We start from the raw sequence: 56,655 nt of genomic DNA on the forward strand, positions 1-56,655 counted from the left end.
GTTTTCAAGGCTAGGAAAAAAGAACTTTAACAAATTTAAAAACCAAACTATTTTACGAAGCGACGGTTAGTTTTCGTAAAGGTTTGGTTTTTTTTGTATTTTTTTACTAGTTTACTAAAACATCATTCGGCTTTGTGTAGGGGTATTCTATGTTTGTCCCGGCTTCTTTTCTAGTTTTGTAAGTACGATCTGCTTCATACAGGTTTCATGTTTCAAAACTATGGATACAATAATGATAATTCTATCTAATTGCATACATAAGAAAATTTCTTTATAATTAAGTCAAATATAGTCAAAGTCAAGTAAGGAGTTAGGGAGGCGCCTTAGTGATGCGGAATATCTCCGATATTATTGAAAGTTATTTAAAAAAGGTGCTCGAAATGAGCGAAAGTGAGATTGTAGAAATCAAAAGAAGTGAGGTGGCAGATAAGTTTCAGTGTGTTCCCTCACAAATTAATTACGTAATTAATACAAGATTTACCATGGAAAGAGGCTATATGGTAGAGAGTAAACGAGGTGGGGGCGGGTATATAAGGATTACGAGAGTAAGGATACATGATAAAGCACATTTAATTGATCAGTTAAAAGTATTGATTGGCCAAAGTATAAGCCAAGCAAATGCTCAAGATGTAATTATTCGGTTACTTGATGAAGGGTTAGTCTCCGAGAAAGAAGCTAAGTTAATGTTAAGTGTGATGGATAGGTCCGTTATTTATCTTGAACTGCCTGATCGAGATCATTTAAGGGCACGGTTGCTAATGGCATTACTTCAAGCAATTAAATATGAATAAAAAGGGTGAGGACGATGATATGCCAGGAGTGTAATGAAAGGCCGGCAACCTTGCATTTTACAAAAATAGTGAATGGGGAGAAAGCGGCAATACAATTATGTGAAAAGTGTGCACATGAAAAAGGAGAGCTTTTCATGATGGATGGATCTGCTGGCTTCTCCATCAATGATTTGCTTGCGGGAATATTAAATTTAGATAATGTGATGCAACAAACAACTTCAAAACCTACTCCAACTGCGCATGTCATCCAATGTGATGAATGCAAAATGACTTTTCAGCAATTTATTAAGGTGGGAAGATTCGGGTGTGCCAACTGCTACAATGCCTTCAAGGAACGTTTGACTCCGATTTTAAAAAGATTACACAGTGGTAATATTATACATGGTGGAAAAGTTCCTGAAAGGATCGGAGGCTCTATCCATTTAAAAAAGAAAGTGCAGCAATTACGAGCTGAATTACGTGTACTCATTGAACAGGAGGAGTTTGAAAAAGCTGCTAATGTACGTGATCAAATTCGTTCCCTCGAAAATAATTTAGTAAATGGGGAGGGAAAAGACTCATGAGTCTCGAAAAGTTTCTTAATAAGGCTGTAAGTTCTTGGATGTGCGCAGAAGGACCAGATTCAGATATTATTCTTAGTTCGCGCATTAGGTTAGCTAGAAATTTACGCAATTATAAATTTCCTACATTGTTTAGTAATGATGATGCCAGAGAAATAATTGGTAACATTCAGGGCTATTTGCAACAGGGAGTTTTTAAGGAATATGGTCCGATGGAATTATTATTAGTAGATGATTTAAAATCACTACAAAAAAGGGTACTTGTTGAAAAACATTTGATTAGTCCCCATCTTACAGAACATGAATCTCATGGTGCTGTAATTTTATCTGATAATGAGGATATCAGTATCATGATAAATGAAGAGGACCATATTAGAATTCAATGTCTATACCCCGGATTACAAATAAAAGAGGCTTTAGAAAAAGCTAATGCAATCGATGATATGTTAGAGGCTAAAGTAGACTTTGCTTTTGATGAAGACCTTGGATATCTAACGAGTTGCCCAACAAACGTTGGTACAGGACTAAGAGCTTCTGTCATGCTTCATTTACCAGCCTTGATTTTAACAAGGCAGATGAACCGAATCATTCCAGCGATTAATCAATTAGGTCTCGTTGTTAGAGGTATTTATGGGGAAGGTAGCGAGGCGTTGGGAAATATATTCCAAATATCTAATCAAATTACATTAGGAAAGTCGGAAGCAGATATTGTCGGAGATTTAACAAGCGTTGTACAACAAATCATTGCACAGGAAAGATCGGCTAGGGAAGCATTAGTGAAAACATCAAACATACAATTAGAAGATAAGGTTTTCCGATCATTGGGTATACTTGCTAATAGTAGAATTATTGAAACAAAAGAGGCAACAGAATGTTTATCTGATGTGCGACTAGGTATAGATACAGGATTTATTAAACATTTATCGAAAAACATATTAAATGAACTGATGATTTTAACGCAACCGGGTTTTTTACAGCAATATGCAGGTGGACCTCTTCGTCCTGCTGAACGAGATATAAAAAGGGCAGCTTTTATTCGAGAACGTTTAAAACTGGAAGAAAGAGACTGATAGGAGGAGATTGTATGATGTTTGGTCGATTTACAGAGAGAGCACAGAAGGTATTGGCATTATCACAAGAAGAGGCAATTCGATTAGGGCATAATAATATCGGTACAGAACATATATTGCTAGGACTCGTCAAAGAAGGCGATGGAATTGCTGCAAAAGCTTTGTATGGTCTTGCGCTTGATCCAGAAATGATTCAAAAAGAGGTAGAAGCACTTATTGGACGTGGGCAGGATAAAGCAGAATCTGTTAATTATACTCCTCGTGCAAAAAAGGTGATTGAACTTTCAATGGACGAAGCAAGGAAGTTAGGGCATTCCTATGTGGGGACAGAACATATTTTATTAGGATTAATCCGTGAAGGTGAAGGGGTTGCGGCACGCGTTTTAAATAATCTTGGTGTAAGTTTAAATAAAGCGCGTCAGCAAGTACTTCAATTACTTGGGAGCAACGAAGCAAATAATAATTCTAATGGTGGTTCATCAGGTGCAAGTACGCCTACATTAGATAGCCTAGCCAGGGATCTAACGGTAGTTGCAAAAGAGGGCAGCTTAGATCCAGTAATAGGTCGTAATAAAGAAATTCAAAGAGTGATTGAAGTCCTGAGCAGACGTACCAAAAACAATCCAGTACTGATTGGGGAACCAGGAGTTGGGAAAACAGCCATTGCAGAAGGATTAGCACAACAAGTCATTAACAATGAAGTTCCTGAGACTTTACGTGGCAAACGAGTAATGACCTTAGATATGGGTACGGTTGTGGCCGGAACGAAGTATCGAGGCGAATTTGAGGATCGTTTAAAGAAAGTGATGGATGAAATTAGACAGGCGGGTAATATTATCCTGTTTATTGATGAACTTCATACTTTGATTGGTGCTGGTGGAGCTGAAGGGGCGATTGATGCTTCAAACATTTTAAAACCGTCACTTGCACGTGGAGAGTTACAGTGTATAGGGGCTACTACTCTTGATGAGTACCGCAAGTATATCGAGAAGGACGCAGCGCTAGAACGTCGTTTCCAGCCTGTTCAGGTAGATGAACCAACAGAAGAAGAATCAATTCAAATTTTAAAAGGGTTGCGAGATCGGTATGAAGCACATCACCGTGTGTCAATTACAGATGATGCGATTGATGCGTCTGTAAAATTATCTAATCGGTATATTTCTGATCGGTTTTTACCAGATAAAGCGATTGATTTAATTGATGAAGCAGGTTCTAAAGTAAGATTACGCTCGTATACAACACCGCCAAATTTAAAAGAGCTAGAAGTAAAGCTAGATTCTATTCGTAAAGAGAAAGATGCTGCTGTACAAAGCCAAGAATTTGAAAAGGCAGCTTCATTACGAGATTCCGAACAGCGTCTTCGTGAAGAATTAGAAGAAACGAAGAAAACATGGAAAGAAAAGCAGGGTCAAGAAAATACAGAGGTGACCGTTGAGGATATCGCTGCTGTCGTATCAAGTTGGACTGGAATTCCAGTATCGAAACTTGCTTCTACTTAAACGGAAAGATTATTGAAACTGGAAGAAATTTTACATTCAAGAGTAATAGGTCAAGAAGAAGCAGTGAAGTCAATTGCTAAGGCAGTAAGACGCGCGAGAGCAGGCTTGAAGGATCCGAAACGTCCGATTGGTTCATTTATTTTCCTTGGACCAACTGGGGTAGGTAAAACAGAATTAGGAAGAGCATTAGCTGAATCTATGTTTGGTGATGAAGATGCGATGATTCGAATTGATATGTCAGAGTATATGGAGAAACACTCGACATCAAGATTAGTTGGTTCACCTCCTGGTTATGTAGGATTTGAAGAGGGCGGACAGCTTACAGAAAAGGTAAGACGTAAACCATATTCAGTTATCTTACTTGATGAAATTGAAAAGGCACATCCAGATGTATTTAATATATTGTTGCAAGTTTTAGAGGATGGGCGTTTGACTGATTCTAAAGGAAGAACTGTTGATTTCCGTAACACAGTATTGATTCTTACATCAAATGTGGGGGCGCAAGCTTTACAGCGAAATAAATATGTAGGATTTAGTATTCAAGATGGGGAACAAGATTATAAAGATATGAAAAACAAAGTGATGGAAGAATTGAAAAAGGCATTCCGTCCAGAGTTTTTAAACCGTATTGATGAAATTATTGTTTTCCATGCGCTTGAAAAGCCTCATTTAAAAGAAATTGTTACTTTAATGGCGGACCAATTAATAAAGCGTCTGAAAGAGCAGGAAATGGGGCTTGAACTAACAGAAGCCGCGAAAGAAAAAATAACAGAAGAGGGTTATGATCCAGAGTACGGAGCGAGACCTTTAAGAAGATCACTTCAGAAATTTGTCGAAGATCGTTTATCAGAGGAATTATTGAAAGGAACGATCTCTTCAGGACAAAATATTGTTATTGATGTAGAAGATGGAGAATTTACTGTAAAAGCGGTAGAACCATCCGTTTCTTGATAATAGTATTAAGTTATTTTGAATAAAACCTAGTGGATCCTCGGCTAAGACCTATTCAACTGGTCAAGCCGAGGCAACCTACTTTATGGCCATATTCTAATTAAATTGTCCAAAGAAAGGGCGTTGGGGATTGTCTAAGAAGAAAACAAAGTTTATGTGTCAAGCGTGTGGTTATGAATCTCCGAAATGGATGGGGCGCTGTCCAGGATGTGGAGAGTGGAATAAGATGGTAGAGGAAACCGAGGTTATCGGTAAACAGCCAAAACGGTCTTTTCAGCATTCAGCTCCAGGTACATCCGCAAAGGCGGCTGCTATTACAACGATTGAAACAGAACAAGAACCTCGAGTGACTACAAGAATGCAAGAGTTAAATAGAGTACTCGGCGGTGGTGTGGTACCAGGCTCTTTAATTTTAATTGGTGGCGACCCTGGTATTGGAAAGTCAACATTACTTTTGCAAGTATCTGCTCAATTAGCCGTCACGAATCAAAAGGTTCTATACATATCTGGAGAAGAATCAATAAAACAAACAAAACTAAGGGCAGACCGACTTCACGTTTCTTCTCCTGAGTTATACATTTATGCGGAAACGAATTTGGAATCTATTCATCAAACCATTGAAGATATATCGCCAGATTTTGTAGTAGTTGATTCCATACAAACGGTTTATCATCCAGAGGTCACCTCTGCCCCTGGCAGTGTTTCGCAAGTACGTGAATGTACGGCTGAATTAATGCGGATTGCTAAAACTAAAGGTATCGCTATTTTTATTGTCGGTCATGTTACGAAGGAAGGAGCCATTGCAGGACCACGTTTGCTTGAACATATGGTGGATACAGTCCTTTATTTTGAAGGCGAACGACACCATACTTATCGAATTCTTCGAGCAGTCAAAAATCGATTTGGTTCTACAAATGAAATGGGCATCTTTGAAATGAAAGAAGCTGGCCTTGAAGAGGTAGCAAATCCTTCAGAAATATTCCTCGAAGAAAGATCAAAAGGAGCTTCCGGCTCGACTGTCGTAGCATCCATGGAAGGAACAAGGCCTGTCCTTGTAGAAATCCAAGCGTTGATATCACCTACAAGCTACGGAAATCCTCGCAGAATGGCTACAGGAATCGACCATAATCGAGTTTCTTTATTGATGGCTGTTTTGGAAAAGCGAGTAGGGTTATTACTACAAAATCAGGATGCCTATTTAAAAGTTGCAGGAGGCGTCAAATTGGATGAGCCGGCAATTGATTTAGCGATTTCTGTAAGTATTGCTTCGAGTTTTCGTGACCAACAGACAAAGGCGACGGATTGTATTATAGGTGAGGTAGGTCTTACTGGAGAAGTACGTCGAGTTTCTAGAATTGAACAACGTGTCCAAGAAGCTGCTAAGCTTGGATTTGAAAGGGTACTAATCCCTGCGAATAATATTGGTGGATGGAAGATCCCTAAAGGAATCGAAGTCATAGGAGTCGGGACAGTGGGAGAGGCACTTAAACAAGCATTCTCAACATAATTTTATAAGGGTGGCATTCATTCTTCTTTGCTAAAATTGACATTGGCAAATAATATTGCTACCTTTTTGAGAAGGAATAAGTTTCAAATAGAAAGTCTTAAATATAAAGAATTATCATTAGCATGTTTTAAAGTTGATTAAATGTTTATAATTAATATAAGGGGGTGACTGGATAAATGTTAAAGCGTATTGTTCAAGCTTGTTTCCTATTACTTGGGGGAACATTGGGAATTTTTCTGATTCCTGAATTACTAAAGTTATTAAAACTTGATGGTGTGGCTCTGATCAATAATCCGTACATTTCTGCAATTATAGGTGCTATTATTTTTTATCTTATTACTTTTTGGGCTGTTGATTATATTGTAAATACTGTGAAATGGTTGGAAGATCGTCTCCTTAAAGCGCCCATAACAGATATTATTTTTGGAAGTTTAGGCCTTACGTTTGGCTTGATTTTGGCCTTTTTGGCAGGTCTCGCGATCAATCAAATGGAAATACCGATTTTAAACAACTTTGTACCAATATTGCTCACTTTACTACTCGGTTATCTTGGTTTTCAAGTTGGCTTCAAGAAAAGAGATGAACTTATTAATCTGTTTTCAATTAATCGTTCTGGTAAAAAGCGTGGTGAGAGTGTGGAAGAGGAACAACAAAAACCGGTTAAAAGCTTGAAAATCCTTGATACAAGTGTAATTATTGATGGGAGAATTGCTGATATTTGTCAGACTGGTTTTTTAGATGGGGTAATCGTTATACCTCAATTTGTTCTTGAAGAACTTCAACATATCGCCGATTCCTCTGATGCATTAAAGAGAAATCGAGGAAGGCGTGGTTTGGATATTTTGAATCGTATCCAAAAAGAAATTGATATTGAAGTAGAAATGTATGAAGGTGATTTTGAAGATATACAAGAAGTCGATTCAAAGCTTGTGAAGCTAGCGAAGCTTACCGACGGGATCGTTGTGACAAATGATTATAACTTAAATAAGGTCTGTGAGTTCCAAAATGTGAGTGTTCTCAATATCAACGATCTTGCAAATGCAGTCAAACCGATTGTGCTTCCAGGAGAAGAACTCAATGTACAAGTGATTAAAGATGGTAAAGAATATAACCAAGGTGTCGCTTATCTAGACGATGGTACGATGATTGTTGTAGAAGAAGGAAGAAACTTTATTGGTAAAAGAATTGATGTTATTGTAACAAGTGTACTTCAAACATCAGCCGGTAGAATGATATTTGCGAAGCCGAAGTTACTCGAAAAAGCTTTATAACATAAGGAGATTAATGAAATGGATTATCAGGTAATTATCCCAGCGGCCGGATCTGGAAAACGAATGGGAGCCGGCTATAATAAATTATTTTTAAAACTGGATAAACGCCCTATTATTCTCCATACTTTAGATGTGTTTGGGTCGGATCAGCACTGTAATAAAATTATCCTAGTTATCCAACAAGATGAAAAAGATATTTTTACTGAACTACTTTTGAAGAGTCGTTACGCATCAAAGATCGAAATAGTCTATGGCGGGGATGAGCGGCAATATAGCGTTTATAATGGATTAAATTCAGCGTTAAATAGTGGGATCATTCTTGTTCATGACGGTGCACGTCCATTTATCCGATTAAAAACGATTGGACGTTTAGTAGAAGTAGCGGCAGAAAGTGGTGCTGCTATTGCTGCTGTTCCTGTAAAAGATACGATAAAGAAAGCGATCGATCTTGAAGTAGTTGAAACAGTAGAAAGATCCAGCTTGTGGCAGGTGCAAACCCCACAAGCTTTTCGTTTTTCCGTCTTGATGGATGCACATAATATGGCATCCAAGGAGGATTTTTTCGGCACAGACGAGGCATCTCTTGTAGAAAGAACTGGGCAATCGGTAAAGATAGTAGAGAGTGATTATGACAATATTAAATTAACCACTCCAGAAGATATTTACTTTGCAGAAGCAATTATGGCAAAACGGAAACGTTCAAGTTAGGTGAATAAAGGAGCATAGATAATGATAAAAATTGGTCAAGGATTTGATGTACATACATTTGCAGAGGATCGCCCACTAATTATCGGGGGGATTCAGATTCCATATGAAAAAGGTTTGACAGGACATTCTGATGCAGACGTTTTATTACATACAGTTGCAGATGCTTGTCTCGGAGCAATTGGTGAAGGTGATATTGGACGTCATTTTCCAGATACAGACCCGAACTTTAAAGATGCCGATTCTGCAGAATTATTAAGTCATGTATGGAAAATTGTTAGAGAAAAAGGATATAAACTTGGAAATATTGATTGTACCATTATGGCTGAAAAACCAAAGATGGCTCCCCATGTTGGGGCAATGTGTAAGCGAATTTCGCAGTTATTAGAAGCGAACGAGGACCAGGTCAATGTGAAGGCAACTACAACTGAGCGGCTTGGTTTTGTAGGCCGAGAGGAAGGAATTGCTGCATTGGCTGTTGTCCTACTAAAAAAAGAAGGTTAATAGTGCGAGCTTTCATCATTTAATGAACTAATGTAAAATAGAGAGATGGAACAGAGATACTTGAGGAGGCATTAACATGTCAAAAGACATTCGTGTGCGTTATGCACCTAGTCCTACTGGGCATTTGCATATAGGAAATGCAAGAACAGCGCTTTTTAATTATTTGTTTGCTCGTAATATGGGTGGGACATTTCTAATTAGGATAGAAGATACGGATCAAAAGAGAAATATTGAAGGCGGAGAAGAGAGTCAGCTAGCTTACTTGAAATGGCTTGGAATCGATTGGGATGAGAGTGTCGATAAGGATGGTGGGTATGGTCCATATCGTCAGTCTGAACGCCTTGATATATATAAAAAGTATTATAATGAATTGCTAGAACGTGGACTTGCTTATAAATGCTATTGTACGGAAGAGGAGCTAGAAGCAGAGCGCGAGGCTCAGTCGGCTCGTGGTGAAATGCCGCGATATTCGGGGAGATGTGCGAATCTTTCAAGTGAAGAGCGCGCTAAGCTTGAAGCAGAAGGAAGAAAGCCGAGCATTCGTTTTAAGGTTCCACGTGGGAAAGTATATGCTTTTAATGATATCGTTAAAGACGAGGTTTCTTTTGAATCCGATGGTATTGGCGATTATGTAATTGTGAAGAAAGATGGCGTTCCAACGTATAACTTCGCTGTAGCGATTGATGATCATTTGATGGAAATTAGTCATGTTCTACGTGGGGATGATCATATTTCCAATACACCTAAACAACTTATGATATTTGAAGCTTTTGAATGGGAACCACCGGTATTTGGACATATGACGCTTATTGTCAATGATAGCCGTAAAAAGTTAAGTAAACGTGATGAATCAATCATTCAATTTATCGAACAATATGCAGACCTTGGTTACTTACCAGAGGCGCTTCTTAACTTTATTACATTGTTAGGATGGTCTCCTGAAGGAGAAGAAGAAATCTTTTCAAAAGAGGAATTCATCAATATATTTGATGCAGACCGATTATCCAAATCACCTGCTGTGTTTGATAAGCAGAAGCTAGCGTGGATGAATAACCAATACATGAAGAAGCTTGATTTAGATAAAATAGTTGAGTTATCCTTACCTCATCTTGTTAAGGCGGGTCTCGTGGATGCAGATAATCCTGAGGAAAAAGTATGGGCAAGAAATTTAATTTCACTTTATCAAGAACAAATGAGCTTTGGTGCTGAAATTATTGAGTTATCCGATATGTTTTTTAAAGATATAATAGATTATAATGAAGAGGCAAAAGCTGTCTTAGAAGAAGATCAAGTGCCAGAAGTGCTTCAAGCTTTTTATGATGAAGTGACTGCACTTGAGCCATTTGAAGCTGGCGGTATAAAAAAAGCGATCAAATCGGTTCAAAAAGTAACTGGCCAAAAAGGGAAAAAACTTTTTATGCCCATTAGAGTTGCAGTTACGGGACAAACCCAAGGACCTGAATTGCCGAATGCGATTGAATTGCTAGGAAAAGAAAAAGTGAAAAATCGACTTGAGCGAATAAAAGGTTAACAATTAGAACGAAATGTAATATATTAGAGTAATAATTAAAAGCGTTGAAGAGGGAGAGTAGAAAAATGATGCTAATCAGAGAGAATCGCCACTGGCTGAGAGCGATTCAAGCCACTCATTTTTTGAAGTGCACCTTGGAGTCCTGAACCGAACGGTTAATAAACCAAATAGGTACGGGCGGGAACCTTACCGTTATGAAGGATAAGCCGGGATGTTGCTTTTTTAGCATCATCCAACCAGAGTGGAACCGCGCCAAAGGCGTCTCTGATTTTCAGAGACGTTTTTTTGTTGCCTTTTTTAAGGGTTTGTCGGTTCCTGCTTTGGTGACAGCTGTCATATATGTCAAAGGCAATGCACTTTCGCTCTTCTTAGGGACCATGTACTAACATCGCCGCCTTTTGCATTTGCATCATAAGGACCTGAGTAACGCTGCTAGAAGGGGGAGAAACTGTGTTTAAACGAATGAAAGAAGATATTGAAACGGTATTTGACCAAGACCCTGCAGCACGTAGTAGTCTAGAAGTTATTTTGACATACTCTGGTCTACATGCGATTTGGGCACATCGTATTGCTCATCTATTTTTCAATAGAAAAATGTTCTTTATGGCTAGACTCATTTCACAAGTAAACCGATTTTTCACTGGGATTGAAATCCATCCAGGAGCAAAAATAGGGCATCGCTTTTTCATTGATCACGGTATGGGTGTAGTAATTGGAGAAACATGCGAAATTGGAAATAATGTAACTGTCTTTCAGGGAGTTACACTTGGCGGGACAGGAAAGGAAAAGGGCAAACGGCATCCGACGATCGAAGATAATGCATTAATTGCCACAGGCGCTAAAGTGCTTGGGAATATTATTGTCGGGGAAAATTCTAAGGTCGGAGCAGGATCCGTTGTATTGAAAGATGTGCCTGCTAACTCAACGGTAGTAGGAATCCCGGGGCGAGTGGTCATTCAAAATGGTATCAAACTGAAAAGAAAACTAGATCATAACGATCTTCCTGATCCTATTTCTGATAGATGTTCAGAAATGGAGCAAGAAATACACAGGTTACAAACGGAAGTCAAACGCTTAAATATGAAAGGAGAACATGAAGATGTCAATAAAGATTTATAATACATTGTCTCGAAAGAAAGAAGATTTTGTTCCGCTAGAAGAAGGAAAGGTCAAAATGTATGTATGTGGCCCAACCGTTTATAACTATATTCATATTGGCAATGCTCGACCTGCTATCGTGTTTGACACGGTTCGCCGATACTTGGAGTATAGGGGATACGAAGTGAACTATGTATCTAATTTTACAGACGTCGACGATAAGTTAATTCATGCTGCTCAGAAGCTTGGTGAGGAAGTACCAGCTGTTGCGGAGAGATTTATTCACGCCTTTTTCGATGATGTATCAGCACTTGGATGCAAGAAAGCAGATCTCCATCCTCGTGTTACAGAGAATATGGATATTATTATTGAGTTTATTGAGACATTAATACAAAAAGGGTTTGCATATGAGTCGGCAGGTGATGTTTATTATAGAACGAGAAAATTCACTGGATATGGAAAGCTTTCACAGCAGTCAATTGATGATTTGAAAGTAGGGGCACGTATTCAGGCTGGCGAGAAAAAAGAGGATGAGCTTGACTTCACCTTGTGGAAAGCAGCAAAAAAAGATGAAATCTCATGGGATAGTCCTTGGGGTGAGGGAAGACCAGGTTGGCATATTGAATGCTCGGCAATGGCGCGAAAATATTTGGGCGATACAATAGATATTCATGCGGGGGGACAGGATTTAACTTTCCCACATCATGAAAATGAAATTGCACAATCAGAAGCTTTAACTGGAAAAACCTTTTCTAGGTATTGGATGCATAACGGTTATATTAATATTGATAATGAAAAAATGTCTAAGTCGTTAGGGAATTTTGTGCTTGTACATGACATTATTAAACATCATGATCCGCAAGTGTTACGATTCTTTATGCTAGCAGTCCATTATCGCAACCCAATCAACTATACAGAAGAATTGCTAACACATGCTGGTGCTAGTCTAGAGAGACTTAAAACATCCTATCAAAACTTAAAGTATCGTTTGAAAGCAAGTACCAATCTAACGGAGCATAATGACAAGTGGGAAAAGATAATAGCTGAACTGAAAGAAGACTTTGTCCGAGGAATGGATGATGACTTCAATACAGCTGATGGTATTTCGGTGCTGTTCGAAATGTCTAAACAGGCTAATTATTATTTGATGGAAAAAAACACTTCAGATACGATCATTCATTTATTTTTACGGACATTCGAGGAGCTATTTTCCGTTCTCGGTTTGCAACTTGAAGAAGAAGATTTGCTAGACGAGGAGATTGATCAGTTAATTGAGCAACGTTTAGATGCAAGAAAAAATCGTGACTTTAAACTAGCGGACCAAATTAGAGATCAATTGAAAGAATTAAATATCCTTTTGGAAGACACACCGCAAGGTACGAGATGGAAGCGGGGGTGACCATATGAACTTTCAAAAGAAACAAGTGGATTATAAGCAATTAAACAGTTTAGCGCTGGCTTATATGGGTGATGCCATTTACGATGTTCAGATTAGGCATCACCTGCTACAAAGTGGAAAAACAAAGCCGAATCGACTTCATCGTGAAGCAACGCGTTATGTTTCTGCAAAAGCGCAAGCAGCAATTCTGAAAAAGATGGTAAATGAAAACTTTTTAAGTGAAGAAGAACTTGCTATTATGAAGCGTGGTCGGAATGCTAAATCTGGAACGATTCCTAAAAATACAGATGTACAAACTTATAGATACAGTACGGCATTTGAAGCTGTACTTGGGTCGTTATATTTAGATAATGACTTAGAACGAGTGCAGGAAATAATAGACACGGCAATCAAAATTATTGATGAAAAAGGAGTGGAAAAAGCGTGAGCGAAGAATGGATAGCAGGAAAAAATCCTGTAATTGAAGCGTTGAAAGCAGATCGCGATATGAATAAAATTTGGATCTCTGAGGGATCGCAGAAAGGGCAAATGCAGGTTATTATCAAACTCGCTAAAGAGCGCAAGATTCAAGTTCAATTTGTACCAAAACAAAAAATTGATCAGGTAAGTAAAGAGAATCATCAAGGAGTTGTAGCTCAGGTTGCTGCTTATCAATATGCAGAAATAGACGATCTATTTCAGCGCGCTGCTGACAAAGGAGAGGATCCTTTCTTTCTTATCCTAGATGAATTGGAAGACCCCCACAATCTAGGTTCTATTCTAAGGACAGCAGATGCGGCAGGTGTTCACGGGATCATTATACCAAAGCGTCGTGCGGTGGGACTTACTGCAACAGTTGCAAAGTTATCAACGGGGGCGATTGAATATGTACCTGTTGCAAGGGTGACCAATATCGCGAGAACAATTGATGAAATAAAAGAGCGTGGTGTATGGGTGTTTGGTACGGATGCAAAGAAAAGTCATGACTATCGAACGATGGATAGCACACTTCCACTTGCAATTGTGATCGGAAGTGAAGGAAAAGGCATAGGACGCTTAATTAAAGATAAATGTGATTTTCTTATTCATTTACCAATGGTAGGCCATGTTACATCATTGAATGCTTCTGTTGCCGCTGCACTACTCATGTATGAGGTTCATCGCAAACGCCGACCGTTAGAGGATTAATGAAATGAATATCCTCTTAGTCGATGGTTATAACATCATTGGCGCGTGGCCGGAACTTATTCATTTAAAAAGAAAAGATCTTGCTGCTGCTCGCGACCGACTAATCGCGATCATGAGCGAGTATCAAGGTTATACCGGATACAAAGTAATTATTGTTTTTGATGCGTACGATGTTAAAGGGTTGGAAAAAAAATATAATAATCATAAAGTAGAAGTAATCTTTACAAAGGTAGAAGAAACTGCGGATGAGCGGATTGAAAAACTAGCCATTGAGTTGAATAATATTAAAACGCAAATTTATGTAGCTACTTCTGATTTTACAGAACAATGGGCTATCTTTGGACAAGGAGCCTTAAGAGTATCGGCTCGAGAGTTATTAATTGAAACGGCAAACGTAGAAAGAAAAATAATTGGGCGGGTAGAAAAAACACGAGAAAATACACCAACAGTCAAAATTCCATTAAGTGAAGAAGTTGCTGAAATTTTTGAAAAATGGCGTCGTGGACAAAAATGAGCAGTTGACGTTTGAAAATTCAGTCATGTATAATGAGCTTTATCTATTGCTTTTAAGGGCGGGGATTACAGTGATCTCAAATATCAAGTTAGAGGATGACATCAGGTACGAACTAATCGAAGATGAAAAGCTAGTTGAACTGGTCCATAAAGGAGAAAGCGATGCACTAGACTATCTTATTAAAAAATACCGTAATTTTGTCAGGGCTAAAGCACGATCATATTTTTTGATCGGAGCAGATAGAGAAGATATTGTACAAGAAGGCATGATTGGACTTTACAAAGCAATTCGTGATTATAAAGGAGACAAGCTTGCATCTTTCAAGGCTTTTGCAGAACTCTGTATCACAAGGCAAATCATTACCGCAATCAAAACAGCCACCCGTCAAAAGCATATTCCGCTCAATTCTTATGTTTCCCTAGACAAGCCTATTTATGATGAAGAATCCGATCGAACACTAATGGATGTCATCTCAGGTGCCAAAGTTTTAAATCCAGAAGAATTATTGATAAATCGTGAGAAATTCTCCAGTATTGAAGGGAAAATGGTAGAATTATTAAGTGACTTAGAAAGAGAAGTTCTTTCCCTCTATCTAGACGGACGGTCCTATCAGGAAATTTCAGAAATGCTAAATCGTCATGTGAAGTCGATTGACAACGCTCTACAAAGAGTGAAGAGGAAGCTCGAACGTTATTTAGAAATAAAGGAATTCACGCATTGATTATAACCTTATATTGACAGAAGGAAGGTTACGTGATACTTTTTATAAGATATTCTATATAAAAGTAAGTGCTAGAAGAAATAAAGTAAGCAGGTGCACTAAATTGAAGAAAAAGACTACTTTGGCCTGTGCAAGTTGTGGCTCACGTAATTATACAACTGAAGGTAAATCAGCGGCAACACTGGAGAGGTTGGAAGTAAACAAGTATTGCAAACGCTGCAACGCTCACACAGTGCATAAAGAAACAAAATAACTCATTTCATTATAGATTTTCAATTGTTGGAGGTACATTTATGACAAGCTTAACTCAATTTTTTCGCAACGTAAATTCGGAAATGAGAAAAGTAAGTTGGCCGAAACGAAAAGAACTTACTAATTATACTATTACAGTTATCACTACAGTTGTCATACTAGCTTTATTTTTTGCGGTAGCTGATTTAGGTATTTCCAAACTTATCCGTTTAATATTAAATTTATAGTTAAAACATCTTATTTTAACCCCTAGGCTTGTATAATATGCATCTTTACATGGTATAATAAAAAATAAATAAAATTTTCAAAAGCCCGGTCACCGGGTTTTTTCATTTGGCTAAACTAGTGAAAAAATAGGGAGGGAAGGACGAATAGTCCTATTAAATGGAGAAAAATTGGTATGTCGTCCATACGTATTCTGGATACGAAAATAAAGTAAAAGCAAACCTCGAAAAACGTGTAGAGTCGATGGGGATGCAAGATAAAATATTTCGCGTAATTGTTCCAGAAGATGAAGAGACTGATATTAAAAATGGTAAGAAGAAAACAATAAAAAGAAAAGTTTTTCCTGGGTATGTACTGGTAGAAATTATTATGACGGATGACTCTTGGTATGTGGTGCGTAACACACCAGGTGTTACAGGATTTGTCGGTTCCTCAGGTTCGGGCTCCAAGCCTACTCCGATGCTTCCGGAAGAAGCTGATTTCATATTGAAGCGTATGGGAATGGAAGAAAAGCGCGCCGAGGTTAATTTTGAAATGGGCGAAACAGTAACGGTGAAAGAAGGACCGTTTGCTAACTTCACAGGAAAAATAGAGGATATGGATCTTGACAAAGGAAAAGCAAAAGTCATGGTTAATATGTTTGGTCGAGAAACGCCAGTTGAACTCGATTTTACACAAATTGATAAAATATAATTTGAAACAACTTGAAATCTCTTGTTAATAATGTTAATATTTTTAGGTCAGTACGTCTCAATTTGAGTAACTGCACAATATATAAGATTTTCTATTCATAAGTTGAGTGGGAGGGGACAACCCTATTACCACATCACGGACTTAAGGAGGTGTGTCTCGTGGCTAAAAAAGTAATTAAACTTGTAAAATTGCAAATTCCTGCTGGTAAAGCGAACCCGGCTCCCCCAGTTGGACCGGCGCTAGGTCAAGCGGGTGTAAATATCATGGGATTCTGTAAGGAGTTTAACGCTCGTACAGCAGACCAAGCAGGATTAATCATTCCTGTTGAAATCACTGTATTTGAAGACCGTTCTTTTACATTCATCACAAAAACTCCGCCTGCAGCTGTTCTTCTTAAAAAAGCAGCTGGTATTGAGTCGGGTTCTGGTGAACCGAATAAAAAGGCAGTTGCAGTTGTTAAACGCGACAAAGTACGTGAAATCGCTGAAACAAAAATGCCTGACCTAAACGCAGCAAGCGTTGAAGCAGCAATGCAAATGGTAGAAGGCACTGCGCGCAGCATGGGTATCACAATCGAAGACTGATCCCTTTGTGCACAAAAGAAAGTTGTTTGTTGAAGGGAGGCTGCGATAGTATCAGCCTTCCTTTATTGGTTAAAGAACTAGGTAATACCACATTGTGGAAGTTTTAAGTCGGATAATATCCGTCTAGCTACAGCGCCTGTCGGCTAGTGGAATTAAATTTTTTCTACTAGGTTAACAAGATTTGCCTAAATGGCTCATCGTTTTGACTTAATCGATGGATAAAGCGCCTATGCTTTTGTTTTTCGTGGGAGGTTATTCCGCTAAAACCACATTACAGGAGGAAATAAAAATGGCTAAAAAAGGTAAGAAATACACAGAAGCTTTAAAGCTTGTTGACCGTTCAAAAGCATACGGTGTAAATGAAGCAATTGAACTTGTAAAGAAAACAGACTACGCGAAATTCGATGCAACTGTTGAAGTAGCGGTTCGTCTAGGCGTAGATCCTAAAAAAGCTGATCAACAAATTCGCGGTGCAGTTGTACTGCCAAATGGTACAGGTAAAACTCAGCGTGTACTAGTATTTGCAAAAGGTGAAAAACTAAAAGAAGCTGAAGCTGCTGGTGCTGACTATGTTGGAGATGCAGAATACATCAACAAGATCAATCAAGGTTGGTTTGATTTTGATGTTATCGTAGCTACTCCAGACATGATGGGTGAAGTTGGTAAACTCGGTCGTACACTTGGACCAAAAGGCTTAATGCCAAACCCTAAAACTGGCACAGTTACTTTTGACGTAGCGAAAGCTGTGAATGAAATTAAAGCTGGTAAAGTTGAGTATCGTTTAGATAAAGCTGGAATCATTCATGTGCCTATCGGAAAAGTTTCTTTTGATGAAGCTAAGCTAGTTGAAAACTTTGACACAATTTTAGATACATTGCAAAAAGCGAAACCATCTGCAGCGAAAGGGACTTATATGAAGAGCGTTACAGTTACTTCAACAATGGGCCCTGGCGTGAAAGTGGATCCTTCTTCAAGTATTGATAAAAAATAAATTGACAGTTTGTAATATCATTTGATATACTACTATCTGTTGTAAAATAAATTATACATTTGTACCGTAGACAGCAGGGGCGTAAAGCTTAATAGCCTGCCGAGGTCATTGCGATATAAATCATCTGATTTAATAGATGAGCGCATGAAACCTCCATGTCTGTAAATGTGGAGGTTTTTTGCTGGTATAAATGTCGAATTTAGATTTTAGGAGGTGTAAGGATGAGCCAAGTGATTGAAACAAAAAAACAAGTTGTAAGTGAGATCGCTGAAAAATTGAAAACGAGCGTTTCTACTGTAGTTGTAGACTACAGAGGGCTGAACGTTGCTCAATTAACAGAGCTTCGTAAACAACTTAGAGAAGCAGGAATCGAATTTAAAGTTTATAAAAACTCGATGACTCGTCGTGCGGCAGATGAAGCTGAACTGTCCGGACTTAACGAAGCATTGACTGGACCGAATGCGATTGCGTTCAGTACAGAAGATGTAGTAGCTCCAGCCAAAATTTTGAATAACTTCGCGAAAGCGAATGAAGCACTTGAAATCAAAGCTGGTGTCATCGAAGGAAATATTGCAACAGTTGAAGAAGTGAAAGCATTAGCTGAACTTCCGTCACGCGAAGGATTGCTTTCTATGTTGCTTAGCGTTCTTCAAGCTCCTGTTCGTAATCTTGCTCTTGCTACTAAAGCAGTTGCAGATCAGAAGGAAGAAAGTGCTTAATCACAGTTTCTAAATAAAAAATAATAATAATACGGAGGAAACAAATCATGACTAAAGAACAAATCATCGAAGCTGTCAAAGAAATGACAGTTCTTGAATTAAACGACCTTGTTAAAGCAATTGAAGAAGAATTTGGTGTAACTGCTGCTGCTCCTGTAGCTGTTGCTGGTGGCGCTGGTGCAGGTGAAGCTGCTGCAGAACAAACTGAATTTGATGTAGTACTAGCTAGCGCTGGTTCTTCAAAAATTAAAGTTATCAAAGTTGTACGTGAAATCACAGGTCTTGGCTTGAAAGAAGCAAAAGAGCTAGTTGATAACGCACCGAAAGCAGTTAAAGAAGGCGCGTCTAAAGACGAAGCTGAAGAAATCAAAGCGAAACTTGAAGAAGTTGGCGCTGGTGTAGAAGTTAAGTAATTATGATGTGAATTAAAAGCTCGCTGTTTATCAGGCGGGCTTTTTTTCGCTCACTCATATAAATTAGGATTAACTCTTGTGCTTTTTTACACGAGGAGGTGCGTCTCTTGGCGGATCATTATTATGCAAAGTCTCCTAAGGTTGCTAGTGAACCGAAATATTGGGATGCTGAATTAAAAGGAAACGCCTTTCGTTTTAAGACTGACCAAGGTGTATTTTCAAAAAAAGAAGTAGATTTCGGTTCTCGCTTTTTAATTGAAAAGTTTGAGATTGCGAATGTTGAAGGACCAGTTCTTGATGTGGGTTGTGGATACGGTCCAATTGGTCTTAGTCTTGCTAAAGTTTATTCAGACAGATCCTTTCATTTGGTGGATGTAAACGAAAGGGCAATCGCGCTTGCAAAAGAGAACGCAATGCTTAACCAAGTTGAAAACATTGATGTATATGAAAGTGATCGCTTTAATGGAATAGGTTTAAAAAACTTTGCTGCGATTTTAACAAATCCTCCAATACGTGCGGGGAAGCAAGTAGTTCATGATATTTTAGAACGAAGCTACCATCACTTAGTACCAGGAGGAGAGCTGTGGGTTGTCATTCAGAAAAAACAAGGGGCCCCTTCAGCGCAAGTGAAATTAGAGGAAGTTTTTGATAATGTGGAAGTTGTAGCTAAAAGAAAAGGTTACTACATTATTAAAGCATCAAAATATTGACTCTTTATAAACCTTGTGATAGCATTGTAAGATGCGAATATAGTGTTTTTTAACTTGATCCTAAACTATTTATAATGAAGTATGGAATATGGATAAGTTGGAAAAGATTATACAATATATAGTTCTTATTGTGAGAAATGTGGTTTTTAAAGAGAAAACCATTTTTCTTTTTGTCTTATGTTTTCACAGTTTTCTAGCTAGTCTAGGAAAGTTGATGACAATAAAACGTTTGATTTGAGGGGTGAATCAGTTGACAGGTCAACTAGTTCAGTACGGACGGCACCGCCAGCGCAGAAGCTTTGCGCGTATTAGTGAAGTATTGGAGCTGCCGAACCTTATCGAAATCCAATCTTCTTCTTACCAATGGTTTCTTGATGAGGGCTTAAAGGAAATGTTCCAAGATATCTCCCCAATTGAAGATTTTGCCGGAAATCTTTCATTGGAATTTATTGATTATAGTCTCGGCGAACCTAAGTATTCCGTTGATGAATCAAAAGAGCGTGACGCTACTTATTCCGCTCCACTTCGTGTGAAATTGCGCCTTGTGAATAAAGAAACTGGGGAAGTAAAAGACCAGGATGTATTTATGGGTGATTTTCCGTTGATGACAGAAATGGGTACTTTTATCATTAATGGAGCTGAACGTGTCATTGTATCCCAGCTCGTTCGATCACCGAGCGTCTATTACAGCGGAAAACTCGATAAAAACGGAAGGAAAGGCTTTACTGCTACAGTTATTCCTAACCGTGGAGCTTGGCTGGAATATGAAACGGATGCCAAAGACGTGGTTTACGTTCGGATTGATCGTACACGGAAACTGCCGGTAACGGTTCTTTTGCGTGCACTCGGTTTTGGCTCTGATCAAGAAATCATCGATTTGATAGGTGATAACGAATATCTCCAAAACACACTAGAAAAAGATAATACAGAAAGTGTCGAAAAAGCTTTGTTGGAGATCTATGAGCGACTTCGCCCAGGTGAACCTCCAACAGTAGAAAACGCTAAAAGTTTGCTAGTATCTAGATTCTTTGATCCGAAACGTTACGATCTAGCAAATGTGGGTCGTTATAAGCTTAATAAAAAGCTTCATATTAAAAATCGTCTATTCGGTCAACGGATCGCTGAAACATTAGCTGATCCTGAAACAGGCGAAATCATTGTAGAAAAAGGTACATTACTTGATCGTCGTACACTGGATAAAATACTTCCAAATCTCGAAAATGGAGCTGGCTTTAAAAGCTTTGACCAACAAGGTGGATTATTGGAAGAGGATGTAATTGTCCAATCCATTAAAATTTATGCTCCTTATGACGAAGATGAAAATGTAATTAATGTTATTGGCAATGCATACGTGGATGATCTTACAAAAAATATCACTCCAGCCGATATCATTTCATCTATTAGTTACTTCTTCGACTTATTATATGGTGTCGGAGATACTGATGATATAGACCACTTAGGTAATCGTCGTCTTCGTTCTGTTGGGGAATTGTTGCAAAATCAATTTAGAATTGGTTTATCGCGAATGGAACGTGTAGTGCGAGAGCGTATGTCTATTCAAGACATTAACACGATCACACCACAACAGTTAATTAATATTCGTCCCGTAATTGCATCTATTAAAGAGTTTTTTGGTAGTTCTCAGCTATCACAGTTCATGGACCAAACCAACCCGCTAGCAGAATTGACTCATAAACGTCGTTTGTCAGCACTAGGGCCAGGAGGGTTAACTCGTGAACGTGCAGGGATGGAAGTTCGTGACGTTCATTATTCTCACTATGGACGTATGTGTCCGATTGAAACTCCTGAGGGTCCGAACATTGGGTTGATCAACTCATTATCATCATTTGCCAAGGTGAATCGCTTTGGTTTTATTGAAACGCCGTATCGCCGAGTCGATCCTGAGACTGGATTAGTAACGTCTCAAATTGACTATTTGACAGCAGATGAAGAAGATAATTATGTTGTTGCTCAAGCGAATGCTCCACTTTCTGATGAAGGTGCATTTATAAATGATGAAGTAATATCACGTTTTCGTGGTGAAAACACTGTTGTTAAAAGAGATCGAATTGATTATATGGATGTATCTCCAAAGCAAGTTGTCTCAGCTGCGACAGCATGTATTCCATTTTTAGAAAACGATGACTCCAACCGTGCACTAATGGGAGCGAACATGCAGAGGCAAGCAGTTCCCCTTATGCAACCAGAAGCTCCACTTGTTGGAACTGGGATGGAACATGTGTCAGCGAAGGATTCCGGTGCAGCAGTAATATGTAAGCATGATGGAATCGTTGAGCATGTTGAATCACGGGAAGTTTGGGTAAGACGTATTCAAGCTATTGATGGCCAAGAGATAAAAGGCGATTTAGATAAATATCGCATGCAGAAATTTATCCGTTCAAACCAAGGGACATGCTATAATCAACGTCCAATTGTTGATATAGGAGATCGAGTCACTAAAGGCGAAATTATCGGTGACGGTCCTTCTATGGATAAAGGGGAACTTGCATTAGGTAGAAATGTGCTTATCGCGTTTATGACATGGGAAGGCTATAACTATGAGGATGCAATCATCATGAGTGAACGCCTTGTCAAGGATGATGTGTATACATCGATTCATATTGAAGAGTACGAATCGGAAGCGCGTGATACGAAACTTGGACCGGAAGAAATGACTCGTGATATTCCGAACGTTGGTGAAGATGCACTTCGTAATCTTGATGATCGTGGAATTATCCGTATTGGTGCTGAAGTTAGAGATGGTGATTTACTTGTAGGAAAGGTAACTCCTAAAGGTGTTACTGAATTGACTGCAGAAGAACGTCTATTGCATGCTATCTTTGGTGAGAAAGCGCGCGAAGTCCGTGATACATCATTGCGTGTCCCTCATGGCGGCGGCGGGATTGTCCTAGATGTGAAAGTCTTTAACCGTGAAGATGGCGATGAGCTTCCACCGGGTGTAAACCAATTAGTTCGTGTTTATATTGTTCAAAAAAGAAAGATCTCCGAGGGAGACAAAATGGCAGGTCGCCACGGTAACAAAGGTGTAATTTCCAAAATCCTTCCAGAAGAGGATATGCCTTATATGCCAGATGGCACTCCAGTGGATGTCATGTTAAACCCACTAGGTGTACCATCTCGGATGAACATTGGTCAAGTGTTGGAAATGCACTTAGGTATGGCTGCTAGACATCTCGGTCTTCATATGGCATCACCTGTATTTGATGGTGCAACAGAAGAAGATGTGTGGGAAACCATTGAAGAGGCAGGTATGGCTCGTGATGCAAAAACTGTACTTTATGATGGTCGTACTGGTGAAGCCTTTGACAACCGTGTATCTGTAGGTATTATGTATCTAATTAAGCTTGCGCATATGGTCGATGATAAGCTTCATGCGAGATCGACTGGACCTTACTCGCTCGTTACGCAACAACCACTTGGAGGAAAAGCCCAATTTGGTGGACAGCGTTTTGGAGAGATGGAAGTGTGGGCGCTTGAAGCATATGGAGCAGCTTACACACTTCAAGAGATTCTTACTGTTAAATCGGATGACGTCGTTGGTCGTGTGAAAACATATGAAGCGATTGTAAAAGGCGAAAACGTGCCTGAGCCAGGTGTGCCTGAATCGTTTAAAGTATTAATTAAAGAATTACAAAGTTTAGGCTTAGATGTCAAAATACTTTCAGGTGATGAACAAGAAATTGAAATGCGTGATCTGGAAGATGAAGATGATGCTCATCAAGCTGACACATTAAATATTGCACCGGATACGAAAGTGGAAGAAACTGCTGCATCTAAAGAATAATGTTGAATGCAAGCAATAAGGGTAGAACCTGTAGACGAAAAGGGAGGTAGGCCCCTTGCTGGATGTAAACAATTTTGAGTATATGAAAATCGGCCTTGCTTCACCGGATAAAATCCGATCCTGGTCTTTTGGAGAAGTGAAAAAGCCGGAAACAATCAACTATCGTACTTTAAAACCAGAAAAAGATGGCTTATTCTGTGAACGAATATTCGGTCCTACAAAGGATTGGGAATGTCATTGCGGAAAGTATAAGCGAGTCCGTTATAAAGGTGTTGTCTGTGACCGTTGTGGAGTAGAAGTAACTAGAGCAAAGGTTCGTCGTGAGAGAATGGGGCATATTGAATTAGCTGCCCCTGTTTCCCACATATGGTATTTCAAAGGGATTCCTAGTCGGATGGGACTTATTCTAGATATGTCACCTAGGGCTCTTGAAGAGATTATTTACTTTGCTTCTTATGTTGTTACAGATGTTGGTGATACAACTTTAGATAAGAAACAGTTGTTATCTGAAAGAGAGTATCGAGCATACCGTGAGAAATACGGTGCGACATTCCAAGCAGCAATGGGTGCTGAAGCTATTAAGAAGCTTTTGCAAGACATTGATTTGGAAAAAGAAGTGGCTCAATTAAAAGAAGAATTGAAAACTGCACAAGGGCAACGACGCACAAGAGCTATTAAAAGACTTGAGGTGCTCGAAGCTTTCCGTCATTCTGGGAATTTCCCGGATTGGATGATTCTAGATGTTTTACCGGTTATTCCTCCAGAATTGCGACCAATGGTTCAATTAGAAGGTGGCCGATTCGCGACATCTGACCTAAATGATCTATATCGTAGGGTTATCAACCGGAATAATCGATTGAAAAGATTATTGGATCTTGGTGCTCCAGGGATTATTGTGCAAAACGAAAAACGTATGCTCCAAGAAGCAGTGGATGCTTTGATTGATAATGGTAGAAGAGGCCGTCCTGTTACAGGACCGGGAAATCGACCGTTAAAATCACTTTCACACATGCTGAAAGGAAAACAAGGTCGTTTCCGTCAAAACTTACTTGGAAAACGTGTGGATTATTCAGGTCGATCTGTAATTGTCGTTGGACCGAACTTGAAAATGTACCAATGTGGACTTCCAAAGGAAATGGCTCTTGAACTATTCAAACCTTTTGTTATGAAGGAGCTAGTTGAAAAAGGCCTTGCACATAATATTAAAAGCGCCAAAAGAAAAATTGAACGAATTCATCCTGAGGTTTGGGACGTACTTGAAGAAGTTATTCGCGAGCACCCAGTATTATTAAACAGGGCACCGACACTTCATAGACTTGGTATTCAAGCATTTGAACCAACGCTTGTTGAAGGAAGAGCAATCCGTCTTCACCCACTAGTATGTACGGCTTATAATGCGGACTTTGACGGTGACCAAATGGCAGTGCATGTGCCTTTGTCTGCGGAAGCACAAGCAGAAGCACGTATTCTTATGCTAGCTGCCCAAAACATTTTGAACCCAAGAGATGGTAAGCCGGTCGTTACACCGTCACAAGATATGGTGTTGGGTAACTACTATCTAACGCTCGAACGTAAAAATGCGGACGGCGAAGGGATGATTTTTAAAGATACGAATGAAGCTCTGATTGCATACCAAAACGGATATGTTCATCTTCACTCACGGATAGCTGTCCGTGCGGATTCGTTAATCAATGAGAGATTTACGGAAGAACAGAGAAAGCAATTACTTGTTACAACTGTGGGCAAACTTGTTTTCAATGAAATATTGCCGCCGTCATTCCCGTTCATTAACGAACCAACAAACGAGAATTTGGAAGGAAATACACCAGATAAATACTTTATAGAACCGTCAACCAATGTTGCGGAGTTTATTAAACAACAACCGCTTATTGAACCGTTCAAAAAGAAAATTTTAGGTAATATTATTGCGGAAATTTTTAAGAGATTCCATATCACAGAGACATCAAAAATGCTTGATCGTATGAAAAACCTTGGATTTAAGTACTCGACAAAAGCTGGTATTACTGTTGGAGTATCTGACATTGTAGTTTTAGCTGAAAAAGAGACACTCTTAAACGATGCGCAAGAGAAAGTTGATAATGTACTAAAACAATTTAAACGGGGTCTTATTACTGACGAAGAGCGTTATGATCGTGTCATTTCTATTTGGAGTGCTGTCAAAGATACGATTCAGAATAAATTAATGAAAACATTAGACAACTTGAATCCTATTTATATGATGAGTGATTCTGGAGCAAGGGGTAACGCATCAAACTTTACGCAGCTAGCTGGTATGCGGGGCTTGATGGCTAACCCGGCTGGACGAATCATCGAATTACCGATCAAATCAAGTTTTAGAGAAGGATTAACAGTCCTTGAGTACTTTATCTCTACACATGGTGCTCGTAAAGGGTTAGCTGATACTGCTCTTAAAACTGCGGACTCTGGTTATTTAACTAGAAGACTTGTTGATGTAGCTCAAGATGTAATCATTCGGGAAGATGATTGTGGTACAGATAAAGGATTACTTGTTGCGTCGTTGAAAGATGGAACAGAGATAATCGAGCCGCTGGAAGAGCGACTAATTGGACGTCATGCACGGAAGAAAATCATTCATCCAGAAACAGGCGCTGTACTTGTTACAGAGAACGAATTGATTCATGAAGACTTAGCTAAAGAAGTAGTTAACGCTGGAATCGAAGAAGTATGGATTAGATCTGCATTTACATGTAATACTCGTCATGGCGTATGTAAAAAATGTTACGGACGTAACTTGGCAACTGGAACAGTAGTTGATGTAGGAGAAGCTGTAGGTATTATTGCTGCACAATCCATTGGTGAACCAGGAACTCAGTTGACGATGCGTACATTCCATACGGGAGGCGTAGCTGGAGACGATATTACTCAAGGTCTTCCGAGAATCCAAGAGTTGTTCGAAGCGCGTAACCCGAAAGGTCAAGCAGTCATTACTGAAATTAGTGGGGTAGTTACCGCTATTACAGAAGGACGAGATCGCCAGCAAGAAATTGTTGTTCAAAGCGAAATAGATAGCCGGACATACACAGCTCCTTACACAGCTCGCTTAAAAGTAGCGGTCAATGATGAAGTAGAGCGAGGTCAAGTATTGACGGAAGGTTCGATAGATCCAAAAGAGCTTCTGCAAGTTCGGGATGTCTCGGCAGTACAAGAATACTTGTTACTGGAAGTTCAAAAGGTATATCGTATGCAAGGTGTTGAAATTGGTGATAAACACGTAGAAGTAATGGTTCGCCAAATGCTTCGAAAAGTGCGGGTCGCTGATGCTGGGAATACAGATGTATTGCCAGGAACACTTCTCGATGTACATCAATTTACTGATGCCAACGAAAAGGCATTGCTTGAAGGAAAGCAACCTGCAACAGGTCGTCCAGTACTTCTTGGAATTACAAAGGCGTCACTTGAGACAGATTCATTCTTGTCCGCCGCATCCTTCCAAGAGACGACAAGAGTATTAACAGATGCAGCTATCAAAGGCAAGCGCGACGAACTATTAGGACTAAAAGAAAATGTTATTATTGGTAAGTTAGTTCCTGCTGGAACGGGTATGCAACGTTATAGAAAAGCTGTCTCGATTATGGCGGGAGAAGAAGTACCAAACGCTGAGTAATATTAAATGCATAAGCGCCGGCTTTATGCCGGCGCATCATTTTAGAGAATAACCTTTGAAAAGAATGTAATATCTATTGACTTTAAAAAATTCAGATGTTACTATATTCAAGGTGCTCCTATCATTAACCTGTTACTTTGGAGGATATGCAAATTGTCTTATGAAAAAGTGGTGCAGGCATCAAATCTAATTGTAGGAACGAAACAAACAGTAAGAGCTCTTAAATCAGGACATGTTGTGGAAGTTTATGTGGCTCTGGATGCAGATCCGCGTATTACTGATAGCATTATCTTTACAGCGAATGAATTGAATGTACCTGTAATTAAGGTGGATTCTATGAAGAAGTTAGGAAGAGCATGCGGTATTGATGTAGGAGCAACAACTGTTGCCATTATCCAATAGAGGTGTTTTTGCAGTGACATAAACTGTAGAAACTTGTTTTTTTGCCCTAAAAAGAACCACCTGGATGTGTGGGCTTATAAGAAAAGATGAAAGGAGGAACAAACATGCCTACTATTAATCAATTAGTACGTAAACCAAGAAAGACAAAAGTAACTACTTCTGACTCACCTGCACTTAACAAAGGCTATAACAGCTTTAAGAAAGCAAACACGAATGTATCTTCACCACAAAAACGCGGTGTATGTACTCGTGTTGGTACAATGACTCCGAAGAAGCCAAACTCGGCACTTCGTAAATATGCTCGTGTTCGTTTAACTAACGGAATTGAGGTAACGGCTTATATCCCTGGTATCGGTCATAACCTACAAGAACATAGTGTTGTACTTATTCGCGGCGGCCGTGTAAAAGACTTACCGGGTGTACGTTATCACATCGTACGTGGTGCACTTGATACTGCTGGTGTTGAAAACCGTAAACAAAGCCGTTCTAAATATGGCGCTAAGCGTCCGAAAGAAAAAAAGTAAATCATTAAAACTTATAGTTTTGTTTGAAAGGAGGAAATCTAATGCCACGAAAAGGACCTGTTGCAAAAAGAGATGTATTGCCTGATCCGATTTATAATTCTAAGATTGTTACACGTTTAATCAACAAGCTTATGGTAGATGGAAAAAGAGGTAAAGCTCAATCTATTATTTACTCTGCATTCGATACTATCCAAGAACGTTCAGGTAAGGATCCAATGGAAGTATTTGACCAAGCTCTTAAAAACATCATGCCAGTATTAGAGGTAAAAGCACGCCGTGTTGGTGGAGCAAACTATCAAGTACCGGTTGAAGTACGTCCTGAAAGACGTTCAACGCTTGGACTTCGTTGGTTAGTAAACTACTCTCGCCAACGTGGAGAAAAAACGATGGAAGAGCGTCTTGCTAATGAAATTCTTGATGCTACTAATAGCACTGGTGCAGCTGTTAAAAAACGTGAGGAAACTCATAAAATGGCGGAAGCAAACAAAGCATTTGCTCATTATCGCTGGTAAGTTGAATTTAAGGGATATCACTATATACTCATCCTAGGAAGGAGAAATACGAAATGGCTAGAGAGTTCTCCTTAGAAAAGACTCGTAATATCGGGATTATGGCTCATATTGATGCCGGAAAAACAACAACAACCGAACGTATTCTTTTCTATACAGGACGTATCCATAAAATTGGGGAAACTCATGAAGGTGCGTCACAAATGGACTGGATGGAACAGGAACAGGAACGCGGTATCACTATTACATCTGCAGCAACAACTGCACAATGGAAAGGTCACCGTGTTAACATCATTGACACACCTGGACACGTAGACTTCACTGTTGAAGTTGAACGTTCATTGCGTGTTCTTGATGGAGCTGTAACTGTACTTGACGCTCAATCAGGCGTTGAGCCCCAAACTGAAACAGTTTGGCGCCAGGCTACTACTTATGGTGTTCCACGTATTGTATTTGTTAATAAAATGGATAAAACAGGTGCGGACTTCCTTTATTCTGTAGGTACTCTTCGTGATCGTTTAATGGCAAACGCTCATCCAATCCAACTTCCGATTGGTGCAGAAGACACTTTCAGAGGGATGGTTGACCTTGTAGAAATGAAAGCTTGGTTCTATGAAGGAGATACAGCTCTTGATGCTGTTGAAGGAGAAATTCCTGAAGACCTTCAAGAACAAGCCGAAGAGCTTCGAGGAAACTTAGTTGAAGCCGTGGCTGATTTTGACGAAGAATTAATGATGAAATACCTCGAAGGAGAAGAAATCTCCAACGAAGAACTGAAAAATGCAATCCGTGAAGCAACACTGAAAGTAGAATTTTACCCAGTGTTATGTGGAACAGCATTTAAAAACAAAGGTGTTCAAAAGGTGCTTGACGCAGTAATTGATTACTTGCCAGCTCCGACTGACATCGCTGAAATGAAGGGAATTGTTCCAGGTACAGACGAGGAAGTACTTCGTCCAGCTGACGACAACGCACCATTCTCAGCACTTGCATTTAAAGTAATGACTGATCCGTTTGTTGGACGCCTTACGTTCTTCCGTGTATATTCTGGAACATTGGACTCAGGTTCATATGTTCAGAACTCAACTAAAGGTAAACGTGAGCGTGTCGGTCGTATCCTACAAATGCATGCCAACCACCGTGAAGAAATCTCTATTGTTCATAGTGGAGACATCGCAGCTGCGGTTGGATTGAAAGACACAGGTACAGGTGACACTTTATGTGATGAAAAGAATCTTGTTATTCTTGAATCAATGGAATTCCCTGAGCCAGTTATCTCGGTTGCAATTGAACCGAAATCAAAAGCGGATCAAGATAAAATGGGAACTGCTCTTGGTAAACTTCAGGAAGAGGATCCGACTTTCCGTGCGGAAACGAACCCTGAAACAGGTCAAGTAGTTATCTCAGGAATGGGTGAACTTCACCTTGATATTCTTGTTGACCGTATGAAACGTGAGTTTAAAGTTGAAGCAAACGTAGGAGCTCCACAAGTATCTTACCGTGAAACTTTCCGCACAACTGCTGAAGTTGAAGGTAAATTCATCCGTCAATCTGGTGGACGTGGACAATTCGGGCACGTTTGGATTGAATTCTCTCCAAACGAAGAAGGAAAAGGCTTCGAGTTTGAAAATGGTATTGTCGGTGGGGTTGTTCCGCGTGAATATGTACCTGCTGTAGAAGCTGGACTTAAAGATTCTATGGCTAACGGCGTTATTGCTGGTTATCCATTAATCGACGTGAAAGCAAAACTATTTGATGGTTCATACCATGATGTTGACTCAAACGAAATGGCGTTTAAAATTGCCGCTTCTATGGCACTTAAAAATGCAGCGAAAAAATGTGACCCTGTTCTGCTTGAACCTCTAGTTAAAGTAGAAATTACAATGCCTGAGGAATATCTTGGAGATATTATGGGAGACGTTACATCTCGCCGCGGTCGTGTAGAAGGAATGGAAGCACGCGGTAATGCGCAAGTTGTAAAAGCATTTGTTCCACTTGCTGAAATGTTCGGATATGCTACATCACTTCGTTCTAATACGCAAGGACGTGGAACATATTCTATGCATTTCGATCATTATGAAGAAGTGCCAAAATCAATTGCTGCAGAAATTATTAAAAAGAATACTGGTGAATAATTGATTTTATGCAATTAATCAAGTATAACTACTATTAGATATGCAAAGTGCGGCTTTAGAGTTAAGTGAATTAACTTTAAGGCGCACTGGCATACTTATTATTTTTTCAATTTAAAGGAGGATTTTCAAATGGGTAAGGAAAAATTTGATCGTTCCAAGGAACATGCGAATATCGGTACTCTAGGTCACGTTGACCATGGTAAAACTACATTAACAGCTGCAATCACTACGGTTCTTGCAAAACGTTCAGGCGGAGATGCAAAAGGATACGACATGATTGATAACGCTCCAGAAGAGCGCGAGCGTGGAATTACAATTTCCACTTCTCACGTAGAATATGAAACTGGAAAGCGTCACTATGCACACGTTGACTGCCCAGGTCACGCTGACTATGTTAAAAACATGATCACTGGTGCTGCACAAATGGACGGAGCTATCCTTGTAGTATCTGCTGCAGATGGCCCAATGCCACAAACTCGTGAACATATTCTTTTATCTCGTCAAGTAGGTGTGCCTTACTTCGTAGTTTTCATGAACAAATGTGACATGGTTGACGACGAAGAGCTTCTTGAATTAGTAGAAATGGAGATCCGTGATCTTCTTTCAGAATATGACTTCCCTGGTGACGACATTCCTGTTGTTAAAGGTTCTGCTCTTAAAGCTCTTGAAGGAGAAGCTGACTGGGAAGAAAAAATTATTGAATTAATGGATGCAGTTGATGAGTACATTCCAACTCCAACACGTGATACTGACAAGCCATTCATGATGCCAGTTGAGGACGTATTCTCAATCACTGGTCGTGGTACAGTTGCTACAGGACGTGTTGAGCGTGGACAAGTTAAAGTCGGTGAAGAAGTAGAAATCATCGGTCTTCAAGAAGAAAACAAAAAAGTTGTTGTTACTGGAGTAGAAATGTTCCGTAAGCTTCTTGATTATGCAGAAGCTGGAGACAACATCGGTGCACTACTTCGTGGTGTAGCTCGTGAAGATATCCAACGTGGTCAAGTATTGGCTAAGCCTGGTACAATTACACCACATACAAAGTTTAAAGCGGAAGTTTACGTTCTTTCAAAAGATGAAGGTGGACGTCACACTCCTTTCTTCACTAACTACCGCCCACAATTCTACTTCCGTACTACAGACGTTACAGGAATCTGTAACCTTCCAGAAGGAGTAGAAATGGTAATGCCTGGAGACAACGTTGAAATGACAGTTGAACTTATTTCTCCTATCGCGATTGAAGAAGGAACTAAATTCTCAATCCGTGAAGGTGGACGTACAGTTGGAGCTGGCGTTGTAGCAACAATCCAAGCATAATAACTGTTTTAAAAAAAGAGCAAATGGACTACAATCCATTTGCTCTTTTTTGTTTAAGAAATATATATGATGATTTTATTGAACTATAAGATTATAAAGCTAATCTTCTGCCCTTGTATTTTATTAGTAATAACTTAGGTTGCCATTAAGGTTACTGTAGCAAATAACTTAAGTTTCTTATTTATTTTCGCTCCTATGAAATAAAAGATTCCACTAAAAGTAAATGTCATACAAGATTTTCAAATAAAACAAGTGCGTATTTTGAAAGAGTATATAACTAAGTTATTCATTTTTTTCTTCTATATAAATAGATTTAAATTTCTCCTTGATTTTACTCGTTTAACTCTGTATAATCGTAGGGGTGTGAAAAACTAAAGTAATGTTGAGAAAAACATTGCATCTGCTTTATGTTTTCTGTATAATAGACAACGTTGGTCTTTGACTGCAATGAAATGGAAGGTTGCTGACACACCCGGCCGCTTTGCCATGGCGAGTGTGTGGGAAATTTCCATGGAGTATGTCTATTTTAAAAATAGACGAAAAGGAGGGAAAGTAATGGCAAAACAAAAGATTCGTATCAGATTAAAGGCGTATGATCACAGGATTTTAGATCAATCAGCTGAAAAGATTGTTGAAACAGCAAAACGTTCAGGTGCAAATGTCTCGGGGCCGATTCCATTGCCGACTGAGAAAACTGTATATACAATCCTTCGTGCGGTGCACAAATATAAGGATTCTCGTGAACAGTTTGAAATGCGCACACATAAACGTCTAATCGATATCATCAATCCTACACCACAAACAGTAGATTCATTGATGAGATTGGACTTGCCGTCAGGCGTTGACATTGAAATTAAACTTTAATAAATAAATGATAAACATTAACAGGAGGTGTGACTCATGACCAAAGGAATCTTAGGAAGAAAAATTGGAATGACGCAGGTATTTGCTGAAAACGGTGAATTAATCCCAGTTACAGTAATTGAAGCTGCTCCAAACGTTGTTCTTCAAAAGAAAACAATTGAAACTGATGGATATGAAGCAGTTCAGCTTGGTTTTGAAGATAAGCGTGAAAAGCTTGCTAACAAACCAGCTAAAGGACATTTTGCAAAAGCAAATTCTACTCCTAAGCGCTTCATCCGTGAATTTAACGGAGTAAACGTAGATGAGTACGAAGTTGGTCAAGAAGTCAAAGTTGATATTTTCGCTGAAGGCGATCTAGTAGACGTATCAGGAGTATCAAAAGGTAAAGGATTCCAAGGTGTTATTAAACGCCACGGACAATCTCGCGGACCTATGACACATGGTTCTCGTTTCCATCGTCGACCAGGTTCAATGGGACCTGTAGACCCAGCGCGCGTTTTCAAACAAAAGTTGTTACCAGGACGCATGGGTGGAGAAAGAATCACTATTCAAAATCTGCCAATTGTTAAGGTTGATACAGACCGCAATGTAATTTTAGTTAAAGGGAACGTTCCTGGACCTAAAAAGGCATTGATTGAAATTAAAACTGGAATTAAAACGAAATAAGAAAAGTTAAAGAAAGGAGGAAATAAGAATGCCGAAAGTAGCATTATATAATCAAGCAGGCTCAAAGGTTGGCGATATCGACCTAAATGAATCTGTATTTGGTATTGAACCTAACAACGCAGTGTTGTTTGAAGCAATTGTTATGCAAAGAGCTTCATTAAGACAAGGGACATCTAAAGTGAAAACTCGTGCAGAAGTACGTGGTGGTGGACGCAAACCATGGCGTCAAAAAGGAACAGGCCGTGCACGTCAAGGCTCTATCCGATCTCCACAATGGCGCGGTGGTGGAACAGTCTTTGGACCAGTTCCAAGAAGCTATAGCTATAAACTTCCTAAAAAGGTTCGTCGCTTAGCAATTAAATCAGCTCTTTCTACAAAAATTTCAGAAGAAAGTCTACTAGTATTAGAAGCATTATCTTTTGACACACCAAAGACAAAAGAATTTGCTAGTGTCCTTGCTAACTTACCTGTTGGTAAAAAAGCATTGATTGTAACTGATACACTCGATGAGAACGTAGCACTTTCAGCAAGAAATATCCCAGGAGTGACAGTGGTTGATGCTAACAACATTAGCGTATTAGATGTTGTTGGACATAATACATTGATCATGACGAAAGCCGCAGTTGAAAAAGTAGAGGAGGTGCTTGGATAATGGATGTACGTGATGTTCTAAAGCGCCCCGTTATCACAGAACGTTCTATGGAGCTGACGGCTGAAAAGAAATATACGTTCGAAGTAGACGTTAAGGCGAATAAAACACAAGTAAAAGATGCAGTTGAAAGCATCTTTGGCGTAAAAGTAGCCAAGGTTAACGTATTGAATTACAAAGGCAAGTTTAAGCGTATGGGCCGTTTCGGTGGTTATACAAATAAACGTCGTAAGGCAGTCGTTACTTTAACTCAAGATAGCAAAGAAATTGAATTCTTTGAAGTTTAATATAAGCTACAACTAAAAAAGTAGAGGAGGGAAAAAAATGGCGATCAAAAAATACAAACCTACCTCCAACGGACGTCGTAATATGACAAGTTTAGATTTCTCGGAACTTACTACAGATAAGCCCGAAAAAACTTTACTAGAACCGATTCATAGAAAAGGCGGCCGAAACAACCAAGGTAGGACTACAATTCGTCATCGCGGCGGCGGCCACAAACGTCAATACAGAGTAATTGACTTTAAACGTGTGAAAGATGGTATACCAGGACGCGTTGCTACAATCGAATACGATCCTAACCGTTCTGCAAACATCGCACTTATCCATTATTTGGATGGTGAAAAGAGATATATTATAGCACCGAAAAACTTGAAGGTGGGCATGGAAATAATGTCTGGCCCAGAAGCTGACATTAAAGTAGGGAATGCACTTCCTCTTGCAAACATTCCAGTTGGTACGGTAGTTCATAATATCGAATTAAAACCAGGTAAAGGTGGACAATTAGTTCGCTCTGCAGGAACATCTGCACAAGTACTTGGTAAAGAAGGAACTAAATACGTTCTTGTCCGTTTGAACTCTGGTGAAGTACGCATGATTCTTGCAACTTGCCGTGCAACTGTAGGTCAAGTTGGTAATGAACAGCACGAACTAGTTACGATCGGTAAAGCAGGTCGTTCTCGTTGGTTGGGCAAACGTCCACACGTTCGTGGATCTGTTATGAACCCGAATGATCACCCACACGGTGGTGGGGAAGGACGTACGCCAATTGGCCGTAAGTCACCTGTTTCACCATGGGGTAAACCAACACTTGGTTATAAAACACGCAAGAAAACGAACAAATCAGATAAATTTATTGTACGTAGTCGGAAAAAATAACGTGTTTGTTCTACGGTTCACTGGGACCGTAGTACAGTCACGAAGGGAGGTTCAACCATGGGACGTAGCCTAAAAAAAGGGCCTTTTGTAGATGATCATTTAATGAACAAAATCGAAAAGTTGAATGAGGCAGACAAGAAACAAGTTGTAAAAACTTGGTCACGCCGTTCAACGGTTTTCCCGACATTTATCGGACATACGATTGCAGTCTATGATGGCCGCAAACATGTACCTGTATATATCAGTGAAGATATGGTAGGGCATAAACTCGGTGAATTTGCACCAACACGCACTTACAGAGGTCATGCCGCAGATGATAGAAAAACAAGACGCTAATGAGAGGAGGGCATCCCAATGCAAGCAAAAGCTGTTGTAAGAACAGTTAGAATTGCTCCTCGTAAAGCACGCTTAGTAGTTGATCTTATTCGAGGAAAGCAAGTGGGCGAAGCAGTCGCTATTTTAAAATTAACACCAAGAGCTGCATCCCCGATCGTAGAAAAATTATTGAACTCTGCTATTGCTAATGCAGAACATAATTATGATATGGATATTAATAATTTAGTGGTGGCAGAAGCATTTGTTGATGAAGGTCCAACAATGAAACGTTTCCGTCCACGTGCACAGGGCCGTGCTAGCCAGATTAACAAGCGCACAAGCCACATTACAATCGTGGTATCAGAAAAGAAGGAGGGATAATTCGTGGGTCAAAAAATTAATCCAATCGGTATGCGTATCGGTATTATTCGCGACTGGGAATCTAAATGGTACGCTGAAAAAGATTATGCAACTTTACTACACGAAGACATCAAGGTTCGTGAGTATATTACAAAGCGTTTAGCTGAAGCATCTGTTTCACGTGTTGAAATTGAGCGTGCAGCAAATCGCATCAACATTTCAATCCACACAGCGAAGCCTGGTATGGTAATCGGTAAAGGTGGAAGTGAAGTTGAAGCACTTCGTAAAGCATTGAACCAATTAACAAACAAACGTGTTCACATTAACATTATTGAAATTAAAAGAGCAGACCTTGATGCGAAATTGGTTGCTGAAAACATTGCACGTCAATTGGAAAATCGAGTATCTTTCCGTCGTGCGCAAAAACAAGCAATCCAACGTACAATGCGTTCTGGAGCTCAAGGAATTAAAACACAAGTATCCGGCCGTCTAGGTGGAGCGGATATTGCTCGTGCTGAACATTACAGCGAAGGAACAGTTCCACTTCATACACTTCGCGCTGACATAGACTATGCACATGCTGAAGCAGATACAACTTACGGCAAACTCGGCGTCAAAGTATGGATTTATCGTGGAGAGGTCCTTCCAGAAAAGAAAAAATCTGTGGAAGGAGGAAAATAATCATGTTAATGCCTAAACGCGTTAAGTATCGCCGCGAACATCGCGGAAAAATGCGAGGCCGTGCAAAAGGCGGCACTGAAGTATCATTTGGTGAATATGGACTACAAGCTCTTGAGGCTGAGTGGATTACAAGTCGCCAAATTGAAGCTGCAAGGATTGCAATGACTCGTTTCATGAAACGTGGCGGTAAAGTTTGGATTAAAATTTTCCCTCACAAACCATATACAGCTAAACCCCTAGAAGTACGGATGGGTTCCGGTAAAGGTGCTCCAGAAGGATGGGTTGCAGTAGTTAAACCTGGGAAAATTATGTTTGAAATTGCTGGCGTATCAGAAGAGGTAGCACGTGAAGCGCTTCGTCTTGCTGCGCACAAACTTCCAATTAAATGTAAGTTTGTAAAACGAGAAGAAATTGGTGGTGACCGTAATGAAGGCTAAAGAAATCCGTGATTTGACCACTGCCGAAATCGAGCAAAATGTAAAATCTTTGAAGGAAGAACTCTTCAACCTTCGTTTCCAATTAGCAACAGGGCAACTTGAAAACACTGCTCGCCTTCGCGAAGTTCGCAAAGGAATTGCTCGTGGGAAAACAGTGATTCGTGAGAGAGAACTCGAAGTTAACAATCGATAATTGAGAGGAGGTTTGCGAAAATGAGTGAACGCAACCAGCGTAAAGTATATACAGGACGCGTTGTTTCCGACAAAATGGATAAAACCGTTACTGTTATGGTTGAAACGCAGAAGAAACATTCATTGTATGGCAAACGTGTAAAGTACTCTAAAAAATTTAAAGCTCATGATGAGCAAAACGAAGCAAAAATTGGTGATGTTGTACGTATCATGGAGACACGTCCTCTATCAGCAACTAAACGCTTCCGTTTATTAGAGGTCGTTGAGAAGGCAGTTATTATCTAATTATAGTTTCGGATACATGCTTTCCGAAGGGAGGTAAACTAGATGATTCAACAAGAATCTCGTTTAAAAGTAGCAGATAACTCTGGTGCACGTGAAGTTTTAACGATCAAAGTCCTCGGTGGTTCAGGCCGTAAGACTGCGAATATCGGCGATGTAATCGTCTGTACAGTGAAACAAGCAACACCAGGTGGCGTTGTCAAAAAAGGTGAAATTGTTAAAGCTGTTATCGTTCGAACAAAAACAGGTGCTCGCCGTGTTGATGGTTCTTACATTAAGTTCGATGAAAATGCATGTGTTATCATTCGTGATGATAAAGCACCTCGAGGAACTCGTATTTTCGGACCTGTTGCACGCGAACTTCGTGATAATAATTTCATGAAAATCGTATCTTTAGCTCCAGAAGTTCTTTAATAAATTAAGATTCATCCATTCAAGGAGGTGCGATTCAATGCATGTCAAAAAAGGTGACAAGGTAATGGTTATCACCGGTAAAGATAAAGGTAAAACTGGTACAGTATTAGCTGCATTCCCCAAAAAGGAACGTGTCTTAGTTGAAGGTGTAAACATTGTGAAAAAACATTCTAAGCCTTCACAAGCTAACCCTCAAGGTGGAATTAATGATCAAGAAGCAGCAGTTCATGTGTCTAACGTGATGTTACTGGATCCTAAAACAAATGAACCAACTCGTGTTGGTTATAAAGAAGTAAATGGTAAAAAAGTGCGTGTAGCTAAAAAATCAGGTGAAGCATTAGATAAATAGTTCTTAGATGAAGGGAGGTACACGACATGAACCGCCTTAAGGAAAAATTTCAAAAAGAAGTTACTCCTGCTCTTATGAGCAAGTTCAATTATAAATCCGTAATGGAAGTACCTAAAATAGATAAAATTGTTATTAACATGGGTGTTGGCGATGCAGTACAAAACGCTAAAGTTTTGGATAATGCTGTAGAAGAGCTAATGATGATTACTGGTCAAAAGCCAGTTGTAACTAAAGCGAAAAATTCAATTGCGGGATTCCGCCTACGTGAAGGTATGCCAATCGGCGCTAAAGTTACTCTTCGCGGAGAGCGTATGTATGAGTTCTTTGACAAGCTAGTTTCCGTATCACTACCACGTGTACGTGACTTCCGTGGAATTTCTAAAAAAGCATTCGACGGGCGTGGAAACTACACACTTGGCATTAAAGAACAACTCATCTTCCCTGAGATTGATTATGATAAAGTGAGCAAAGTGCGCGGCATGGATATTGTCATCGTGACAACTGCTAACACTGATGAAGAAGCTCGTGAACTACTGACTGCATTTGGAATGCCGTTCCAAAAGTAATCGCTAAATAAGGGAGGCGAAAACGTGGCTAAAAAATCAATGATCGTGAAACAAAAACGCACTCCAAAGTTTAAAGTACAGGGATATACACGCTGCGAACGTTGTGGTCGTCCACATTCCGTTATTCGTAAATTTAAACTTTGTCGTATCTGTTTCCGAGAACTGGCATATAAGGGTCAAATTCCTGGCGTTAAAAAAGCCAGCTGGTAAGACCGAAATTGGGAAGGAGGTAAATATAAATGGTTATGACTGATCCAATTGCAGATCTACTTACTCGCATTCGTAATGCGAACATGGTTCGTCACGAAAAGTTGGAGATCCCAGCTTCCAATATCAAAAAAGAGATTGCTGAAATCCTCAAACGTGAAGGTTTCATTCGTGATGTAGAATATATTGAAGATAATAAACAAGGCATCATTCGTATTTTCCTTAAATATGGTGGAAATAACGAACGTGTTATTACAGGCCTTAAAAGAATCAGTAAACCTGGTTTACGTGTATATGCAAAAGCTAATGAGGTACCAAAAGTACTTAACGGCCTTGGTATCGCACTAGTTTCTACTTCTCAAGGCGTAGTGTCTGATAAAGAAGCAAGAGCGAAACAAGTTGGCGGAGAAGTATTGGCATACGTTTGGTAATATTCTTCTGAAGAACGGAGGTGCAATAAAATGTCTCGTATAGGGAAAAAACCAATTGAAATACCTGCAGGTGTAACAGTTACATTGAACGATCAAACAGTAACCGTTAAAGGACCTAAAGGTGAATTGACTAACACATTTAACCCAGATATGGCTATCAATATTGAGGACAATATCATTACTGTTACTCGTCCTTCTGATGCAAAAGAACATCGCTCTATTCATGGAACAACTCGTTCTCTAATTGCTAATATGGTCGATGGCGTGTCTAAAGGCTTCGAAAAAACGTTGGAACTTGTTGGTGTTGGATATCGTGCGCAAAAACAAGGTAATAAACTTGTTCTAAACGTAGGCTACTCACATCCAGTTGAGTTCGATCCGGATGAAGGCGTTGAAGTTGAGGTTCCAGTAAACACAAAGGTTATCGTTAAAGGTTACAACAAAGAAAAAGTTGGTGCTTTGGCATCTAATATTCGCGCTGTACGCCCACCTGAACCTTATAAAGGTAAAGGAATTCGCTACGAAGGCGAAATCGTACGTCGTAAAGAAGGTAAAACAGGTAAATAATGCCGCCTAGGCACGAAAGGAGTGACTCGTAAATGATCACTAAGCAAGATAGGAACAAAGTACGCAAAAAAAGACATGCTCGCGTTCGTTCAAAGCTAAGCGGCACTGAGCTTCGCCCACGTCTAAATGTGTACCGTTCGAATAAAAACATCTACGCTCAATTGATCGATGATGAAAATGGTGTAACATTAGCCAATGCATCAACATTAGATAAAGAGTTAAGCATCGAGTCTGCTGGAAATGTTGAAGCGGCTCAAAAAGTTGGCGAACTAATCGCAAAACGTGCAGTTGAAAAAGGTCTTAAATCTGTTGTGTTTGACCGCGGCGGATACTTATATCACGGACGTGTAAAAGCTCTTGCTGAAGCAGCTCGTGAACACGGCCTTGAATTTTAATCAAAAAAGGAGGGACAAATTAGATGCTTCAAATTGATCCTAACAAACTAGAACTTGAAGAACGCGTTGTTACTGTCAATCGTGTAGCCAAAGTTGTAAAAGGTGGACGTCGTTTTCGCTTTACTGCACTTGTAGTTGTCGGTGATAAAAACGGTCACGTTGGCTTTGGTACTGGAAAAGCGCAAGAAGTTCCTGACGCTATTCGTAAAGCGATTGAAGATGCTAAGAAAAACTTAGTTGCTGTACCTATCGTAAATACTACTATCCCACATCAAATCATTGGTCGTTTCGGCGGTGGACAGATCTTATTGAAACCAGCTAGTGCGGGTGCCGGTGTTATTGCAGGTGGTCCTGTCCGTGCGGTTCTTGAACTTGCAGGTATTGCGGATATCACTTCAAAATCACTTGGTTCAAGCACTCCAATTAATATGGTACGTGCTACAATCGAAGGTATTAAGAACTTAAAACGTGCTGAGGATGTAGCAAAATTACGTAATAAAACAGTAGAAGAACTGTTAGGTTAAGGAGGGAAACATAATGGCGAATAAATTAGCAATTACCCTCACTCGCAGCTTGATTGGTCGTACGGAAGTTCAACGTGAAACTGTAAAAGCACTTGGACTACGTAAATTGCATCAAACTGTTGAACATGATGATAACGTAGCGATTCGGGGAATGATTAATAGAGTTTCCCATCTCATCTCTGTTAAAGAGCAATAATCCATATAAAAATTAAGGAGGTGCCAACAATGAAACTTCATGAGCTAAAACCTGCTGAAGGTTCTCGCAAAGAGCGTAACCGTGTTGGCCGAGGTATCGGTTCAGGCAACGGAAAGACGTCTGGAAAAGGCCATAAAGGTCAAAATGCCCGTTCTGGCGGCGGTGTTCGTCTCGGATTCGAAGGTGGTCAAACTCCTCTGTTCCAACGTTTACCAAAGCGTGGATTTACGAACATTCATCGCAAAGAGCTTGCGGTAGTAAATCTAGATGCTTTAAATCGCTTTGAAGACGGTACGGAAGTTACACCAGAACTTCTAATCGAAACAGGTGTTGTTCGTAAAGAGAAACACGGAATTAAAATCCTTGCTAACGGCAACATCGAGAAAAAGCTTACAGTAAAAGCTAACAAATTTTCCTCTGCTGCTAAAGAGGCAATTGAAGCTGCCGGCGGTAAAACTGAGGTGATTTAATGTTTCGGACAATCTCCAACTTTATGCGCGTGGGTGATATAAGAAGAAAAATTATTTTCACCCTGTTAATGTTAATTGTATTTCGTATCGGAGCTTTTATTCCAGTTCCAAGTGTAGATGCAAACGTACTTAAAATGCAGGATCAGGCGAGCTTGTTTGGATTCATGAATATCTTTGGTGGCGGTGCATTGCAAAACTTTTCTATATTTGCAATGGGTATCATGCCTTATATTACAGCATCCATCATTGTCCAACTATTGCAGATGGACGTTGTACCAAAGTTTACTGAGTGGGCTAAGCAAGGTGAAGTGGGGCGTCGTAAGCTAGCACAGTTTACAAGGTATTTCACTATCATATTGGCTTTGATTCAAGCGATGGGTATGTCATATGGTTTTAACCAAATGACAGGTTTGGAACTCATAAAGAACCCGGGTATTGCTACGTATCTCACTATTGCAATCGTGCTTACAGCAGGAACAGCTTTCCTTATGTGGCTCGGTGAAGAGATTACATCAAAAGGTGTAGGCAACGGTATTTCGATTATCATTTTTGCTGGAATTGTCGCAGGCATTCCTAATGCAGTGAATTTGATTTATGCTGAAAAATTTCAAGGTGCAGGTGACCAACTATTTTTAAGAATTGTTGTAATGCTACTTGTACTCCTTGCGATTGTCGCACTTGTTGTCGGTGTAGTTTTCGTGCAACAAGCTTTACGTAAGATTCCGATCCAATATGCGAAGCGCATGGATGGACGTAGTCCGGTTGGTGGGCAATCCACACATTTGCCATTAAAAGTGAATGCGGCTGGAGTTATTCCGGTCATTTTCGCAAGTGCATTTATGGTGACTCCGCAGACGATCACAACTTTTTTTGGCTCTAGTAAAATTGCAGGTACCATTCAACAAATTTTTGACCATACACAGCCAATTGGGATGGTTATATTTGTTGCTTTAATACTTGCATTTACTTACTTTTATGCATTCGTACAAGTAAACCCTGAAAAGGTAGCAGAAAATTTAAAGAAACAAGGTGGATATATACCTGGGATTCGTCCTGGAAGAAATACTCAAGATTATTTAACTCGGGTATTATACCGGTTAACGTTTGTAGGAGCACTTTTCTTAGCTGCTATTTCTATCCTTCCAGTCTTTTTCATTAAATTTGCGGGACTACCTCAAGCAGCACAAATTGGGGGAACCGGTTTGTTAATTGTAGTAGGGGTTGCACTTAATACAATGAAGCAATTAGAAGCCCAGCTAGTGAAGCGACACTACAAAGGCTTCATTAAATAATTGAGATGGTTTTAGGAACAATTAGCTTGTTCCTGAATCCATTTAGATGCTTGGGGGCGTTGCGGATGAACTTAGTATTAATGGGCCTTCCGGGTGCCGGAAAAGGCACGCAGGCAGATAAAATTGTAGATAAATATGGTGTTCCCCACATTTCTACTGGGGATATGTTTCGACTTGCTATGAAAGAAGGAACAGAACTTGGCCTTAAGGCTAAGTCTTTTATAGATAAAGGTGAACTTGTTCCAGACGAAGTAACGATCGGTATTGTCCGAGAACGACTAAGTATGAAAGATTGTGAACAAGGTTTTTTGCTTGACGGTTTTCCAAGAACAGTTGCCCAAGCAGAAGCACTCGAAGTAATACTTGCTGATTTAGGTAAGAAGATTGATTATGTCATCAATATCGATGTTGATCAAAGTATTTTGATGGAACGCTTAACAGGTCGCCGTATTTGTAAGAATTGTGGTGCTACTTATCATCTCGTTTTCAATCCACCAGCGGAAGCCGGAGTGTGCGATCGTTGCAATGGTGAGTTGTATCAACGTGCTGATGACAATGCAGAAACGGTTCAAAATCGACTTGATGTGAATGTAAAGCAGACACAGCCATTACTTGATTATTATAACGAAAAAGGTTATTTGAAAAATATCAACGGACAGCAGCATATAGATCAAGTATTTTCTAATCTTGATGAACTGCTTAAGGGATTGAAGTAATGATCATTTCAAAGACGCCTCGAGAAATAGAAATCATGCGTGATGCTGGTAAAATTGTTGCTTTAACTCATCAAGAACTTGAAAAGTATATACAACCAGGAATTTCGACATTAGAACTGGATGCAATTGCTGAAAAGTTCATCAAAAAGCATAATGCTTCTCCATCTTTTAAAGGATATAATGGTTTTACTGGCAGTGTGTGTGCTTCAGTTAACGAAGAACTAGTGCATGGCATACCAGGAAGCCGTATTCTCAAAGATGGTGATATTATCAGTCTTGATATCGGGGCTTATTACAATGGCTACCATGGAGACTCAGCTTGGACGTATCCAGTCGGGACCATTGATGAAGATACTCAAAAACTTTTGGACGTCACAGAAAAATCTCTCTATCTCGGCTTGGAAGAAGCAAAACCAGGCGAACGTCTTTCTAATATATCTCATGCGATTCAAACATTTGTTGAATCACATGGCTTGTCTATTGTCCGTGAATATGTAGGACATGGCATTGGTCAGGATTTGCATGAAGATCCGCAAATTCCTCATTATGGTCCGCCTAATAAAGGACCTCGTTTAAGACCCGGCATGGTACTTTGCATAGAACCAATGGTGAATGCGGGAAGTCGCTATGTAAGAACATTAGCGGATAATTGGACTGTCGTTACAGTCGATGGTAAAATGTGCGCACACTTCGAACATACAGTGGCTATTACTGAAACAGGTTATGAGATATTAACAAGAATTTGAGTGCAGGTGATCTACTTGAATGAGTCTAAATCGGCTCCGTGTATAGGTCAAATCGTGCTTGTGAAAAAAGGACGAGATGCTAGTCAGTTTGCAGTTATTATCCAAAACATTGATGGACGATTTGTTCTTATTGCGGATGGACATAAAAGAAAATTTGATAGTCCGAAGAAAAAGAACATTCAACATCTTATATGTTACGACTATGTTTCTCCGGTCATCCAAGACAGCATAGTAGAAACCGGTCGAGTCACAAACGGGAAATTACGGTGGGCACTTGAGAAGTTTGTAGAAGAAGTAGTTGATGTTTTTGAGAAGGGAGACGAATTTGATGGCTAAAGAAGATGTAATTGAAGTAGAAGGTAAAGTAGTTGACACTTTGCCCAATGCAACGTTTAAGGTAGAATTAGAAAATGGTCATACGGTACTTGCTCACGTTTCGGGTAAAATCCGCATGCACTTTATTCGTATTCTTCCTGGAGACAGAGTTACTGTAGAATTATCTCCGTATGATTTAACACGCGGAAGAATCACATATCGATTTAAATAAACATTGCACTCCGGACTACTAAGGAGGTTATAAAAAATGAAAGTAAGACCATCAGTAAAGCCAATCTGTGAGAAATGCAAAATCATTCGCAGAAAAGGTAAAGTTATGGTTATCTGCGAAAACCCAAAACATAAACAAAAACAAGGATAAGAAGGAGGTGCGTTTATACAATGGCACGTATTGCTGGTGTAGACATTCCACGTGAAAAACGTGTAGTAATAGCTTTAACTTACATTTTTGGAATCGGAAAAAGCACGGCTACAAAGATTTTATCTGAAGCAGGTGTTTCCGAAGATACACGCGTTCGTGATCTTACAGATGACGAGCTTGCTAAGATTCGTGAAAATATTGACAAGTTGAAAGTTGAAGGAGATCTTCGCCGTGATGTTTCACTTAATATTAAACGTCTAATGGAGATTGGATCTTATCGCGGACTACGTCATCGTCGTGGGCTTCCTGTGCGCGGGCAAAACACAAAAAACAATGCTCGTACACGCAAAGGTCCTCGTAGAGCTATAGCAGGTAAGAAAAAATAATTTGTAAAGGAGGTTGCTTTCTAACATGGCACGTAAAACTAATACTCGTAAACGTCGTGTGAAAAAGAATATTGAAACTGGTATTGCACACATTCGTTCTACATTTAATAATACAATCGTAACGATCACTGATTCACAAGGTAATGCACTTTCTTGGTCTTCAGCTGGTGCGCTTGGATTCAGAGGTTCACGTAAATCAACTCCATTCGCTGCTCAAATGGCTGCTGAAACAGCTGCTAAAACGGGAATGGAACATGGCTTGAAATCACTAGAAGTAACAGTTAAAGGACCGGGTGCTGGTCGTGAAGCTGCAATTCGTGCTTTACAGGCTGCAGGACTTGAAGTTACAGCAATCAGAGACGTAACTCCTGTTCCTCATAACGGATGTCGTCCTCCAAAACGTCGTCGTGTTTAATGGTTCTGTATAAATTCTGTATTACTAGGGTATAATTGGGTATTATGTGAATTTATGTTCGTATGAATCAATTCTTCAACCAGTTGTTGCACAAGTGGGAATGAACATGGGGAATTTCGGAGAGTATATTTCCATTAGGAAATAAACACCGAGGTTTCGACGTTTTGAAGGAGGTATAATTGAATGATCGAAATTGAAAAGCCGAAAATTGAAACGATTGAGATCAGCGATGATGCTAAATACGGGAAATTCGTTGTAGAGCCACTTGAGCGTGGGTATGGTACAACGTTGGGTAACTCCTTACGTCGTATTTTATTATCTTCCCTTCCTGGGGCTGCTGTCACATCCATTCAGTTGGAAGGTGTTCAGCATGAATTTTCAACAGTTGAAGGTGTCGTTGAAGATGTGACTAATATCATCCTCAACATCAAAAAATTAGCTTTGAAAGTTTATTCTGATGAAGAAAAAACTTTAGAGATCGATGTACAAGGTGATGGCGTTGTTAAGGCTTCTGATATTATGCATGATAGTGATGTAGAAATACTTAATCCTGATTTGCACATTGCAACATTAGGGGAGAATGCTAACTTCCGAGTGCGTATGTCAGCAAGACGTGGCCGCGGCTATACTCCGGCAGATCAAAACAAACGTGATGACTTGCCAATTGGTGTTGTACCAATCGATTCTATCTATACCCCTGTTTCACGTGTAAACTATCAAGTTGAAAATACACGTGTAGGTCAGATGACTAACTATGATAAGCTTTCTTTAGATGTATGGACAGATGGAAGTATCGGACCGAAAGAAGCAATTTCTTTAGGTGCCAAAATTCTTACCGAGCATTTGAATATTTTTGTTGGTTTAACTGATGAAGCTCAAAATGCAGAAATAATGGTAGAAAAAGAAGAAGACCAGAAGGAAAAAGTTCTTGAAATGACAATTGAAGAGCTGGATCTTTCAGTACGTTCATACAACTGCCTAAAACGAGCAGGAATCAATACTGTCCAAGAGCTGGCTAATAAGACAGAAGAGGACATGATGAAAGTTCGAAACTTAGGAAGAAAATCTCTAGAAGAAGTTAAAGCCAAATTGGATGATCTTGGACTTGGACTTCGTAAAGATGACTGACTTTATCTCCTGAAAGAATATGTTCAAATGATTGGATGAAAAAGGCATTGAATTTTAAGTAACGATTCAAGATGGGGACGAGCGAATTTTATTTGTTTGTTAGAACCCAAGAAATGGATAGTGAAAAAGTTCGACAGCCAATTTATTTAGCTTATTTGAACAACCTCTGAATTGGATGATGACATATAACTAATATCAACAAAGGAGGGAAACTTGATGTCTTATAGAAAACTAGGACGTACGAGCTCTCAACGTAAAGCTATGCTTCGCGATTTAACAACTGATTTAATTATCAGCGAACGCATTGAAACGACTGAAGCACGAGCAAAAGAACTTCGCTCAGTGGTGGAAAAAATGATTACACTTGGGAAGCGTGGCGATTTGCATGCGCGTCGTCAAGCAGGTGCATTCATCCGCAATGAAGTTGCAAATGCTGAAACGAATCAAGATGCACTTCAAAAGCTGTTTGCTGACATCGCTCCACGTTATTCAGAGCGCCAAGGCGGTTATACTCGTATCATGAAACTTGGACCGCGCCGTGGTGACGGAGCTCCAATGGTTATCATCGAATTGGTATAATAGCTACAAGTTTTAAAGGGCGGGGCAGTTGCTTTGCCCTTTTTTTAAACAAATTGTGAGCATAACATTGATTGCTATCAGCTTAATATTGCTCGCAGTACGAGATACTGACTTTTTATATTTATCTAAAGCTAAAAAAGAGCGTTACGATAGGCACTTTTTCTTTGAAGTGATCCTGTCTAGCTCGATGCGCCTCCTCCCTCAATTCTGAGTAGATTCATTAATGGATCGGAAACTAGCAGTGGTTTCTTGGATTGAGGCGCAGGCTTTTTTCTATTTACGGACTTTTTTGAATAAAGAAGTTTCACTTTGTTGAAAAAAGGGAGGGAAAAGCAGTGACAGCTCCGGTAATCTCCATAGACAATATTTCATTTCGTTATGATGAACAAGATGCCTATGCACTTAAAGATGTTTCATTCTCTGTAAAAGATGGAGAATGGCTAGCAATAGTTGGCCATAATGGATCAGGAAAATCTACATTAGCAAAAATTTTAAACGGACTACAATTTCCGGAAGATGGATCTATCATGGTTCAAGGAATAACAGTATCTGAAGAAACTGTATGGGATATTCGTGGTATGGTAGGAATGGTATTTCAAAGTCCCGATAATCAGTTTGTTGGATCGACAGTACAAGATGATGTGGCTTTTGGTTTAGAAAACAATGGGATCCCACATGAAGAAATGGAAAAACGTGTAAAAGATGCGCTTGACCGCGTACATATGACTGACTTTCTCAATCAAGAGCCACACCATCTTTCTGGAGGTCAAAAGCAACGTGTAGCAATTGCTGGTGTTATTGCTTTAAGGCCTAAAGTGATTATTTTGGATGAAGCCACTTCTATGCTCGATCCACTGGGTAGAGAGGAAGTCCTACAGACAGTGAGAGAGCTAAAAGATGAGCAAGATTTAACTGTCATTTCTATTACTCATGATTTAGAGGAAGCAGCTAAAGCAGACCGAATTATTGTAATGAATAAAGGGCAGGTATATACAGAAGGCAGTCCAGATGACATCTTTAAAATGGAAGAGGAACTGATAGCATTAGGACTTGATATCCCATTTCAAATAAAAATGGCAAAAGCTTTAAGGGAAAAAGGATTAGATGTTTCAAAAAGTTATTTGACAGATGAAGAGTTGGTGAATGAGCTATGGACATTGCACTTCAGCAAGTAGAATATAAATACCAAGCGAACACGCCATTTGAGCGGCTTGCCATTCAAGATGTTGATATATCGATACCTGAAGGGATGTTTTTAGCCTTAATTGGCCACACAGGATCAGGGAAATCTACGGTAATTCAGCATTTAAATGCGCTTCTTAAACCAACAAAAGGTCAGGTTATAATTGGCGATCGTACTATTTCGTCTGACAAAAAAGAAAAGAACCTCAGACCAATCCGGCAAAAGGTAGGGATCGTTTTTCAGTTTCCTGAGCATCAACTATTCGATGAGACTGTAGAGAAGGATATTTGTTTTGGACCAATGAATTTTGGTGTGTCAGAGGAAGAGGCAAAAGAGCGTGCGAGAAGACTGATTGTAGAGGTAGGATTAACAGAAGAAGTTTTACAAAAATCGCCTTTTGATTTATCTGGTGGACAAATGCGACGAGTTGCAATTGCTGGTGTATTGGCGATGGAGCCTGAAGTTCTCGTGTTAGATGAACCGACAGCTGGCTTGGATCCGAGAGGGCAAACAGAGATCATGGACATGTTCCATCGTTTGCATCAACAAAAAGGGTTATCAACTATACTTGTTACACACAGCATGGAAGATGCCGCAACATATGCTGATGAAATTGTCATTATGCACAGAGGGAAAGTAAAAGAAACTGGTGATCCACGGACGATTTTTTCAAAGCCTGAACAGTTACTTTCTTTAGGTTTGGACGTACCGAAAGTTGTGAATTTCCAATACAAGCTCGAAAGAAGATTAAATAGAAAGCTAGGAAAAACTTGTTTATCGATTGATGAATTATCTTCAGCATTACAAGAGCTAAAAGAGCGAGGTGACTCGCTATGATGGAAAAAATGATATTCGGAAGGTATATCCCGGGTGACTCCATACTGCATCGTCTTGATCCCCGTGCAAAATTATTATTTGTTTTTGGTTTTATTTGTATTGTTTTCCTTGCTAACAATCTATACACGTATGGCTTGTTATTATTATTTGTAGGTATCATTATTTTATTATCAAAAATGAATATAAAATTTTTAATCAATGGATTAAAGCCAGTTTTATATTTAGTTATATTTACTTTTTTTCTTCAACTTTTTTTCAATAAAGAAGGAGAAATTATTTTGTCTGTTGGCGTTATTAACATATATGAAGAGGGTCTTAGACAGGGGATCTTTATTTCTATGCGATTTATGTTACTAGTATTTGTCACTTCGCTTTTAACATTAACGACGACACCAATTACGTTAACAGATGGATTAGAAAGTATCTTGCATCCTTTAAATAAGGTGCGTTTTCCTGTTCATGAGCTTGCTTTAATGATGTCTATCTCACTACGATTTATTCCAACATTAATGGATGAGACAGATAAAATCATGAAGGCGCAAATGGCAAGGGGAGTAGAGTTTTCTAGTGGGCCAATTAAAGAAAGAGTTAAAGCTATTATTCCATTATTAATACCTCTATTTGTTAGTTCTTTTAAGAGGGCAGAGGAGCTTGCAACCGCAATGGAAGCAAGAGGTTACCGTGGTGGAGAAGGGCGAACGAAATACCGCATTCTTGAATGGAAGATACGTGATACTGCCGCAGTGGGCTCGCTGATAGTGCTTGTAGTACTGTTAATCTTATTCAGATCCTAAAGATGAGGGTTGAAAAATGCAACGTTATAAAGGAATTATTGCTTACGATGGCTCAGGGTATTCTGGGTATCAAATTCAGATAAACGGCAAGACTGTTCAAGAGGTACTTGAAAAGGCATTGAAGAAAATGCATAAAGGCATAGAGATCAAGACGGTGAGTTCCGGCCGGACGGATGCAGGTGTGCACGCATACGGTCAAGTCTTTCATTTTGATTCGTCACTTATTCTCTCATCAGATAGATGGGTAAATGCAATGAATGGTTTGCTTCCAACAGACGTGGCATTACAAAGCGTGGAAAAGGTAAGTCAAGATTTCCATGCACGCTACGATGTTGAGGGGAAAACATACAAATACTTTCTGTATACCGGAAAGATAAGAAATCCATTCGAACGAAATTTTACATCTTATTACCCATATAAGTTAAATATAGATCGCATTAGGGAAGCAGCGCCTTATTTTGTTGGAACACATGACTTCACGAGTTTCTGTTCCGCAAAAACGACAAAGGAGAATAAGATTAGAACCATCTCTATACTCGATATAGAAGAACGAGAAAATAAAATTATTTTTACGTTTACAGGAAATGGATTTCTTTATAATATGGTAAGGATTATTGTAGGAACGCTTCTCCATGTAGGTAACGGGAAAATTGATCCGGAGGATATCCCTGCAATTTTTGCTGCCCATGATCGGCAGCTTGCGGGAAAAACGGCACCGGCAGAAGGACTTTATTTATGGGATGTGTATTATAAGTAATACAAGAAAGCGTAAGTTCACGATACAAGTAAAGGATTTAGAGAAATTACTTCATGAGCCAATAGAGATATTTAATTATTGAACTTCAATATGATCTTCACTTGCGCTAGAAAAGATAAAAAAGTTGAAACAACTTCACCTGGTGTATAAAATAAAGTTGACTTTTCTTGTAAAAAATGATAAGATATCCAATGGTATTGTTTTTAATCCCACGATAAGCCCCGGAAACTTATTGTGATCAAAATAAATACGAAAATGAATTATTTAACTTTTGGGAGGGTAACAAATGCGTACTACGTATATGGCTAAAGCCAGCGAAATCGACCGTAAATGGTACGTTGTAGACGCTGAAGGCAAAACGCTTGGTCGTCTTGCAACTGAAGTCGCGTCTATCTTGCGCGGTAAACATAAACCAACATTCACACCGCATGTTGATACAGGCGATCACGTGATTATTGTTAACGCTGAAAAAATTGAATTAACAGGTAAAAAACTAACTGATAAAATTTACTATCGTCACACTGGATTTGCAGGCGGTATTAAATCTAGAACAGCATATGAAATGCGTACAAAATATCCAGAAAAAATGCTTGAGCTTGCTGTTAAAGGCATGCTTCCTAAAGGTTCTTTAGGACGTCAAATGTATAAAAAGCTTCATGTTTATGCAGGCGCTGAGCATCAACATCAAGCACAAAAACCGGAAGTATACGAGCTTCGCGGATAATAAAAGGGAGGGCATTATATTGGCACAAGTTCAATACTATGGTACAGGTCGCCGTAAAAGCTCTGTTGCCCGCGTACGTTTAGTACCAGGCGAAGGCCGTATCATCATTAACGATCGTGATGTAGAAGAATATATTCCATTCGCGGCTTTACGCGAAGTTATTAAACAGCCACTAACAGCAACTGAAACAGTAGGTAGCTACAATGTATTAGTTTCTGTAAAAGGCGGCGGCTATACAGGACAAGCAGGAGCAATCCGTCACGGAATCGCTCGCGCATTGCTTGAAGTAGATCCTGAAAACCGCGGTACACTTAAACGTGCAGGACTGTTAACTCGTGACTCACGCATGAAAGAACGTAAAAAATACGGTCTTAAAGGCGCACGTAGAGCACCACAGTTCTCAAAACGTTAATCAATTCCTTATTGCATCAACGTTTACAAAGGTTATTTGGTTCAAGTTGGTTCAAATCAGCTTAAACCTCATAAAGAACTTAACAGACTTAAAGCATCGGCATCTTGCTGGTGCTTTTTTTCTGGCATTAATTCCAGATAATAATTCTGTGTGGTTTGAATATTTATGTGTCCTAATCGTTTGGAAACATAAGCAATATCTATATCTTGAGCAAATAAAAACGATGCATGGGTATCTCTTAGACCGTGAAAAGTCGTTTTTTTAATGTTTAATTCCGTTAATAAATCAGCCAATTGTTCGGATTGTTTAAAGCCACCAAAGCCGAAAATATAACCATTCTCTTTAACAGGCATTTTACGAATAAGCTCATACACTTCTTTGTTGATAGAAACATCACGTTTCGCATTTTGTGTCTTTAATGAAGTGTCATCAGAAGTGGGACTGATAGAATGTCTAACTTCTATTCCGTATTCATAAAGGCTCTCAGGTCTTATTGCTAGTAGCTCTCCACGTCGCATACCCGTTTCTAATGCGAGTAGTACAAGTAGGTTGAATTCATCTTCTGGACGCTGCAAAACGTAATTACGAAGCTTTTTGAAGTCAGTAATCGATAATGCCTTATTCCGCTTAGGTGGATTTTCACCACGTGTTTTTACTAAACGAGCAAAATCATTAGCAATATAACCACGAGCATATGCATCGCGTAAAGCTGTTTTAATCTTCAATAGTATTTCATGTGTAGTTTTTCGAGAATGTGTCTTGGCATACTTATCTATCTTCTTCTGAACAACAATATCGTTTAAATCTTTTAATTGGATGTCTTGAAATAAGTTTCGAATAACCCCTAAAGTACGAACATAATTTTGAAACGTCGTTTCTTTAACATCGTTTACTTTTACAAGATAAATCCAGTTCTCAAAGAAGTCTGCAAACGTAGTTGTTCTATAAGCGAGTTCTTTGCCTTCTCCTTTCGCCAATTCCATTTCTAAAGCCCAAAGTTCTGCTTCTCTCTTTGTCGGAAAAGTTTTAGAAAGTTTTTTATGTTCTCCTCGTTTGTATAAAGAAACTTGCGCCCGGTATGATTTTCCCCTTTTAATAATACTAGCCATGCTATCAATCCCCTTCATAAAAATAGTTGATAGATGCTAGTTGAATACAACTGTATTGTATTCCGAACCTAACATCTTATCAACTATCAATAAATTAAACCGAGTGTTTTTCAATAAATTGTATTAAAGATTTCATTGTGTATCGTTCATGCCGACCAATCATGAAACGTCCAAGCCCTTTATGCGGTCGTATATATTTATCAAATGACTTTGGGTCTACACCTAGAAAACGAGCAGCTTGTTCTCTAGTTAAAAGATATGGAAAGTCTTGTGAAGTCATATCAATGCTCATGAAGACATCATCTCCTTGTGAATTTCTTATTTAAACGGATAACCTTGTTTTGTATATAATGGTGAATACTTTTTTAACCAAGCTATGACATCATCATTAGGTTCATAGTTTTCAAATTCATCGTAAAGAAATGCTAAACACTTCTTTAGCCCCTCATCTCCCCAAATACGCCAAACTTTAAATAAGTAGGGAAATAATCCTGACCCATTTAAAATATGCTTCTGTGATTGTTCTAACAGGTTCAATCGTGGCGAAGGGGAACTAAACATAAAATTTCTCTGATTAAGCAAATTAAGCATTTTTCTAGTGTAATTCGTTAATCTTTTAGATTTGTCATAATAAAATTGGTAACGATCAGTCAGAGCTGAAACTAATAAATCTTTTAACTCTGTATCATTACTTATATCTTCTAGCTTGTCTGATAGGTCATGAGCATAAGCGCCCTTATAAACTGCTTCAAAGCGTACCCAATCATCATAATGAATAGCCTCTTCATATCGAACGCCCATTGTCTCAACTTGTTCAATCTTCTTATCATAGACCCTTAGTAAAGCTTTTATATTTTTGCCTTTCGAACCCAGATAAAAAGTTGAGGTGATATTATTTTTAGTTAATCCCGATAAAACTGAATGGTTTTTTCGACCAGTTGCAGTTTTAACGATTTGATTTTTATTAGAAAGCTGATTATAAATTGTGTTTACATTCACTTTTTCATTGATGAAATCAATTGCAATGTCAATTCTCGATAGTCTGGAAGAATATAAGGTGCTGTTGTTTATTTTCGTGAAAAACTGATGTATCTGTATCGGACTAGTGAATAATGATTCATATTGCTTTCTGTATTGCATCCATGCGTGCGCAGAAAATTTTATACAAATTCCCATCTGAATAAAATCAGTATGATAAGCGATTGCGAAATAATATGGAGCATCGTCGCAAACAAAACCATTTGAATAACCTTGAGGTAATGAATATGTCGTTTCTTTTAGTTTGCCTAATACGGTTTCTAATTTGGACAGTCTAACAAATTCATTAATGATATTGATTGCCATGCCTTCCCAGCCTTCAATTTGGCTAGGTCTCTTCGTTGATTGTAGGACTAGTGTAAATTCATCGACTTGAACATCTAACAAAATTATCACTCCTTTCAAGTCGTGAAACATTGATACATCCGCACTAGCTGTGATTTTCTTGTTTTGTGGAGCGGGGGTTATTACATAACCCCCGCTTACTCATTTAAATCATTCACAGCTTCTAGTATATTAAAATCCAAATAACTAAAATGACAAAGTTTCGGTTGGTTTGCCACTAAAGGACATACGAAAAGCCCTTCCCCTAATTGAAAATCTTTCTCTTTTGTATCAACTCCTGCACCAAATGCTGTTATATTTGTTTGTCTTTCAGCATTTCCAATCACGAACTTTACTGGAAGATTCTCACGTATATATGTTGGTATTAAGTTTGAATCTGATTTCTGCATAACAAACCAGATAAAGAAACCCAATTGCCTTCCTTGTAAAACTACTTGTGAAATTAAAGACATTACTTCATCACGTCTTTTCTTCTCCATTGACTGTAACTCTGTTTGAAAACTTGCAAATTCATCAAAGATTAAAACATGTGCTGGATATCCAAAATCTGCATAGGTAGCTTCAAGTTTTGTGCCTAGCTTCTCTTTCAATTCGAATTTATATTGATTCATTAAGTCGTTAAAACCTTTTAATAAATTTACAATTTCATTGAAATTTGAAGCTGAGTTATGAGCAGTTATTTTTTCGCCTATTACAGATAAACTCGAGTTTTTAGGATCTGCAAAATAAAGATTATATAATTCTTTCTTGAGTAGCATTTGAAGAATTAAGGAATACAGGGCATATGTTTTGCCTGACCCTGTTTGCCCAACAAATAATGAGCTATGCAAAGGTATTTTTGTGAATTTATCTATGAATAGATGCTGTTCATCTGTTTTTAATGCATACTTTTGAAAGTCCTCTAAACTTTCAAAAGTAAGCTGACGGTTAATGTGACTATCATAAATTTCAAATATATAATATTTTTCATCTCTAGATAAATAAGATCTCTCTACAACATATCTATTTAAAGCAATAGATATATTGCTAGAACTAAGATCTTTTTCCATATGAATATTTTCTATATATAACTTACCGATGGATAATCCTTTTTCAAATTCTATTTTGATTTTTGGTAACTGTGCTATTTTTTTATTCAGGTGAAATCTAATGTTATAGTATTTTGAATCTAAAAATGCTTTCCTTAAATTCAGTACAGTAGAATAGTGGATAAAAGCATACTTTATCCCTTTATAACCTTTATTCCTTATCACCCAAATAAGGGCTTGAACTATAATTATTGAAACGATAATAGTTATTAAAAAGGGGTTACTGTATTTTGCAACCCCTATACTTAATAGATTATCAGTAATCGAAATAATTAATGTAAATATTGTAAGGCAGATAAGTGTAGTGTATACGTAGATGCCATTTTGGATTCTAACTGTACTAATTGTCCTATTTCTTATTGACATTTACTTTCTCCACATCTTCAAATCTAAGAATTAAATCAAATTCTATAACAAAAGATTTTTCTGGTATGAAATTAATAAGACGTACATATTCACCTTTTTGTACTTCA

Annotated in this window: 71 protein-coding genes, 1 pseudogene and 2 other annotated features (1 of these 74 only partly in view); of the genes and pseudogenes, 67 read left to right on the plus strand and 5 right to left on the minus strand. The window is 39.0% G+C overall.

Going from position 1 to position 56,655, the window contains the following annotated elements; all coding sequences use genetic code 11:
• The first annotated feature begins 329 nt into the window (after positions 1-329).
• From BLE01S_RS17135 to rpsI, 67 genes and pseudogenes are all read left to right on the plus strand, one after another.
• Entirely contained in the window at positions 330-791 is a 462-nt protein-coding gene (locus BLE01S_RS17135; RefSeq protein WP_066145407.1) for a CtsR family transcriptional regulator, read from the plus strand.
• Between the two features lie 14 nt (positions 792-805).
• Positions 806-1,354, plus strand: coding sequence for a protein-arginine kinase activator protein McsA (gene mcsA / locus BLE01S_RS17140; RefSeq protein ID WP_066145158.1), 549 nt, complete (start codon positions 806-808; stop codon positions 1,352-1,354).
• Positions 1,351-2,421, plus strand: a complete 1,071-nt coding sequence (gene mcsB, locus BLE01S_RS17145; RefSeq protein WP_066145160.1) for a protein-arginine kinase McsB — start codon at positions 1,351-1,353, stop codon at positions 2,419-2,421. Before mcsA ends, mcsB begins: the two co-directional genes overlap by 4 nt.
• Before the next feature lie 14 nt (positions 2,422-2,435).
• Positions 2,436-4,871, plus strand: a pseudogene (clpC, locus tag BLE01S_RS17150) (ATP-dependent protease ATP-binding subunit ClpC).
• Between the two features lie 130 nt (positions 4,872-5,001).
• The gene (radA, locus tag BLE01S_RS17155; protein ID WP_066145162.1) at positions 5,002-6,378 is read left to right on the plus strand and encodes a DNA repair protein RadA; all 1,377 of its coding nucleotides are present in this window, start codon (positions 5,002-5,004) and stop codon (positions 6,376-6,378) included.
• 176 nt (positions 6,379-6,554) lie between these two features.
• Entirely contained in the window at positions 6,555-7,649 is a 1,095-nt protein-coding gene (locus BLE01S_RS17160) for a PIN/TRAM domain-containing protein (protein WP_066145164.1), read from the plus strand.
• Positions 7,650-7,667: 18 nt separating this feature from the next.
• The gene (ispD, locus tag BLE01S_RS17165) at positions 7,668-8,357 is read left to right on the plus strand and encodes a 2-C-methyl-D-erythritol 4-phosphate cytidylyltransferase (RefSeq protein WP_066145166.1); all 690 of its coding nucleotides are present in this window, start codon (positions 7,668-7,670) and stop codon (positions 8,355-8,357) included.
• 21 nt (positions 8,358-8,378) lie between these two features.
• On the plus strand, positions 8,379-8,858 hold the full coding sequence (gene ispF / locus BLE01S_RS17170) for a 2-C-methyl-D-erythritol 2,4-cyclodiphosphate synthase (protein WP_066145168.1): 480 nt from the start codon (positions 8,379-8,381) through the stop codon (positions 8,856-8,858).
• Positions 8,859-8,934: 76 nt separating this feature from the next.
• Positions 8,935-10,389, plus strand: a complete 1,455-nt coding sequence (gene gltX / locus BLE01S_RS17175) for a glutamate--tRNA ligase (protein ID WP_066145170.1) — start codon at positions 8,935-8,937, stop codon at positions 10,387-10,389.
• Positions 10,390-10,424: 35 nt separating this feature from the next.
• Positions 10,425-10,658 (plus strand) — a binding site (T-box leader).
• Positions 10,659-10,839: 181 nt separating this feature from the next.
• Positions 10,840-11,508, plus strand: a complete 669-nt coding sequence (cysE, locus tag BLE01S_RS17180; RefSeq protein ID WP_066145171.1) for a serine O-acetyltransferase — start codon at positions 10,840-10,842, stop codon at positions 11,506-11,508.
• Positions 11,489-12,886: a cysteine--tRNA ligase gene (gene cysS, locus BLE01S_RS17185; protein WP_066145173.1), complete on the plus strand. Its 1,398-nt coding sequence runs from the start codon at positions 11,489-11,491 to the stop codon at positions 12,884-12,886. Before cysE ends, cysS begins: the two co-directional genes overlap by 20 nt.
• A gap of 4 nt (positions 12,887-12,890) precedes the next feature.
• Positions 12,891-13,313 (plus strand): Mini-ribonuclease 3, encoded by a 423-nt coding sequence (locus BLE01S_RS17190; protein WP_066145175.1) that lies wholly within the window; start codon positions 12,891-12,893, stop codon positions 13,311-13,313.
• Positions 13,310-14,053, plus strand: coding sequence for a 23S rRNA (guanosine(2251)-2'-O)-methyltransferase RlmB (gene rlmB, locus BLE01S_RS17195; RefSeq protein WP_066145177.1), 744 nt, complete (start codon positions 13,310-13,312; stop codon positions 14,051-14,053). Before BLE01S_RS17190 ends, rlmB begins: the two co-directional genes overlap by 4 nt.
• Positions 14,054-14,057: 4 nt before the next feature.
• Positions 14,058-14,567: an NYN domain-containing protein gene (locus BLE01S_RS17200; RefSeq protein ID WP_066145179.1), complete on the plus strand. Its 510-nt coding sequence runs from the start codon at positions 14,058-14,060 to the stop codon at positions 14,565-14,567.
• A 70-nt stretch (positions 14,568-14,637) separates the two neighbouring features.
• Positions 14,638-15,288, plus strand: a complete 651-nt coding sequence (gene sigH, locus BLE01S_RS17205) for an RNA polymerase sporulation sigma factor SigH (protein WP_411825162.1) — start codon at positions 14,638-14,640, stop codon at positions 15,286-15,288.
• 103 nt (positions 15,289-15,391) lie between these two features.
• Positions 15,392-15,541 (plus strand): 50S ribosomal protein L33, encoded by a 150-nt coding sequence (gene rpmG / locus BLE01S_RS20550; protein WP_082788800.1) that lies wholly within the window; start codon positions 15,392-15,394, stop codon positions 15,539-15,541.
• A gap of 40 nt (positions 15,542-15,581) precedes the next feature.
• Entirely contained in the window at positions 15,582-15,767 is a 186-nt protein-coding gene (gene secE, locus BLE01S_RS17210) for a preprotein translocase subunit SecE (RefSeq protein ID WP_066145181.1), read from the plus strand.
• A 157-nt stretch (positions 15,768-15,924) separates the two neighbouring features.
• Complete coding sequence (gene nusG / locus BLE01S_RS17215; protein ID WP_066145183.1) at positions 15,925-16,458, plus strand: transcription termination/antitermination protein NusG; 534 nt, start codon at positions 15,925-15,927, stop codon at positions 16,456-16,458.
• 158 nt (positions 16,459-16,616) lie between these two features.
• Positions 16,617-17,042: a 50S ribosomal protein L11 gene (gene rplK, locus BLE01S_RS17220; RefSeq protein WP_066145185.1), complete on the plus strand. Its 426-nt coding sequence runs from the start codon at positions 16,617-16,619 to the stop codon at positions 17,040-17,042.
• A gap of 289 nt (positions 17,043-17,331) precedes the next feature.
• Positions 17,332-18,033, plus strand: coding sequence for a 50S ribosomal protein L1 (rplA, locus tag BLE01S_RS17225; protein ID WP_066145187.1), 702 nt, complete (start codon positions 17,332-17,334; stop codon positions 18,031-18,033).
• A gap of 46 nt (positions 18,034-18,079) precedes the next feature.
• Positions 18,080-18,223: a sequence feature (ribosomal protein L10 leader region), on the plus strand.
• A 31-nt stretch (positions 18,224-18,254) separates the two neighbouring features.
• A complete protein-coding gene (gene rplJ, locus BLE01S_RS17230) occupies positions 18,255-18,752 on the plus strand; it encodes a 50S ribosomal protein L10 (RefSeq protein WP_066145189.1) in 498 nt (165 codons plus the stop codon).
• A gap of 47 nt (positions 18,753-18,799) precedes the next feature.
• Complete coding sequence (gene rplL, locus BLE01S_RS17235) at positions 18,800-19,165, plus strand: 50S ribosomal protein L7/L12 (protein WP_066145191.1); 366 nt, start codon at positions 18,800-18,802, stop codon at positions 19,163-19,165.
• A gap of 107 nt (positions 19,166-19,272) precedes the next feature.
• Complete coding sequence (locus BLE01S_RS17240; protein WP_066145193.1) at positions 19,273-19,875, plus strand: class I SAM-dependent methyltransferase; 603 nt, start codon at positions 19,273-19,275, stop codon at positions 19,873-19,875.
• A 250-nt stretch (positions 19,876-20,125) separates the two neighbouring features.
• Positions 20,126-23,680 carry a DNA-directed RNA polymerase subunit beta gene (gene rpoB, locus BLE01S_RS17245; protein WP_066145194.1) on the plus strand — a complete coding sequence of 1,185 codons (3,555 nt, stop codon included), beginning with the start codon at positions 20,126-20,128 and terminating at the stop codon, positions 23,678-23,680.
• A gap of 55 nt (positions 23,681-23,735) precedes the next feature.
• The gene (gene rpoC / locus BLE01S_RS17250) at positions 23,736-27,326 is read left to right on the plus strand and encodes a DNA-directed RNA polymerase subunit beta' (protein WP_066145196.1); all 3,591 of its coding nucleotides are present in this window, start codon (positions 23,736-23,738) and stop codon (positions 27,324-27,326) included.
• Positions 27,327-27,479: 153 nt separating this feature from the next.
• Positions 27,480-27,728 (plus strand): 50S ribosomal protein L7ae-like protein, encoded by a 249-nt coding sequence (locus BLE01S_RS17255; RefSeq protein WP_066145198.1) that lies wholly within the window; start codon positions 27,480-27,482, stop codon positions 27,726-27,728.
• A 104-nt stretch (positions 27,729-27,832) separates the two neighbouring features.
• Positions 27,833-28,252, plus strand: coding sequence for a 30S ribosomal protein S12 (rpsL, locus tag BLE01S_RS17260; protein ID WP_066145200.1), 420 nt, complete (start codon positions 27,833-27,835; stop codon positions 28,250-28,252).
• A gap of 41 nt (positions 28,253-28,293) precedes the next feature.
• A complete protein-coding gene (gene rpsG / locus BLE01S_RS17265) occupies positions 28,294-28,764 on the plus strand; it encodes a 30S ribosomal protein S7 (RefSeq protein WP_066145202.1) in 471 nt (156 codons plus the stop codon).
• A 53-nt stretch (positions 28,765-28,817) separates the two neighbouring features.
• On the plus strand, positions 28,818-30,896 hold the full coding sequence (gene fusA / locus BLE01S_RS17270; protein ID WP_066145205.1) for an elongation factor G: 2,079 nt from the start codon (positions 28,818-28,820) through the stop codon (positions 30,894-30,896).
• A gap of 129 nt (positions 30,897-31,025) precedes the next feature.
• Entirely contained in the window at positions 31,026-32,213 is a 1,188-nt protein-coding gene (gene tuf / locus BLE01S_RS17275) for an elongation factor Tu (protein ID WP_066145207.1), read from the plus strand.
• Positions 32,214-32,768: 555 nt separating this feature from the next.
• On the plus strand, positions 32,769-33,077 hold the full coding sequence (gene rpsJ, locus BLE01S_RS17280; RefSeq protein WP_066145209.1) for a 30S ribosomal protein S10: 309 nt from the start codon (positions 32,769-32,771) through the stop codon (positions 33,075-33,077).
• A 36-nt stretch (positions 33,078-33,113) separates the two neighbouring features.
• Entirely contained in the window at positions 33,114-33,743 is a 630-nt protein-coding gene (gene rplC, locus BLE01S_RS17285) for a 50S ribosomal protein L3 (RefSeq protein WP_066145212.1), read from the plus strand.
• Positions 33,744-33,771: 28 nt separating this feature from the next.
• Positions 33,772-34,395, plus strand: coding sequence for a 50S ribosomal protein L4 (gene rplD, locus BLE01S_RS17290; protein WP_066145216.1), 624 nt, complete (start codon positions 33,772-33,774; stop codon positions 34,393-34,395).
• Entirely contained in the window at positions 34,395-34,679 is a 285-nt protein-coding gene (gene rplW, locus BLE01S_RS17295; RefSeq protein ID WP_066145218.1) for a 50S ribosomal protein L23, read from the plus strand. The genes rplD and rplW overlap by 1 nt, the downstream gene beginning before the upstream one ends.
• A 37-nt stretch (positions 34,680-34,716) precedes the next feature.
• Positions 34,717-35,550, plus strand: a complete 834-nt coding sequence (rplB, locus tag BLE01S_RS17300) for a 50S ribosomal protein L2 (RefSeq protein ID WP_066145220.1) — start codon at positions 34,717-34,719, stop codon at positions 35,548-35,550.
• Between the two features lie 57 nt (positions 35,551-35,607).
• The gene (gene rpsS, locus BLE01S_RS17305; RefSeq protein WP_066145223.1) at positions 35,608-35,886 is read left to right on the plus strand and encodes a 30S ribosomal protein S19; all 279 of its coding nucleotides are present in this window, start codon (positions 35,608-35,610) and stop codon (positions 35,884-35,886) included.
• 18 nt (positions 35,887-35,904) lie between these two features.
• On the plus strand, positions 35,905-36,246 hold the full coding sequence (rplV, locus tag BLE01S_RS17310; RefSeq protein ID WP_066145226.1) for a 50S ribosomal protein L22: 342 nt from the start codon (positions 35,905-35,907) through the stop codon (positions 36,244-36,246).
• A gap of 3 nt (positions 36,247-36,249) precedes the next feature.
• Entirely contained in the window at positions 36,250-36,906 is a 657-nt protein-coding gene (gene rpsC, locus BLE01S_RS17315; protein ID WP_066145229.1) for a 30S ribosomal protein S3, read from the plus strand.
• 2 nt (positions 36,907-36,908) lie between these two features.
• On the plus strand, positions 36,909-37,343 hold the full coding sequence (gene rplP / locus BLE01S_RS17320; protein WP_066145233.1) for a 50S ribosomal protein L16: 435 nt from the start codon (positions 36,909-36,911) through the stop codon (positions 37,341-37,343).
• Positions 37,333-37,536, plus strand: a complete 204-nt coding sequence (rpmC, locus tag BLE01S_RS17325; RefSeq protein WP_066145236.1) for a 50S ribosomal protein L29 — start codon at positions 37,333-37,335, stop codon at positions 37,534-37,536. The genes rplP and rpmC overlap by 11 nt, the downstream gene beginning before the upstream one ends.
• Before the next feature lie 20 nt (positions 37,537-37,556).
• Positions 37,557-37,820, plus strand: a complete 264-nt coding sequence (rpsQ, locus tag BLE01S_RS17330; RefSeq protein ID WP_066145239.1) for a 30S ribosomal protein S17 — start codon at positions 37,557-37,559, stop codon at positions 37,818-37,820.
• 42 nt (positions 37,821-37,862) lie between these two features.
• On the plus strand, positions 37,863-38,231 hold the full coding sequence (gene rplN / locus BLE01S_RS17335; RefSeq protein ID WP_066145242.1) for a 50S ribosomal protein L14: 369 nt from the start codon (positions 37,863-37,865) through the stop codon (positions 38,229-38,231).
• Positions 38,232-38,268: 37 nt separating this feature from the next.
• Entirely contained in the window at positions 38,269-38,580 is a 312-nt protein-coding gene (gene rplX / locus BLE01S_RS17340) for a 50S ribosomal protein L24 (RefSeq protein WP_066145245.1), read from the plus strand.
• 26 nt (positions 38,581-38,606) lie between these two features.
• Positions 38,607-39,146 carry a 50S ribosomal protein L5 gene (rplE, locus tag BLE01S_RS17345; RefSeq protein ID WP_066145248.1) on the plus strand — a complete coding sequence of 180 codons (540 nt, stop codon included), beginning with the start codon at positions 38,607-38,609 and terminating at the stop codon, positions 39,144-39,146.
• Positions 39,147-39,170: 24 nt separating this feature from the next.
• On the plus strand, positions 39,171-39,356 hold the full coding sequence (gene rpsN, locus BLE01S_RS17350) for a 30S ribosomal protein S14 (RefSeq protein WP_066145251.1): 186 nt from the start codon (positions 39,171-39,173) through the stop codon (positions 39,354-39,356).
• Positions 39,357-39,385: 29 nt separating this feature from the next.
• Positions 39,386-39,784 carry a 30S ribosomal protein S8 gene (gene rpsH, locus BLE01S_RS17355; protein ID WP_066145254.1) on the plus strand — a complete coding sequence of 133 codons (399 nt, stop codon included), beginning with the start codon at positions 39,386-39,388 and terminating at the stop codon, positions 39,782-39,784.
• A 30-nt stretch (positions 39,785-39,814) separates the two neighbouring features.
• Positions 39,815-40,351: a 50S ribosomal protein L6 gene (rplF, locus tag BLE01S_RS17360; RefSeq protein ID WP_066145258.1), complete on the plus strand. Its 537-nt coding sequence runs from the start codon at positions 39,815-39,817 to the stop codon at positions 40,349-40,351.
• A gap of 32 nt (positions 40,352-40,383) precedes the next feature.
• Positions 40,384-40,746 carry a 50S ribosomal protein L18 gene (rplR, locus tag BLE01S_RS17365; RefSeq protein ID WP_066145260.1) on the plus strand — a complete coding sequence of 121 codons (363 nt, stop codon included), beginning with the start codon at positions 40,384-40,386 and terminating at the stop codon, positions 40,744-40,746.
• A gap of 23 nt (positions 40,747-40,769) precedes the next feature.
• Complete coding sequence (rpsE, locus tag BLE01S_RS17370; RefSeq protein WP_066145262.1) at positions 40,770-41,270, plus strand: 30S ribosomal protein S5; 501 nt, start codon at positions 40,770-40,772, stop codon at positions 41,268-41,270.
• 13 nt (positions 41,271-41,283) lie between these two features.
• The gene (gene rpmD, locus BLE01S_RS17375) at positions 41,284-41,466 is read left to right on the plus strand and encodes a 50S ribosomal protein L30 (protein WP_066145267.1); all 183 of its coding nucleotides are present in this window, start codon (positions 41,284-41,286) and stop codon (positions 41,464-41,466) included.
• A 29-nt stretch (positions 41,467-41,495) separates the two neighbouring features.
• Positions 41,496-41,936 carry a 50S ribosomal protein L15 gene (gene rplO, locus BLE01S_RS17380; protein WP_066145269.1) on the plus strand — a complete coding sequence of 147 codons (441 nt, stop codon included), beginning with the start codon at positions 41,496-41,498 and terminating at the stop codon, positions 41,934-41,936.
• Complete coding sequence (gene secY / locus BLE01S_RS17385; RefSeq protein ID WP_066145271.1) at positions 41,936-43,228, plus strand: preprotein translocase subunit SecY; 1,293 nt, start codon at positions 41,936-41,938, stop codon at positions 43,226-43,228. Before rplO ends, secY begins: the two co-directional genes overlap by 1 nt.
• 65 nt (positions 43,229-43,293) lie before the next feature.
• Positions 43,294-43,944: an adenylate kinase gene (locus tag BLE01S_RS17390; RefSeq protein ID WP_066145273.1), complete on the plus strand. Its 651-nt coding sequence runs from the start codon at positions 43,294-43,296 to the stop codon at positions 43,942-43,944.
• Positions 43,944-44,690, plus strand: coding sequence for a type I methionyl aminopeptidase (gene map, locus BLE01S_RS17395; RefSeq protein ID WP_066145275.1), 747 nt, complete (start codon positions 43,944-43,946; stop codon positions 44,688-44,690). The genes BLE01S_RS17390 and map overlap by 1 nt, the downstream gene beginning before the upstream one ends.
• Before the next feature lie 15 nt (positions 44,691-44,705).
• Positions 44,706-45,026 carry a KOW domain-containing RNA-binding protein gene (locus tag BLE01S_RS17400; RefSeq protein ID WP_066145277.1) on the plus strand — a complete coding sequence of 107 codons (321 nt, stop codon included), beginning with the start codon at positions 44,706-44,708 and terminating at the stop codon, positions 45,024-45,026.
• Complete coding sequence (infA, locus tag BLE01S_RS17405) at positions 45,019-45,237, plus strand: translation initiation factor IF-1 (RefSeq protein WP_066145280.1); 219 nt, start codon at positions 45,019-45,021, stop codon at positions 45,235-45,237. Before BLE01S_RS17400 ends, infA begins: the two co-directional genes overlap by 8 nt.
• A 36-nt stretch (positions 45,238-45,273) precedes the next feature.
• Entirely contained in the window at positions 45,274-45,387 is a 114-nt protein-coding gene (rpmJ, locus tag BLE01S_RS17410) for a 50S ribosomal protein L36 (RefSeq protein WP_016205879.1), read from the plus strand.
• 20 nt (positions 45,388-45,407) lie between these two features.
• Positions 45,408-45,773: a 30S ribosomal protein S13 gene (gene rpsM / locus BLE01S_RS17415; protein ID WP_066145282.1), complete on the plus strand. Its 366-nt coding sequence runs from the start codon at positions 45,408-45,410 to the stop codon at positions 45,771-45,773.
• A gap of 25 nt (positions 45,774-45,798) precedes the next feature.
• Positions 45,799-46,188 (plus strand): 30S ribosomal protein S11, encoded by a 390-nt coding sequence (rpsK, locus tag BLE01S_RS17420; protein ID WP_066145285.1) that lies wholly within the window; start codon positions 45,799-45,801, stop codon positions 46,186-46,188.
• 183 nt (positions 46,189-46,371) lie between these two features.
• Positions 46,372-47,316: a DNA-directed RNA polymerase subunit alpha gene (locus tag BLE01S_RS17425; protein WP_066145288.1), complete on the plus strand. Its 945-nt coding sequence runs from the start codon at positions 46,372-46,374 to the stop codon at positions 47,314-47,316.
• A 216-nt stretch (positions 47,317-47,532) separates the two neighbouring features.
• Complete coding sequence (gene rplQ, locus BLE01S_RS17430; RefSeq protein ID WP_066145292.1) at positions 47,533-47,895, plus strand: 50S ribosomal protein L17; 363 nt, start codon at positions 47,533-47,535, stop codon at positions 47,893-47,895.
• A gap of 335 nt (positions 47,896-48,230) precedes the next feature.
• Positions 48,231-49,070: an energy-coupling factor ABC transporter ATP-binding protein gene (locus BLE01S_RS17435; protein ID WP_066145295.1), complete on the plus strand. Its 840-nt coding sequence runs from the start codon at positions 48,231-48,233 to the stop codon at positions 49,068-49,070.
• A complete protein-coding gene (locus tag BLE01S_RS17440) occupies positions 49,046-49,915 on the plus strand; it encodes an energy-coupling factor ABC transporter ATP-binding protein (protein WP_066145298.1) in 870 nt (289 codons plus the stop codon). The genes BLE01S_RS17435 and BLE01S_RS17440 overlap by 25 nt, the downstream gene beginning before the upstream one ends.
• A complete protein-coding gene (locus tag BLE01S_RS17445; protein WP_066145301.1) occupies positions 49,912-50,709 on the plus strand; it encodes an energy-coupling factor transporter transmembrane component T family protein in 798 nt (265 codons plus the stop codon). The genes BLE01S_RS17440 and BLE01S_RS17445 overlap by 4 nt, the downstream gene beginning before the upstream one ends.
• Before the next feature lie 16 nt (positions 50,710-50,725).
• Positions 50,726-51,466 (plus strand): tRNA pseudouridine(38-40) synthase TruA, encoded by a 741-nt coding sequence (truA, locus tag BLE01S_RS17450; RefSeq protein ID WP_066145304.1) that lies wholly within the window; start codon positions 50,726-50,728, stop codon positions 51,464-51,466.
• A gap of 286 nt (positions 51,467-51,752) precedes the next feature.
• Complete coding sequence (gene rplM / locus BLE01S_RS17455) at positions 51,753-52,190, plus strand: 50S ribosomal protein L13 (RefSeq protein ID WP_066145307.1); 438 nt, start codon at positions 51,753-51,755, stop codon at positions 52,188-52,190.
• Between the two features lie 19 nt (positions 52,191-52,209).
• Entirely contained in the window at positions 52,210-52,602 is a 393-nt protein-coding gene (gene rpsI, locus BLE01S_RS17460; RefSeq protein ID WP_066145309.1) for a 30S ribosomal protein S9, read from the plus strand.
• Between the two features lie 68 nt (positions 52,603-52,670).
• Here rpsI and BLE01S_RS17465 read toward each other — a convergent pair whose 3' ends face one another.
• The 5 genes from BLE01S_RS17465 to BLE01S_RS17485 form a co-directional block, all read right to left on the minus strand.
• A complete protein-coding gene (locus BLE01S_RS17465) occupies positions 52,671-53,711 on the minus strand; it encodes a tyrosine-type recombinase/integrase (protein ID WP_066145312.1) in 1,041 nt (346 codons plus the stop codon).
• 94 nt (positions 53,712-53,805) lie between these two features.
• On the minus strand, positions 53,806-54,003 hold the full coding sequence (locus BLE01S_RS17470) for a helix-turn-helix domain-containing protein (RefSeq protein ID WP_066145313.1): 198 nt from the start codon (positions 54,001-54,003) through the stop codon (positions 53,806-53,808).
• 26 nt (positions 54,004-54,029) lie between these two features.
• Positions 54,030-55,136 carry a replication initiation factor domain-containing protein gene (locus BLE01S_RS17475; protein ID WP_231955874.1) on the minus strand — a complete coding sequence of 369 codons (1,107 nt, stop codon included), beginning with the start codon at positions 55,134-55,136 and terminating at the stop codon, positions 54,030-54,032.
• A gap of 95 nt (positions 55,137-55,231) precedes the next feature.
• Positions 55,232-56,548, minus strand: a complete 1,317-nt coding sequence (locus BLE01S_RS17480; protein ID WP_197713564.1) for a hypothetical protein — start codon at positions 56,546-56,548, stop codon at positions 55,232-55,234.
• Positions 56,532-56,655 carry the final stretch of a hypothetical protein gene (locus BLE01S_RS17485; RefSeq protein ID WP_066145317.1) on the minus strand. 263 nt of this gene lie beyond the right edge of the window, so 124 of the gene's 387 nt are visible here — the last part of the coding sequence; its start codon lies off the right edge, out of view; its stop codon occupies positions 56,532-56,534. Before BLE01S_RS17485 ends, BLE01S_RS17480 begins: the two co-directional genes overlap by 17 nt.

This window comes from Lederbergia lenta NBRC 16444 (assembly GCF_001591545.1).
GTDB lineage: Bacteria > Bacillota > Bacilli > Bacillales > Bacillaceae_C > Lederbergia > Lederbergia lenta.

Bases quoted from the DNA above. Each gene is read 5' to 3' on its own strand.
- BLE01S_RS17135 (WP_066145407.1), top strand. From the start codon at position 330: ATGCGGAATATCTCCGATATTATTGAAAGTTATTTAAAAAAGGTGCTC.
- mcsA (WP_066145158.1), top strand. From the start codon at position 806: ATGATATGCCAGGAGTGTAATGAAAGGCCGGCAACCTTGCATTTTACA.
- mcsB (WP_066145160.1), top strand. From the start codon at position 1,351: ATGAGTCTCGAAAAGTTTCTTAATAAGGCTGTAAGTTCTTGGATGTGC.
- BLE01S_RS17160 (WP_066145164.1), top strand. From the start codon at position 6,555: ATGTTAAAGCGTATTGTTCAAGCTTGTTTCCTATTACTTGGGGGAACA.
- ispD (WP_066145166.1), top strand. From the start codon at position 7,668: ATGGATTATCAGGTAATTATCCCAGCGGCCGGATCTGGAAAACGAATG.
- ispF (WP_066145168.1), top strand. From the start codon at position 8,379: ATGATAAAAATTGGTCAAGGATTTGATGTACATACATTTGCAGAGGAT.
- gltX (WP_066145170.1), top strand. From the start codon at position 8,935: ATGTCAAAAGACATTCGTGTGCGTTATGCACCTAGTCCTACTGGGCAT.
- cysS (WP_066145173.1), top strand. From the start codon at position 11,489: ATGTCAATAAAGATTTATAATACATTGTCTCGAAAGAAAGAAGATTTT.
- BLE01S_RS17190 (WP_066145175.1), top strand. From the start codon at position 12,891: ATGAACTTTCAAAAGAAACAAGTGGATTATAAGCAATTAAACAGTTTA.
- BLE01S_RS17200 (WP_066145179.1), top strand. From the start codon at position 14,058: ATGAATATCCTCTTAGTCGATGGTTATAACATCATTGGCGCGTGGCCG.
- secE (WP_066145181.1), top strand. From the start codon at position 15,582: ATGACAAGCTTAACTCAATTTTTTCGCAACGTAAATTCGGAAATGAGA.
- nusG (WP_066145183.1), top strand. From the start codon at position 15,925: ATGGAGAAAAATTGGTATGTCGTCCATACGTATTCTGGATACGAAAAT.
- rplA (WP_066145187.1), top strand. From the start codon at position 17,332: ATGGCTAAAAAAGGTAAGAAATACACAGAAGCTTTAAAGCTTGTTGAC.
- rplJ (WP_066145189.1), top strand. From the start codon at position 18,255: ATGAGCCAAGTGATTGAAACAAAAAAACAAGTTGTAAGTGAGATCGCT.
- rplL (WP_066145191.1), top strand. From the start codon at position 18,800: ATGACTAAAGAACAAATCATCGAAGCTGTCAAAGAAATGACAGTTCTT.
- rpsL (WP_066145200.1), top strand. From the start codon at position 27,833: ATGCCTACTATTAATCAATTAGTACGTAAACCAAGAAAGACAAAAGTA.
- rpsG (WP_066145202.1), top strand. From the start codon at position 28,294: ATGCCACGAAAAGGACCTGTTGCAAAAAGAGATGTATTGCCTGATCCG.
- fusA (WP_066145205.1), top strand. From the start codon at position 28,818: ATGGCTAGAGAGTTCTCCTTAGAAAAGACTCGTAATATCGGGATTATG.
- tuf (WP_066145207.1), top strand. From the start codon at position 31,026: ATGGGTAAGGAAAAATTTGATCGTTCCAAGGAACATGCGAATATCGGT.
- rpsJ (WP_066145209.1), top strand. From the start codon at position 32,769: ATGGCAAAACAAAAGATTCGTATCAGATTAAAGGCGTATGATCACAGG.
- rplC (WP_066145212.1), top strand. From the start codon at position 33,114: ATGACCAAAGGAATCTTAGGAAGAAAAATTGGAATGACGCAGGTATTT.
- rplD (WP_066145216.1), top strand. From the start codon at position 33,772: ATGCCGAAAGTAGCATTATATAATCAAGCAGGCTCAAAGGTTGGCGAT.
- rplW (WP_066145218.1), top strand. From the start codon at position 34,395: ATGGATGTACGTGATGTTCTAAAGCGCCCCGTTATCACAGAACGTTCT.
- rplB (WP_066145220.1), top strand. From the start codon at position 34,717: ATGGCGATCAAAAAATACAAACCTACCTCCAACGGACGTCGTAATATG.
- rpsS (WP_066145223.1), top strand. From the start codon at position 35,608: ATGGGACGTAGCCTAAAAAAAGGGCCTTTTGTAGATGATCATTTAATG.
- rplV (WP_066145226.1), top strand. From the start codon at position 35,905: ATGCAAGCAAAAGCTGTTGTAAGAACAGTTAGAATTGCTCCTCGTAAA.
- rplP (WP_066145233.1), top strand. From the start codon at position 36,909: ATGTTAATGCCTAAACGCGTTAAGTATCGCCGCGAACATCGCGGAAAA.
- rpmC (WP_066145236.1), top strand. From the start codon at position 37,333: ATGAAGGCTAAAGAAATCCGTGATTTGACCACTGCCGAAATCGAGCAA.
- rpsQ (WP_066145239.1), top strand. From the start codon at position 37,557: ATGAGTGAACGCAACCAGCGTAAAGTATATACAGGACGCGTTGTTTCC.
- rplN (WP_066145242.1), top strand. From the start codon at position 37,863: ATGATTCAACAAGAATCTCGTTTAAAAGTAGCAGATAACTCTGGTGCA.
- rplX (WP_066145245.1), top strand. From the start codon at position 38,269: ATGCATGTCAAAAAAGGTGACAAGGTAATGGTTATCACCGGTAAAGAT.
- rplE (WP_066145248.1), top strand. From the start codon at position 38,607: ATGAACCGCCTTAAGGAAAAATTTCAAAAAGAAGTTACTCCTGCTCTT.
- rpsH (WP_066145254.1), top strand. From the start codon at position 39,386: ATGGTTATGACTGATCCAATTGCAGATCTACTTACTCGCATTCGTAAT.
- rplF (WP_066145258.1), top strand. From the start codon at position 39,815: ATGTCTCGTATAGGGAAAAAACCAATTGAAATACCTGCAGGTGTAACA.
- rplR (WP_066145260.1), top strand. From the start codon at position 40,384: ATGATCACTAAGCAAGATAGGAACAAAGTACGCAAAAAAAGACATGCT.
- rpsE (WP_066145262.1), top strand. From the start codon at position 40,770: ATGCTTCAAATTGATCCTAACAAACTAGAACTTGAAGAACGCGTTGTT.
- rpmD (WP_066145267.1), top strand. From the start codon at position 41,284: ATGGCGAATAAATTAGCAATTACCCTCACTCGCAGCTTGATTGGTCGT.
- rplO (WP_066145269.1), top strand. From the start codon at position 41,496: ATGAAACTTCATGAGCTAAAACCTGCTGAAGGTTCTCGCAAAGAGCGT.
- secY (WP_066145271.1), top strand. From the start codon at position 41,936: ATGTTTCGGACAATCTCCAACTTTATGCGCGTGGGTGATATAAGAAGA.
- BLE01S_RS17390 (WP_066145273.1), top strand. From the start codon at position 43,294: ATGAACTTAGTATTAATGGGCCTTCCGGGTGCCGGAAAAGGCACGCAG.
- map (WP_066145275.1), top strand. From the start codon at position 43,944: ATGATCATTTCAAAGACGCCTCGAGAAATAGAAATCATGCGTGATGCT.
- infA (WP_066145280.1), top strand. From the start codon at position 45,019: ATGGCTAAAGAAGATGTAATTGAAGTAGAAGGTAAAGTAGTTGACACT.
- rpmJ (WP_016205879.1), top strand. From the start codon at position 45,274: ATGAAAGTAAGACCATCAGTAAAGCCAATCTGTGAGAAATGCAAAATC.
- rpsM (WP_066145282.1), top strand. From the start codon at position 45,408: ATGGCACGTATTGCTGGTGTAGACATTCCACGTGAAAAACGTGTAGTA.
- rpsK (WP_066145285.1), top strand. From the start codon at position 45,799: ATGGCACGTAAAACTAATACTCGTAAACGTCGTGTGAAAAAGAATATT.
- BLE01S_RS17425 (WP_066145288.1), top strand. From the start codon at position 46,372: ATGATCGAAATTGAAAAGCCGAAAATTGAAACGATTGAGATCAGCGAT.
- rplQ (WP_066145292.1), top strand. From the start codon at position 47,533: ATGTCTTATAGAAAACTAGGACGTACGAGCTCTCAACGTAAAGCTATG.
- BLE01S_RS17440 (WP_066145298.1), top strand. From the start codon at position 49,046: ATGGACATTGCACTTCAGCAAGTAGAATATAAATACCAAGCGAACACG.
- BLE01S_RS17445 (WP_066145301.1), top strand. From the start codon at position 49,912: ATGATGGAAAAAATGATATTCGGAAGGTATATCCCGGGTGACTCCATA.
- truA (WP_066145304.1), top strand. From the start codon at position 50,726: ATGCAACGTTATAAAGGAATTATTGCTTACGATGGCTCAGGGTATTCT.
- rplM (WP_066145307.1), top strand. From the start codon at position 51,753: ATGCGTACTACGTATATGGCTAAAGCCAGCGAAATCGACCGTAAATGG.
- BLE01S_RS17465 (WP_066145312.1), bottom strand. From the start codon at position 53,711: ATGGCTAGTATTATTAAAAGGGGAAAATCATACCGGGCGCAAGTTTCT.
- BLE01S_RS17470 (WP_066145313.1), bottom strand. From the start codon at position 54,003: ATGAGCATTGATATGACTTCACAAGACTTTCCATATCTTTTAACTAGA.
- BLE01S_RS17480 (WP_197713564.1), bottom strand. From the start codon at position 56,548: ATGTCAATAAGAAATAGGACAATTAGTACAGTTAGAATCCAAAATGGC.